We start from the raw sequence: 55545 nt of genomic DNA on the forward strand, positions 1-55545 counted from the left end.
ACCAGCTCGCCGTTCAGCCAAGTGCGCAGGCGCAGCGCTGACGGGTCGAGCCCGGCCGCAGGGATGACGGTCGGCCCCAGCGGCGTGAAGCCGTCGCCGCCCTTTGACCGGAGGTTGCTGCCCGCATCCGCCGCTCGTAGGTCGTAAAGGCCGAGGTCGTTCGCGGCGGTGACGCCGGACACGTGACTCCAGGCGTCCTCGACGTCGACACGGCGCGCGGTGGAGCCGATGATGAGTGCCACCTCGCCCTCGAAGCCGAGCAGCTCGGCGCCGGCCGGGCGCTCGACGACGCCGTTCGTTCCAGCGAGGGAGCTCGACGGCTTGAGGAAGTAGCTCGGCTGGCTCGGTGTGCGACCCCGCTCCGCCGCTCGCGAGCGGTAGTTGAGGTGCACCGCGATGATCTTGCCGGGGGTGGTCGGCGCCACAGCGGCGGGGTCGTCGTCGTGCGGCTGCATCATCGCATCGGGCATGTACGAAATCGTATATATTCGACACGAGGATCGGCAAGGGGCGCTTCTGCGCCGTTGCCGCCCTCGACCGACCACGGTCAGGTGCCCACGATGACGTGAGGAGAACGATGCAGTTCCACCACGATGGCTACGTCTCGGGCGATCCGCGCGTGCTCCCCGCCTCCGGCACCGGTGTCGATCGGCCCAGCGAGCTCCCCGACGAGGTCGACGTCCTCATCGTCGGATCCGGCCCGGCCGGCATGATCGCCGCCGCCCAGCTCGCGCAGTTCCCCGGCATCACGACCCGCCTCGTCGAGCGTCGCCCCGGACGGCTCGAGATCGGCCAGGCCGACGGCATCCAGGCTCGCAGCGTCGAGACGTTCGACGCCTTCGGGTTCGCCGAGCGCATCATCGCCGAGGCCTATCGCATCACCGAGATGGCGTTCTGGAAGCCCGATCCCGCGGATCCGACGCGCATCGCCCGGGCGGCGCGCACGATCGATGACCCGACCGGCATCAGCGAGTATCCGCACCTCATCGTCAACCAGGCGCGCGTGCTCGACTACTTCGCCGAGGTGATGGTGAACGCGCCGACGCGCATGACGCCCGACTACGGCTTCGAGTTCCGCGACCTGCGGATCGATGACGAAACCGGCGCCGGGGAGCATCCCGTCGCCGTGACCCTCGCCCGCACGTCCGGCGAGGATGCGGGCGAGGAACGGGTCGTCCGAGCGAAGTACGTGATCGGGGCGGACGGGGCGCGAAGCGGAGTACGCCGGGCGATCGGCTGCACGCTCGCTGGCGACCAGGCGAATCACGCGTGGGGGGTGATGGACGTCCTCGTCGTCACGGACTTCCCCGACATCCGCACCAAATGCGCGATCCAGTCTCACGAGGGCGGCAGCATCCTGCTCATCCCGCGGGAGGGCGGCTACCTCTTCCGCATGTACGTCGACCTCGGCGAGGTGCCCGTCGGGGGCGAGGAGGCGCTGCGCGCGACGACGATCACCGAGATCATCGCCCAGGCCAACCGCATCATGCACCCGTACCACCTGGACGTGCGCGATGTCGCCTGGCACAGCGTCTACGAGGTGGGGCACCGGCTCGCCGACCGGTTCGACGACGTGCCGGTCGACGAGATCGGCATCCGCCTGCCGCGCGTCTTCATCACGGGGGACGCCTGCCACACGCACAGCGCGAAGGCCGGGCAGGGCATGAACGTGTCGATGCAGGACGGGTTCAACCTGGGTTGGAAGCTCGGACACGTCCTGGATGGACGCAGTCCGGCGAGTCTGCTGAGCACCTACGCCGCCGAGCGCCGCGTGGTTGCGAAGGAGCTCATCGACTTCGATCGGCAGTGGTCGGCCCTCATGGCGGCGCGGCCGGAGGACCTGCAGAGTCCGACGGAACTCGAGGAGTTCTACGTGCGGACAGCGGAGTTCCCCGCCGGCTTCCTCACCCAGTACGAGCCGTCGATGCTCATCGCCGAGCCGCGGCACCAGGAGTCCGCGACGGGGTTCCCGATCGGCAAGCGCTTCAAGTCCGCTCCCGTCGTGCGCGTCTGCGACGCGAACCCGGTGCACCTCGGGCATCACGCGAAGGCCGACGGACGCTGGCGCATCTACGTGTTCGCCGACGCGGCGCGCGCGGGCGAAGCCTCATCCGTCACCGAGTGGGCCGAGTGGATCGCGCACTCGCCCGAATCGCCGGTGCTCGCCCACACGCCGGAGGGCGGCGACATCGACGCGTGGTTCGACGTGAAGGTCGTCTACCGGCAGGATCACACCGGCGTGGACATCGGAGCGGTGCCCGACGCCTTCCTGCCGAGGGTCGGGCGGTTCGGGTTGGTCGACTACGAGAAGGTCTACGCGGCCGATCCGCTCGATGACATCTTCGAGGCTCGCGGCATCCATCACGACGGAGCGGTGGTCGTCGTCAGACCCGATCAGTACGTCGCCGACGTGCTCCCACTGACCGCGACGGGCGAGCTCGCAGCCTTCTTCACAGCCATCATGCGCCCCTGAGAATGCGACGCGCGGACCGCCGAATCATACCGCTCGACGGCTTTCGTCATTTGTTCCCCTCCAACCCGCGTAATGTTGGTCGCTGGTGAGCAAGCCGTGACGGGCATACACAAGGGAGGTTCCGTGGCCGGAAATGCGAACACCCGCTTCGAGAACGTCGCCCTGCTGTCCGTGGCGAGCACGTTGCCGAGCCGTGTGACCACCTCGGTCGACATCGAGGAGCGATTGACGGCTGCCCTGCGACGGCTCAAGCTGCCCGGCGGGCTGCTGCAACGCGTGGCCGGAGTGCTCGAGCGTCGCAACTGGGCGAGCGGCGAGTCATCCGACGAAGCCACGGTGTCGGCCGGTCGGCGTGCGATGGCCGAGGCGAACGTCGATCCGTCCCAGCTGGGCCTCCTCATCAACACCTCGGTGACTCGCAAGCACCTCGAGCCGTCGGTCGCCGTCCGTCTCCACCACGGCCTCGGGCTGCCCAGCTCGGCCATCAACTTCGACGTCGCCAACGCCTGCCTCGGCTTCGTGAGCGGCATGAGCCTCGCCGCGAGCATGATCGACTCCGGCCAGATCCGCTACGCCATCGTCGTCAACGGCGAGGATGCGGATGAGATCCAGGACACGACCATCCGTCGCCTGCTCACTCGCGACGTGAACCGCGACGACTTCATGAGCGAGTTCGCCTCGCTCACCCTCGGCTCGGGTTCCGCCGCCGCGATCCTCGGCCGGGCCGACGAGCATCCCACCGCTCACCGCGTGCTCGGAGGCGTCACGCGTGCGGCCACCCAGTTCCACGAACTGTGCGTCGGCAGCGTCGACGGCATGTTCACCGACGCCAAGGCGCTCCTCAAGGGCGGCCTCGACCTCGTCGTGTCGGCGTGGAAAGAGGCGTCGACGGAGTGGAACTGGTCGTCGATGGACCGGTACATCACGCATCAGGTGTCGTCCGTGCACACGAACGCGATCGTCAAGGCCGCCGGTCTCGACCCCGATCGCGTCCCCCGCACCTATCCGCGGTTCGGCAACGTCGGGCCCGCCTCGATTCCGATCACCCTCGTCGAGGAGCAGGAGACGCTCAAGAAGGGCGATCGTGTGCTGCTCATGGGCGTCGGCTCGGGGCTGAACACCGCGATGCTGGAACTCGCCTGGTGAGCGCAGGGGCGACCCTCCCTCCGCCCGGACTTCCGGGACTCGACGTCCGCTTCTCCCACACCATCGCCGTACCCGGCGCAGGGACGGATGCGGGGCTCGTCCGTGAGTGGCACTACCTCGATTCCGGTCCCGAGCTCGGCCGACTCGGCGTCACGCCGATCGGGACGATCCTCGCCGTGCACGGCAATCCCACCTGGTCCTACCTCTGGCGGGCCACCGTGGCAGAGTCCGTTCGTGCGGCCGAGTCCGGGGAGCCGGCGTGGCGCGTCGTCGCGGTCGACCAGGTCGACATGGGCTTCTCCGAGCGGACGGACGTGCACCGCCCCCTCGCGCAGCGGGTCGCCGACCTCGACGCGTTCACCCGGGCGCTCGCCATCGACGGACCCGTCGTGACGCTCGGCCATGACTGGGGCGGTGTCGTCTCCCTCGGTTGGGCGGTCGACCACCCCGACCTGCTCGCGGGCGTCGCGCTGCTCAACACCGCCATCCATAATCCGGGCGGCGTGCCCATCCCGCTGCCGCTTCGCCTCGCCGGCGCGCGTGGGATGCTGGCCGCCTCCACCGTGGCCACGACCGCCTTCCTCGACACGACCCTCTCGCTCGCGTCACCGCCTCTGGACGCTTCCGTCCGGGACGCGTTTCGTGCGCCGTACCGCACGGCTGACCGGCGCCGGGCGATCGGGGGATTCGTGGCCGACATCCCGGTCGACGGCAGGCACGAGAGTTTCGCCGAACTGGAACGGATCGCGGCCGGCGTCGCTCGGCTCGACGTGCCCGCGCTGATGCTGTGGGGTCCGCGCGACCCGATCTTCAGCGACCGGTATCTCGACGATCTCGTCGACCGGCTTCCGCACGCCGACGTCCACCGCTTCGAGGGCGCCGGTCACCTCATCGCCGAGGACCGGCCGTACGCCGATGCCCTCTCCGCGTGGCTGGACGAGCACCACGATCGGCTGACAGAGCCGCGGGGCCCCGGGCGCGAAGTCGACGCCGGGCCGGTCGGCCCCGCCGGGCGTGAGGACGACGCGCAGTCGGGGGCATCCGCGGACCCGTCCTTCTCGCCGATCTGGCAGCGGCTGGAGGAGCGTCGAAACGATGACGCCATCGCCGTCGTCGACATGGCTCCTGGTGGCTCGCGCACGCCGCGTCGCGTCAGCTGGCGGCAGCTCGACGACCGCGTGAGCCGGCTCGCCGCAGGGCTGCACGCCGTGGGCGTTCGCAAGGGCGACCGCGTGTCTCTCCTGGTGCAGCCCGGCGCAACGCTCTCGGCCGTCGTCTACGCGTGCCTGCGCATCGGCGCGGTCGTCGTCGTGGCCGACGCCGGATTGGGCGTACGCGGGCTCACCCGTGCGGTGCGCGGATCGTGGCCCGACGTCGTCATCGGCGAGACGATCGGCCTCACCGCCGCGCGCGCGCTCGGCTGGCCGGGCATACGCATCTCGGTCGCGCGTCTGCCGCGGGTCTCCGCCGCCGCTCTCGGGGTCTCCTACAGCCTCGGCGACATCCTGCAGCATGGAGCGGATGCCGACCTTCCGGCGGTGCCCGCGCCCGACGACGACGCGGCCATCCTGTTCACCTCCGGATCCACCGGGCCAGCCAAGGGAGTCGCCTACACACACCGTCAGCTCTCGGCACTGCGGGACGTGCTCGCCGAGCACTTCGGCGTCACCGAGGAGACGGGGCTGGTGACGGGGTTCGCCCCCTTCGCGCTGTTGGGGCCTGCGCTCGGCACTCGCTCGGTCACCCCCGACATGGACGTGTCGTCGCCCCGCACGCTCACCGCTGCCGCTGTCGCCGCGGCCGTGCGCGAGTGCGACGCCCGGATGGTCTTCCTCTCGCCCGCCGCCATCCTCAATGTCGTCGACACCGCCGGTGCCCTGACCCCGGATGACCGTGATGCGCTCGCCGGCGTTCGCACGTTCCTCTCCACGGGAGCGCCCGTCGGAACCCGCCTGCTCGAGTCGGCGGCGGCGCTCATGCCGAACGCGACACCGCATACCCCGTACGGCATGACCGAGTGCCTGCTCGTGACCGACGTCACGCTCGACGTGCTGCGCGAGGTCGCCGACGCCCCCGACGCCGGGGTGTGCGTCGGCTCGCCGATCGGGTCGAACCGGGTGCTCGTGAGCGCGCTCGACGCTGAGGGACGGGCCAGCGGGCTGCCCAGCGACGCGCCGGGGGTGCTCGGCGAGATCGTCGTCTCCGCGCCGCACCTGAAGGATCACTACGACCGGCTGTGGCTCACGGATCGCGAAGCCGCGCGGGATACGGACGCGCCCGCATCCGCCGACCCCGATGTTCGCTGGCACCGCACAGGCGATGTCGGACACCTCGATGCTGATGGCCGCGTCTGGATCGAGGGCCGGCTGCCGCACGTGATCGTGACCGTCGACGGCCCGATCGCGCCCGTCGGCCCCGAGCAGGCGGTCGAGCGGGTGGATGCCGTGCGCCGAGCCGCCATCGTCGGCGTCGGGCCGCGTCTGCTGCGCCAGGTTGTCGCCGTCGTCGAGACGCTCCCTCCCACTACGCGGCCGGGCCTCGCCGACCCGAGCCTCACGCGGGCCGTGCGCGATCAGGTGGGTCTCCCGCTCGCCGCCGTGCTCGCCGTTCCGACCCTGCCCACCGACATTCGGCACAACTCGAAGATCGACCGATCGCGGTTGTCCCTGTGGGCCGAGCGGATGCTGGCCGGGAGCAGGCCGGTCGCGCCGTGATCGTGCTCGTGACCGGAGCATCCGGGTTCCTCGGTTGTGCGGTGGCCGCCGAGCTCGTCGCCGGCGGCCACGAGGTGCGCACACTGCAGAGACGCGCGTCGGGGGTCGTCGGGGCCGCCGATGTCCTCGGGTCCATCACCGATGCGGATGCCGTGGCGCGCGCGACGGATGGCGTGGATGGCGTCGTGCACCTCGCCGCGAAGGTGTCGCTCGCGGGTGCCGAGAGCGAGTTCCGTTCCGTCAACGTCGAGGGAACGCGGTCGCTGCTCGCGGCCGCCGAACGCGCCGGCGTATCCCGTTTCGTGCAGGTATCCTCCCCGTCGGTCGCCCACGTCGGCTCCGCGCTGATGGGTGTCGGTGCCGAGCCGGCCGACCCGCGGCGGGCACGTGGACGATACGCGCAGACCAAGGCGGAGGGAGAGCTGATCGCCCTCGCGCGTGACTCGAGTGCGATGCCCGTCGTCGCGGTGCGTCCGCATCTCGTGTGGGGCCCCGGCGACACGCAGCTCGTCGAACGGATCGTCGACCGCGCGCGTCGCGGGCGCCTTCCGCTGCTCAACGGCGGGACGGCGCTCATCGACTCCACCTACGTGAACAACGCCGCATCCGGCATCGCTGCCGCGCTCGACCGGGCGAACGAGGCGCACGGGCGGGCGTACGTGCTCACGAACGGCGAACCGCGACCGGTGGGCGAGCTGCTCGCCGGCATCTGTCTCGCAGCGGGGGTACAGCCGCCGCGGTGGAGCATCCCAGCCTGGCTCGGACGTGCGGCGGGCGCGGGCATCGAGCGGGTCTGGGCCGTCCGCCCGGGAACAGACGAGCCGCCGATGACGGAGTTCCTCGCCGAGCAACTGTCGACGGCGCACTGGTTCGACCAGCGAGACACCCGCCGTGACCTGTCCTGGGCGCCGAGCGTGTCCATCGACGAGGGCCTCAGCCGCCTCGCCGAGCACTACTCTCGCTGACCCTGCTTCATTCTTCGTTTACAGGGTCAGCGCCGAGCCGGTCCCGTCTGAGGGGCCCGATCGGCTCTCATCCTGTAAACGGGTCGGGCCCACCGGCCCGCCGCCTCAGGCGCGACCCTTGAGGATCATGTGCCAGTACACCCACGGCAGGATGTGTCGGTCGAAGACCCAGGTGAGACGCCGCTCGCGCGCTAGACCCTTCCAGAGGGGGATGGTGGGCTTCAGCCGGTAGGCGTCGTCGAACTCGGCGAAGACGACGGTCGACCGCGAGACGGTGAACGGGCAGACCGTATAGCCGTCGTATTCCGACGTCGCGGGCTTTCCCCGGAGCGCGGCCTCGACGTTCGCCGCGACGACGGTGGTCTGCTTGCGCAGGGCGCCGCCCGACTTCGAGTTGGTCGTAGCCGCGGAGTCGCCGAGCGCCCAGACAGAGGGGAATCGCGGGTGGCGCAGCGTGTGCGGATCGACTTCGACGAAGCCGAGCTCGTCTCCCACCGCCGGGAGCGCGCTGTCCTTCAGCCAGTCAGGCGCTGACTGGGGCGGAACAGCGTGCAGAAGATCGTACGGCAGCCGCTCGGTCGCGCCGTCATGCGCGATCACGGCGACGCGGCTCTCGGCATCCACCTCGACGAGTTCGGTCGCGCACCGCAGCTCGATGCCGTACTCCGCTACCTTGCGCTCCAGCTCCTCGTCGATGAGGGGGATGCCGAACACGGTGGCGTCGGGCACGATCATCACCACGTGGATGTCGTCAAGCACACCAGCAGCACGCCAGTAGTCGCAGGCCAGGTACATCGGCTTCTGGGATGCCCCGGCACACGTTGCCGGACCGGCGGGCTGGGTGAAGACGACGGTCCCGCGCTGCAGGTCGCGGAGGAGGAGCGATGCCTTGGCGGCGAGATCGAACTCGTAGTGCGAGGATCCCGATGGCGACCGCACGGCTGCCGCGAGGCCCGGAATGCGATTCCAGTCCTTCTGGATCCCGGTGCAGACGATGACCTGGTCGTAGCCGACGGTGTCGCCGGACACCAGTGCGAGCCGGTTCGAGTCCGGATCGATGGCACTGACCGCATCCCGGATCCAGCCGACTCCCTTCGGCATCACGGAGGCCTGCGGCCGGGTCGCCATGCTCGCCCGCGCGGTGCCACCGGCGACGTGCGAGAACATCGGCTGGTAGAGATGATGCTCGCGCGGTTCGATGACCACGACATCCTTGACGCCATGTCGTTGCAGGCGACCGGCGACCGAGAGGCCAGCATTGCCGCCTCCGACGACGACGACGCTGTGGTGCGAATGACTCATGCGTCCGATTCCACTCACTTCGTCGCGACGGGTCCGAACGAGTCGACCACGTCGGCCATTTCCATCTCCGCCGTGGCCTGGATGAGGGCGACCAGGTCGGCGTCCAGACCCGGGGAGAACTCCTCGAGCCGTTCCGGCGAGATGACGGATGGAACCCCCTCGGGCGCCTGCTCGCTCGCGTCGAGCGTGGTTCCATCCTTCGACGGTGACATGCCCTGGAAGATGCGCCCGGCCTCGGACTGGCCGGCGAGATCGAAGCTGTATTGCTTGCTCTGCAGGCCGAGGTCGAGCAACTTCTTGACCTCGGGGAACTTCTCGGCGTTGGTCTTGGGAATCGGCAACAGGGTCTTCCAGTCGACGCCGAGGCTCTCGAGCGCCTTCGCATAGGCGTTCTCGTGAGCCTGATCGCGGACGATGAGGTAGGCGACCGTGCTGCGGGCGGTCGCGTTGTCGGTCATCTCGTAGATGCGGCACTTCTGCAGGCGGCCGGTGGATTCGAGCATGAGGTTGTAGAGCAGGTCGAGGGGGAGATTGCCCGAGTTGTAGACGTAGCTGCCACTCCAGGGGTTGCCGACCGAATCGACCGGCAGCGCCCCTTGGGCGCCCACGAGGTAGTGGTGGATGTTCCCTTCGCTGAGAGCGATGTTCAACGGGATGGCGCCGCCCGAACCGGGCGTGTCCAGCGGATCCGTCGCTTCGCCCTGATAGCGGGGGGAGCCGTCCAACAGGCGGGAGATGGTGGTGCCGATGAGCTCGACGTGGCTGATCTCCTCGGTTCCGATGCCCTGGATGACGTCGCGGAAGGGCTTGGCCGCAGCGCCCCGGAAGTTCATGCTCTGGAACAGGTACTGCATCATCGTGCGCATCTCACCGAACTGGCCCCCGAGGCCCTCCTGCAGGGCGTTAGCGGCGGCCGGATCCGGCTCGTCGCTGGCGATGTCGTTGATGAGTCGTTGCACGTGGAAGTACATGAGTGCTCCTTTGGACGATGTCGGGCAACCGTACGTCCGCCGTACCCCTCGATCTCGGGCTTGACAACGCCAGCCATGTCTAGCCGGGCGAGCCGCGCGGATGCCGAGTTGCACATCCGCCGAGGTCGGGCGCGGCGGGCTACACCGTATCGTGTCGGCTGGCAAGCCCTGTCCGTCGTCTCCAGACCCGCGCACGATTGCGGCACCGCTGATATGCGGTCGACGAGCGGTCGCACGGACCCAACGAGCCCGCCGTCACACGAGCAGAAGGAGCGGAATCATGACAGACATCTACCAAGAACACACCGAGCCGATGAAGGACGACGCGTCCGGCACGGTGGGCGTTGCGCGCGACGAGGCCAAGAACGTCGCCGGTCAAGCGGTCGATTCCGGCAAGTCGGTGGCAGCGACGGCGAAGGATGAGGCGGCGGGCGTTGTGGGCGAGGCCAAGGCCCAGGTGTCGACGCTGTTCCACCAGGTCACCGGCGAGCTGAAAGACCAGGCTGCGACACAACAGAGCCGTGCAGCCGATGGACTCCGCTCGATCGGCGGCGACTTGGACGACATGGCGTCGGCCTCGTCGGGCGGAGTGGCTGCGGACCTAGTGTCCCAGGCGTCCAGCCGCGCGAAAGCGTGGGGTTCGTGGCTCGCTGATCGCGATCCCGAATCGCTTGTCGATGAGGTGCGCGAGTTCGCGCGTCGACGTCCTGGCACGTTCATCGCGATTGCGGCGGTCGCCGGTCTGCTGGCCGGGCGCATCACTCGCTCCGCGGCCAGCAATGCCTCCGCCCCGGACAAGACGGGAACCGGAGCATCCGGTTCGCGCGTCGCTGACGTCTCGTCTGAGAGCCCCGACATCGAGGTGAACACCGTGGACGAGCCCTACCTCGCCGACGCACCCGCGCCGGCCACGTCCACTCCGCTGTACTCGTCGCTCGGGGGCGATGACCAGGTCGCTGACCCGGAAGGTGACCTGCCGGTGGTCGGCGACGCGGATGGATACAACACGGGCGTCTACAACACCGGTGGGTACGGCTCGGATGACCGAGATGAGGGAGCGTCCGACGAGTTCGGTGCCGGCAACGCCCAGCGCCCGGCGGGAGACGACCAGGGAGCGTCCGAGGAGTTCGGTGTCGGAAACGCCCAGCACCCGATCGGAGACGACCAACGATGACCGATCAGCCGACTCCGTCGGAGGAGAAAGCCGGCAACACGTCGCTGGGCGACTTGCTGAGTGAGGTGACGCGCGACGTGTCGACCCTCATGCGGCAAGAGGTCGCGCTGGCTCGAGCCGAGATCCAACAGTCGGCCAAGCGTGCCGGCAAAGGAGCGGGCCTGCTCGGTGGCGGCGGAGTCGCCGGCTTCCTGGCCGTGCTCTTCGTCTCGATCGCCGCGTGGTGGGGACTCGGATACCTGATCGGCAACGCCTGGTCGGGCCTGGTCGTCGCCGTCATCTGGGGCATCGTCGCTGCGGTGCTCTACGTGAACGGCCGAAAGGCGCTCGCGACCGTCGAGGGCGTGCCGCAGACCGTCGAGACGGTCAAAGAGATTCCCGAAACCCTGAAGCGAAACGAGGAGAACCGATGACGAACGACCCCGACCAGATCCGGTCGCAGATTGAATCCACCCGCCGTGACCTCGGCAGCGACGTCGACGCGTTGGCAGACAAAGTCGATCCGTCGAAGATCGCCCAACGGCAGGCCGATAAGGCCAAGGGTGCGCTGCGTTCCGTACGCGATCGCGTGATGGGTGCCGCGTCCGACGCGCAGGACAAGGCGGGCGGCGCGGCGGATGACGTCTCCGACGCAGCGCGTTCGGCCGTCGCGAAGGCGAAGGGGAACCCCCTGGCCGTCGGGCTGATCGCGTTCGGTGCCGGCTGGCTGCTGTCGTCGCTGATTCCGGCAAGCGAGAAGGAGAAGGAGCTCACCGCTTCGCTTGCGGATGCCGCCCAGCCGCTCATCAGCGAGGCTCAGGGCGTCGCCTCGACGATCGGCGAGAACCTCAAGGAGCCCGCCCAGGATGCAGCGACGGCCGTCAAAGACTCGGCAACCGAGGCCGTGGAGAACGTCAAAGCGGAGGCGAGTTCGGCCGTCGATGACGTGAAGGACCAGGCTGCCGACTCGCGGGAGAAGATCCAGGACGCGAACTGACGAACACGCGGGAACCCCGGCGCTCGGATGCAGCGCCGGGGTTCTTGGCGCACCGGAACTCTTCGCGTCCGGATTCAGGGGTCACCAGCCGCCGAGGTAGGCCTCGACGTCGGGCTCCTCGGAGAGTCGCTGGATTCCGGCTGCGGTGAGGTCGAGTGTGGGAAGGCGGGCATCGCCACCCCAGCGATCGAGTCGCGACCTCGCTCGACGCGACGCCACGCGAATGAGCATTTCGCCGTCGGTGGCGCGGATGATGACCTCGGAGAAGGCATCACCGTCGATGGCCGCCAGTGCGTCATCCAAGGAACCCGGCTCGACGCGGACGGCCCGCTCCACGATGACGTCGAGTCGAACCCGGTCGAAACGCACTCGGTCGAGACGCGCAGGGTCGAGCCGCGCAGGGTCGAGCCGCTCGGCCGCGCCCGCGTCGCCATCCGTCGCGGCCCGGGTTTCGGAAGCGAACCCACCATCCGCCTCGACGACGGCCGCCCCGGGCACGGCGGCCAGCATCGAGTCGAGGGTGATGAATCGCTGACCCGCGCTCAGATCACCAGTCGGAACGGTGACCGCGATGTCCGCCCGCGTCGAGGGAAGTCCTCGCCCCCGCGATGACGGAACCGGGATGAGCTCCGCCAGCCGAATCGCCTCGTCGTTCTTGCCGGCCAGGGAGTCACCGCGTCCCGCGCTGTCCGGTCCGTCGTGCCAGGCGACGGCGTCGGGCACGTGCGCCAGCACGGCGCCGTTCAGCCACGCGCGGTAAGCCCACTCCCAATCCTCTCCGCCGTAGCGGGTGAACGACTCGTCGAATCCGCCGGTCTCGGCGAAGAACCGCTGCGTGCAGGCGATCACCGCTCCGATGACGTAGCGATAGCTGCGGGAGTCGACGCGAAGCAGGTCGCCGGACGCGCCATAGGCGTCGGCCAACCAGGCGGGGTGGGGGAGCAGGTGCCGCGGCCCCTCCAGCTCGACGTCGGCGGCAGGATCGAGGGGGGTGAGATCCGCGTGTCGTCGACGCCCGACGGTCACGGCGTCCCAGGTGAGCGCGGGGAGTCTGCTGAGCCGCCTCAGGTAGTCCGGTTCGGGCGCCGTGTCGGCATCGAGGAAGACCAGCACGTCGTTGCGCGCCGCCGCGGCTCCGCGATTGCGCGCGGCGGCCAGGCGGAAGCCGAGGTCGTCCTGGCGGATCAGGTGGACGTGGCCCGGCACCTGCGGCGGTTCGCGCGAGCCGTCGTCGACGACGATGATTTCGAGCAGCTCCGCGGGATGACGCTGCCTATCCAGAGCTCGCAGGGTGCGAGCGAGCTGGCTCGGCTGCTCGTAGTGCGCGACGATCACCGAGATCGACGGCGGAGAGTCGGGTTCGAAATCGGCGAGTAGATCCCAGCGGTTGCCGGGGAGCGCCCATCCGTCGCTCCTCTGCAGCGTCATGAGACAGCCGCCCACCAGGATCGGTAGGCGTCGGCGGTCGACGCGAGTGTCGGGGCGAGCGACGTCCCGGCGGCGAGCCGCGTGGCGGCCGGATCGTGCCAGGCGGCCACCAGCTCATCCGCCAGCGCTGCGGAATCGAACAAGGTCATAGTGCCGGGTCTCAGCGCGGCCATCTCTCGGGAGTACCGGGAATCGACCACGAGCGGTCGTCGGCCGTGCTCGATCCAGTCGAGCATCGACCGCGAGGCCGAGACGTGCTGGTGGGCTGCCACGGGGATGCCGAATCCCGCCAGCTCCCGGTCGTATGCGCTGTCGTCGAGGTAGCCGGTGACGCGAAGGCGCACGCCGCGCTCGTTCGCGAGGCGCAGCAGGTCGGCGACATCGCCCTCGTGGCCGGGCGACGTTCCCCCGATCGCTACGACGGCGGCGTCGGCGGGGGCGGATCCCTGCGATCGCAGGCTGGCTACCGCGTCGGCCACGGCCGTGATGGCCTCACGGTGCCCCTTGCCCGGGTAGATGTAGCCGGCGATCAGCGCCACCAGGGGGTCATCACTGCGGTTCGTTGGACTCTCCGAGTCCGACAGGGGCAGCGGATGGCGGGTGCCGAGGGGGATGACTGCGACGGAGGCCGCCGGCTGCCCGAGGTACTCCTCGACCAGCTGCGCCTCGTGCTGGCTGTTCACCACCACGGCGTCGGCCGCGTGCGCGAATCGCGCGTAGGCCGCCACCCGGCGCGCGAGCGGGGCGCCGTCGGAGGCCTGTGGGAGGTCGTGAAGCGTGATGGCGAGTCGGGTCGCCGAGGCCATGCGCTCGAGGCTGTCCGCGGCCTCCTCGGGGGAGGATCCGAACAGGCGATCGGTGACATGCACGTGGGCGCGGTCGACCATCGTGGCGGCAGCCACCGCGCCGTCCACGTCGGGGACGGTGATGATCGAGGTGGACTCGTCGGCTGCCCGCACGGCGTCCGCCAGCTCGCGGGCGTATCGCACGACTCCGTGCCCGGGTGGCCCGACCAGAAGAAGGTGGGGAAGTTCCGGCTCGGGCATCTCGCAAATGCTGGTGCATAGGCGGCTCCGCGTCAAGGGTGGCCTACGCGTAACCCGGCGCGCGTACGGTGGACCTTCTATACTCGCCTCAACCCCGCGCGCGCCGATCCAGAGGGACCTTCATGCAGCAGACCGTCGCAGCGCCGGCTCGGACCGACGCTCTCGACGTCGGCCACGAGGTCACGGTGCTGTCGGTCCCCGCCGCTCACCCCTATGTCCGCAGCGTCACCGCTGCCCCGGGCATCACGAGCGCTCTCGAACCGACGGCGTCGACGGACGTATGGGCGCCATCCGCAGCACTCGACCCGGCATGGATCGTCGAGCATGCCGACGACGCGGATCTGCTGCACATCCACTTCGGGACCGAGTCGTTCTCCGTGCAGCACCTGGCATCCTGCCTTGCCGCCGCCCACCGGGTGAGCTGGCCGGTAGTGTTCACGGTGCACGACCTCGACCATCCGCAGCTCGCCGACCAGTCCCACTATCGCGACCAGCTCGATGTGCTCGTGGCCGGCTCTGACGCCGTCGTCACGCTCACCGCGGGAGCAGCCGACGAAGTCCGGCGCCGGTGGGGTCGCATCGCTGTCGTGTCGGCGCATCCGTCGATCCTCCCGGTCGGAGCGCCGCTGCCGCGGGTGTTCCCCTCCGACGAGGTGCGCATCGGCATGCACCTGAAGGACCTCCGCCCGAACGTCGACGCCGTGGCGATGGTGCGCGCGCTCGCCGACGCCCTCGCGCAGCTCGGGCAGAGGGGCATCACCGCAGACGCCGAGGTGCGCATGCATCGGGAGGTGCGCGACCCGGCAGCGCGCGAGGCGGTACGCGAGGTTGCCGCGAACAGCGAGCGGATGGTGCTCATCGAGCACGAGCGGCTCGACGATCGCGAGCTGGCCAACACGTTGTCACGCCTCGACGTGTGCGTGCTGCCGTACGGGCACGGCACGCACTCCGGATGGCTGGAGCTGTGCTGGGACCTTGGTGTCGGCGTGGTCGCTCCGGCGGTGGGGTTCTACGCCGAGCAGCATGCCTCCGTGCGCTCCTTCACGCTCGACGACTCGCTCACCGACTCGGGCGACTCGCTCGCGAGCGCGATCGCCGCGGTGCTCGACGCTTCGGGGGAGACGCGTGCGGGCACGGCCGCACGAGCCGAGGAGTTCGACCGCCGTCGCCTCACGCGCGTCGTCGACGACGAGCGGGTGGCGTCCGTCCACGCCGACCTCTACCGCAGCCTGATCGCCGAGCGACGATCGTGACGGCCCGTTCGAACCTGCGCATCGTCGTCATCGCACCGCTGCGTTTCCCCATCCGTCGTCCGCACGCGGGCGGCCTCGAGTCCGCGGTTTGGAACGAGGTGCACCAGCTGCGCGCACGGGGGCACGAGGTCACGTTGATCGCGCCAGAGGGATCGGATGGCGCCGCCATCACCATCCCGGCGCTGACCTGGCCGACCGGTTCGCGTCCCACCGACGACAGCTACCCTCCGAGCTACCTCGATCGTTCCGTTCCCGCTCTCGATCGCGCCCTCGACGTGATCGCGGCGACGCCGGAGCATTTCGACGTCATCTCCAATCACTGCCTGCACGGGTTGCCGCTGCAACGGGCCGGCGGGCTGGGCGTGCCGATGGTCTCGACGTTGCACACGCCGGTCGACGACGACCTGGTGCACGCCCACGCCTCGGCGACCGGCTATCGCAGCTCCTTCCTCTCGGTCAGCGAGTTCACGCGACGCGAGTGGGCGGCGGCGGGCGTCACGTCATCCGTCCTGCCCAACGCCGTCGATCCGATCGCGTGGCCGCTCGGACCGGGCGGGAGCGATCTCGTCTGGTTCGGCCGGATCGTGCCGGAGAAGGCGCCGCACCTCGCGATCGAGGTGGCCGAGCGGCTGGGGCGTCGGCTCATCATCGCCGGCCGCATCGGCGACGCGGACTACGCCGAGCGCTTCGTCCTGCCGCGGGTCGGGGCCGGTGTTCGCTACATCGGCCAGCTCGCGCCACACGAGCTCGCCGCCCTCGTCGGTCGCAGCGCCTGCTCGATCGCCACTCCCGTCTGGGATGAGCCGTTCGGGCTGGTCGCCCCCGAGGCGCTCATGTGCGGCACCCCGGTGGCCAGCTTCGCGGTGGGCGGCGTGGCGGAGATCGCCGGCGCGAGCCTCGGGATGGCCACGGCTCCGCGTCTGGACACCGAGACCTTGGCCGAGAGGGCGGCCGGCCTCATCGAGCAGGCCGAGAACGACGCGACGTTCCGGCCGTCCATCCGCGATCAGGCGCGTACGCGCTTCTCGCTGCCGGCGCGCATCGATGCGCTCGAGCGGCACTTCGCCGCCGTGATCGACGATCACGCCGTCGTACGGGAGCGCGCCGCGTGAGCCGGCCGCGGGTGGCCTGGTACGTCCACCACCACGGGCGCGGGCACGTCGGAAGGCTGCTCGCGATCGCTCCCCACCTCGACACGGACATCCTCTGCTTCAGTTCGCTACCGCGCCCCGACGGTCTGCCCGAGAACTGCGAGTGGGTGCACCTGGAGCGCGACGACGCCGTCGAACCCGGCGCACCACCGGCCGAGCGCGACCCGTCGGCCGGGGGTCTCCTGCACTGGGCCCCTCTCCTCCACGACGGACATCGGCGACGACTCACCGCGATCGCCGCAACCATCGATCGGCGCGCTGTCGCCGCCTTCGTGGTCGACGTGTCCGCCGAGGTGACCCTGTTCGCGCGCCTGCTCGGCATCCCTCCCGTTCTCATCACGCAGCCGGGGCAGCGGGATGATGACACCCACCTGCTGGCGTTCCGCGCCGCGGCAGCCATCATCGCGCCGTGGCCCGAGGAGCTGCTGCGCCCCCGACACCTCGGCGCGTTCCCGCAGGTGGCGTACGTCGGCGGCATCAGCCGGTTCGACGGTCGAACGGCCCCGTCCGACCACCGCTCCGGCGTGCTCGTCCTCAGCGGCGCGGGCGGCACGACCGTCACCGCCGAGGCGCTCGATGCGGCCGTGGCCGCCACCCACGGTCAGAGCTGGAGCTCCGTCGGCCCGCTCGGCGGAGGCGTCTGGTCGGCTGACCCGTGGGAGCAGCTGGGCCGCGCGGACGTCGTTGTCGCCTGGGCCGGCCAGAACTCCGTCGCCGACCTGGCGGCCGCCGGCTCCCGTGCTGTCATCATTCCGCAGGGCCGGCCGTTCGGTGAGCAGGACGCGACCGCGGACGCCTTGGAACACGCGGGTCTGGCGGTCGTGGAACGCGGATGGCCTACCGCCGATCGCTGGCACGACGTGCTGGGGCGAGCCCGAGCACTGCGGCCGGAGTGGTCGCGGTGGCGCACATCCGGTGCGGCGGCCCGTGCCGCTCGAGCGATCGAGGACGTGGCGAACACGCGGTGGCCATGACGCAGCGCGCGGCGGCATCCCGGGCGGTCATCACGTTGTGCTCGGCGCCGCGATCGGGTCACCTGCGACGTCAGCTGCATTCGCTCGAGGGCGTCGCCGACCTCCGGACGATCGTGGTGTGGATCGGCGACGACGAACCGCCGGCGCTTCCCGCCGACGACGTGCTGCGCGTGCCCCCTGGTCGAGCGGGGTTGCGTCTCGCCGCCGCGCGCAACGCCGGTGCCGACCGGGCGGTGGACACCGGCGCGTCGGTGCTGGTCTTCCTCGACGCGGACTGCCTCGCCGCACCCGACCTCGTGGACCGGTACGCAGCGGCGGCTCGCGCGCATCCGGATGCCGTGCTGTGCGGCCCGGTGACCTACCTCGAGCCGGGAGCCGACCCGGAGCTGCTGGGCGAACTCACCCGCCCGCATCCCGCTCGACCGGCGCCACCGCCCGGCGACGTGGTGCTGGCGGGCGCCGACGACTACGTGCTGTTCTGGTCGCTCTCCTTCGCCCTGACCTCCGACCGCTGGACGAGTGGGCCCCGCTTCGACGAGCGCTTCGAGGGCTACGGCGGCGAGGACACCGACTTCGCGTTCGGCCTGCGGGAGGCCGGCATCCCGCTCGCCTGGGTGGGAGGCGCGCACGCCTATCACCAGTACCACCCCACCTCATCGCCGCCGTGGCAGCACCTCGACGACATCCTGCGCAACGGACGGCTGTTCGCGGAGCGATGGGGCCGGTGGCCGATGGACGGCTGGATCGCCGCCTTCGCCGAGCGTGGGGCGATCAGCTGGGTCGACGGTTCGTGGGTGAAGGCCTCGGCTGATGCCGTTCCGCCGGACCCAGCAACTCATCCACCGCGCTGACCAGCTCGGAGGCGATCACGGTCGGCGTGTAGCGTCTCGCGGTCACCCGAGCGGTGTCGCCCAGGCGGGTCGCCAATGCATCGTCGTCGAGGATCCGGCCGATCGCGTCGGCCAGCGCCGCCGGGTCGTCGGGCGGAACCATGAGCGAATCCTCCCCGTCCGTGCAGAAATCGTCGAAGCCGCTTCCCGTCGTGCAGACGAGCGGTCGGCCGATCGCCTTCACCTCGAGCGCAACGTTGCCGAAGCCCTCCCAGCGCGAGGGGCACAGGACGACAGCCGACGCGGCGATGGCGTGGTAGAGCTCGTCGCCGCCGACGTGGCCGAGCCAGACCACCCGCTCGCGGGCCTCGGGCGGCACCGCCGCGAGCAACTCGGCCTGGTCGGGCTCGAACCGCCGATCGCCGCTCGCGCCGGCGAGCACCAGTTGCGCCGAGCCGTACCGGTCGGACACCGCACCGAATGCGGCGACGGCATCCGTCACCCCCTTGCGACGCTCGAGCCGCCCGAGAAACAGCACGACGGGCGCGTCTGCCTCGGGCCATCCGGCTGGCACGGGAGCGCGGAGTGCCGCTGCCGCCACGCCGTCCACGTCGATGCAGTTGCCGACGACGCGAGCGGGTGGCAGCCGGCGAAACAGCGTCTCCGTGCGGCTGAGCATGGCGTGCGAGATGGAGATGAGGCCTGCGGAGCGTCGGATCTGGCGGTCCTCGAGCCTGTTCTGCATGGCCACGACGAGTCGCGTGAGCCGGGGCAGGTCGGCGACGGCCAATCCGGACACAGCGTTGGCGAGCCTCAGGCTGGTCGCCAGGTTGGTCACGAGCGGCGCCGAACGGGGGAGCGCGGAGCCGAGCCCGCCCCACTCGGGCAGGAAGACCCGGTCGTAGCCGTGCCGACGAAGGATGGTCTTCAGCCGTCGGGTGCGCAGGGGCAACTCGATCAGGCGCGGCAGGCCGGCGGTCGAGACGAAGCCAACGATCCGCACGCCACCCAGATCCACGTCGGGCAACGCTGTGTCGGCCGAGAACACCACGAGGTCGACGTCGATGCCGCGAGCGACGAGCGCGGGCAGCAGGGCGGCGAGGTGGCGGCCGATGCCTCCGGTGTAGGCCGTCAGGCCCGCGTACTCGGTCGTGGCCACGAGCCAGCGCTCGGGGTGCGTCTGGGGCACGGCATCCGTCATCGGTAGCGTCTCGGAACGGTCCACTGTTTGCCGAAGACGAGGTTGAAGGATGCCGGCTCGAATGGGCTGTCCCCGCCGGCCGGATAACTCGTCAGCTCGCCGAACACCACGCGATCGCCGAGGTCGTAGAGGTCGACGCGGACGAAGTCGGTCTCCGCCCCGAGCCGCTCTGCGATGCCGATCATCTCCTCCAGCCGTGCCGGTCGGGAGGGAAGCGGATCGGCCCACGCCGGGCCACCGCTCATCGGCAGGTGCCGCCACTCCGCGTCGAAGAAGTCCTGCGTGCGCCCACCGAACCGCCCGGCGTCGAGCTGGATGAAGCGGCAGACGCCGTTGAAGACGAAGAACTTGAGGTCGTCGGGGATGCCGCCGCCCGGTGAGGCGAGGAACTCCTCGACGATGATACGCGGCGGCACGAGTCCGTACGCCCACTCGCGATTGGGACCTTGGCCGTACAGCTGGCCGACCCAGTGCCGGGCGATCGCCACCAGTCGGTCACGATCCGCCGCGGACGGGCGTACGTGCCGGTACACCCAGCCGTGCTCCGCCGCCGGCAGCACGCTGTCGGGCGCGGCGGCCGGCGACACGACGATGGCCGCTCCGCTCCCGTGGGTGGGTTTCACGACATAGCGCTCGGGCAGGTCGAGCGCGCGCAGCTCCGCCGGGTCGTCGAGCAGGGCGAGAGCCCGCGGCAGCACCTCCTCGCCCACCGCGGCGGCCACGTAGCGACGGACCGCGGCCTTGTCGGCGAAGGTCACGACCAGGTCGCGGTGGTCGCGCAGCATCTTGTAGCGCACCTTGTCCGTGAAGCTGCGGGGTCGGCGGGTGCGGAGGAGCCGCCACGTGCGCACCAGGCGGCTGCGCTCGCGCCAACGCACTTCGCCGTACTGCATCGCCCGCCCGTCCGCTCCCGATCGCTGATGCCGAGCGCTGTTGCCAGTATGGACGGGATGGCGGCATCGGGTCGCGGGGTGGCGCGAGGTGACGCAGGGATGCAAGGCGGATGACGGCTCAACCGCGCTCGGACGCCTCCTGTGGGTCCGCTTCGCGTCGTTTGAGCATCCGCAGGCAGAGGACGATGGCGCCGGCCGTGACCGCCGCGAGCACCACGTAGAACACGCCGAGGTTCAGCAGGTAGTCCAGCGGCAGGACGGTCGGGTTCGCGGTGCCGATGTGCTTCTTGATGATCTCGGGGATGAACAGCACGCTGACGATGACGGCGATCACGATGGCGCCCTGCACGATCGCGAGCACGGCGAAGGGGATGCGGCCGCCGGTGCGCCGCAGCAGCACGGCGACGCCGAACACGATCATCGCGGCGATGCCGTCGTGGATGATGAGCGCCCCGACGAGCCAGACGGCGATGCCGAGGTAGCGGGAGGGTGGGATGTCGTTCAGCAGCGTCACGGCGGCGATGACGAGCAGACCGACGCCGAGGGCGATCAGCACGACGCGCCAGCGGCGCATCCGCTCCGTCTCCGGCGCCTCGAGCGGCCCCTCGGGCCCCGCGACGGGGGAGGGCGTGACGCTCACGAGAGCACCTCCAGCCTGCTCAGCCACTTGGTCTGCAGCACGCCCGGGCGTGCGGGCGCGATGATGCGAGCAGGGTACCCGTGGTCGATGTCGAGCACTCCGCCGTCGACCTCGAGCGCCACGAGCGTGGTCTCGTCGCGCACGAACTCGGGCTGCATCATCGTCACGCCGTACGAGCTGTTGGTCTGCAGGCTCCGGATGCGCACGTTCGCGCCGGTGGGCGCCCCGACGGCGTCGACGAGGTCGCGCAGCCGCGGGCCGCGCCAGGTGGCGTACTGGCTCCAACCCTCGACGCACGCGATCGGCAGCACGGACTCATGCTGGGGCAGCGCGCGGAGAGCCGCGAGGTCGAACGACTTGGACGTCGCGCCGTTGGTGACCGTGAGTTTCCAGTCCGGGGACATCGCGCGGTCGATCACGTCGGCCGACCGCGCCGTCTTGTTGACCGGCAGCCCCTGCGGTCCGGTGCCGTTCTTGCGCGGCGCGAAGACGTTGACGCCGTCGAAGAGTCGGAAGGACTGGCCCGCGGTGAGGCCGACGACGGCCGCCACGGCGATGCCGACGGTGGCGAGGAAGCCCCGGCGGCTGGTCTTCGCCCGCGGGTCGGGCGCGTTCGGCGCCGGCTTCTCGTCGATCCACGCGAAGATGCGCCCGGTGACGCCTGCGGTCTGCGGCTCGCCGGTGAGCCGACGCAACTCGTCGGGCACCTCGAGTCGGGCATCCGGGTCGTCCTCGGTGACGACGACCTGGCCGTCCGCGTCGAGGGCGTCCGCCTTGCGCCAGTACCGGTTGATGATGGGCAGCTTCACGCCGATGTGGATCGCGAGCGACCCGATGATGACGTAGGAGAGCACGTAGTGGGTGTGCCGGAACGAGAACGGGAACAGCGAATAGAACTGGAAGGTGTTGAGCAGGCCGATGGTGATCTGCACGAGCGACGCCGACACGAACAGGGCGATCGACGCGCGCTCGAGGAAGTGCGGGAACGAGCGGATCGGCGGGCTGCGGAAGAGCTCGGGGAAGACCGCGTAGAGCTTGGCGAACAGCAGGGGGAAGCACGCGATGCCCGCGGTGATGTGCGTGCCCTGCGTGATCTGGTAGAGCCAGGTCGGGCGATTCGGGAACACCATCCCCGGCACCGGGTCCTGCAGGAAGTGGCTGTAGAGCCCGGTCGCGAAGCAGATCAGGAAGGCGGCAGCCAGCAGGCGCCCGATGACCACCGCCATCCGCGGGTTGCGTGATGGGGTCGCCAGAGCGTGGCGGAACTGGTGGAGGATGCGTTGAATCCGCCATTTCACGTGCATTTCCGGTCACCTCCTCATGAGAGCGTTCGTCACTCTACGTCGGACGGATGGGTCGCGCCCGCCCCAGATGTGACGGCTCGCGAACGGATCGGCCTCCCGTCCGCGCTTCGTAATGCTTCTTCGGCGATCGCCCGCCCACCCGGTGAATAGCATCGAAGCATGCCGAACCTCTCGGACCGCTCCCTGACGCGGCCTCCGCACCAGCGGGCGGTCGAGGGAACCCGGCACTCGGCGAGGCCGGCTTTCATCGGAGTGGCGGCGGCGCTGCTGCTGATCGCGCTCGCGATAGCGGTTCCCCGGCTGACCCACTGGCAGGTGCACGCCCAGTCGTGGGCTCCACTGCACGTGACGTGGCATCCGCGGGTCGGCATCGGCACGATTCCCGCCATCGTGGTCGGAGTGCTGGGCGTGGTGTTCGCCGCCACCATTGCACGCCGGGTGAGCTGGCGCATCCTGCTCCTCATCGCCTTCATCCTCGGTGTCGCGTGGTCGACGAGCCTCGCCCTCGTCGACGGGCTCGAGGGCATCACCGTCATCTTCGACCGCAGCAGCGAGTACCTCGGCAGCGCTCGGCAGGTGAGCGATGTCGGCGCCCTCCTGCACGAGTACATCGCGCGCATCCCGCTCGACTCCGTCGGCCACTGGCCGGTGCACCTGGCCGGGCATCCGCCGGGCGCCGTGCTGTTCTTCGTCCTCCTCGTCCGGCTCGGCCTCGGCAGTGCCGCCGCGGCCGGTTGGATCGTGCTCGTTCTTGGCGCGACGACGCCGGTGGCCGTGCTGCTCGCGGTGCGTCGGCTCGGAGCGGAGGATGCCGCCCGCCGCGCCGCGCCGTTCCTCGTGCTCGGGCCGGCCGCGATCTGGATGGCCGTCTCGGCCGACGGGCTGTTCGCCGCGGTGGCGGCGTGGGGGCTCTGCGCCCTCGCCTATGCGACCACGACCCGCCATCGTGGTGCGCGGGCGGGATGGGGCATTCTCGCCGGGCTGTTGCTGGGCTACGCCGTGATGATGTCGTACGGCCTGCCGTTGCTCGGCATCCTCGCGCTCGCGGTGCTCCTGGTGGCTCGCACGTGGCGTCCCCTGCTCTGGGCGGCCGGCGCCGCCGCGGGCGTGGTGCTCGCCTTCGCCGCGGGCGGATTCGCGTGGTGGCAGGCCTACCCCGTGCTGCACGAACGCTACTACGCGGGCATCGCATCCCAGCGGCCGTACGCCTACTGGGTGTGGGGAAACCTGGCGGCGCTCGCCGTGAGCGCCGGTCCGCTCGTCGGGGGCGTCGTGGCGCTCGTCGGCCAGCGTCTGCGCCGCTTCCGCGGGCTCACCGCGGAAGCCCGCGTCATCGTCATCCTCGTCGTGGCTGCCGCCGCCACCATTCTGGTAGCCGACCTGTCGGGCATGAGCAAGGCGGAGGTCGAGCGCATCTGGCTGCCGTTCGTCCCGTGGCTGCTGCTCGGTGCCGCCCTCCTGCCGCAGCGCTGGGTGCGCTGGGCGCTCGGCCTGCAGGTGGCATTCGCACTGGTGGCGCAACACCTGCTGTTCTCGCAGTGGTGATGACATGACGGACGAACAAGGGAGAGACATGACGGCGGAGAACGTGCGGATCGGCGTGATCGGGGGGTCGGGCGTCTACCGGCTCTTCCCGGACGGCGTGGGCGAGCAGCGAGCCATCGAGACGCCGTTCGGGGTGACCGTGACGGTCACCGTCGGCGAGATCGGCGGCCGTCGGGTGGCGTTCCTGCCCCGGCACGGAGCCGACCACTCCGTCCCGCCGCATCGCTTGGACGGGCGGCCGGTCGCCTGGGCGCTCGCCACCCTCGGCGTCCGTGCGATCATCTCGACCGCAGCGGTCGGATCGCTGACACCCGACATCCCGGTGGGCTCTCTCGTGCTCGCCGATCAGCTGGTCGACCGCACCTACGGCCGGCCGCAGACCTTCTTCGACGCCGACCTCGTTCGCCACCTGCCGTTCTCGGACCCGTTCTGCCCCGAGCTGCATGCCGTGGCGCTCGGCGCGGTGGACGGGCTCGTGCCGACGGCGAGCGTCGTCGTCATCCAAGGGCCCCGCTTCTCGACGCGTGCGGAGTCGCGCATCAATCGCTCGGCGGGCATCGACCTGGTCAATATGACGCTCCTGCCCGAGGTAGCGCTCGCTGCTGAACTCGGAATGGGAACCGCGACGCTCTGCGTCGTCACCGACGTCGACAGCGGAGAGCAGGCGGAGGATGCCGTGACCGCCGAGGCCGTGTTCTCGCGGCTGGCGGCGGCGGAGCCGCACATCCTCGAGGCCATCGGCGCGATCGCCCGAGCCATCCCCGTCGACTACGCGGGACGTCCGCTGATCGATGCGGACGCCGTGGCATCCGTCCTCGGCTGGCCGATCGTGACGGGCGCCACCGCATGACCGGCTCGCTGCTCGTCACCGGGGGGGCCGGCTTCATCGGCTCGCGCATCGTCGCGGCGGCCCTCGAGAGCGGATGGCGGGTGCGCATCCTCGATTCGTTCCGCGACGACGTGCACGCGAGCCCGCCGTCGATTCCCGATGGCGTCGACGTGATCGAGGGGGACGTGGCCGACGCCGTCGTCGTCGACCGCGCGCTCGATGGCATCGACGTCGTGAGCCACCAGGCCGCGAAGGTGGGGCTCGGCGTGAACCTCGACGACGCACCGGACTACGTGGCGTCGAACGACCTCGGCACCGCCGTGGTGCTCGCCGCGATGGGGCGGGCCGGCAACCGTCGCCTGGTGCTGGCCTCGTCGATGGTGGTCTACGGCGAGGGCCTCTACCTCGGCTCGTCGGGCGAGGTGCGGCCTGCGCCCCGCAGCGCGGCCGACCTCGCAGCGGGCGTGTTCGAGCCGCGTGACCCCGGCACCGGCGAGCTGCTGCGGCCGGGATTCGTGACCGAGGATGCCGCGCTCGACCCGCGGAGCGTCTACGCCGCCACCAAGCTCGCGCAGGAGCACCTGGCCGGGGTGTGGGCTCATGCGGCGGGTGGTCGGGTGGCGGCGCTCCGCTATCACAACGTCTACGGTCCGGGCATGCCGCGCGACACCCCGTATGCCGGTGTCGCAGCCATCTTCCGCTCCGCCATCGAGCGCGGCGACGTGCCACGGGTGTTCGAGGACGGCGGCCAGCGGCGCGACTTCGTGCACGTCGACGACGTGGCCCGGGCGAACCTGGCCGCGCTCGACTGGACGGCCGAGCAGCCGGAGGCGACCGTCCGCGCCTTCAACGTGGGCAGTGGCACGGTCACGACGATCCTCGAGGTGGCGCAGGCGCTCGCCGACACGATCGGCGGGAGCGCCCCGATCGTCACGGGAGACTACCGGGCCGGGGATGTGCGGCACATCACGGCGTCGTCGGATCGGGCGGCCCGGGAGCTGGGCTGGACCGCATCAGTACCCTTCGCCGACGGCATGCGCGACTTCGCGACGGCGCCCCTGCGCGCCTGACGCGGCCCGTCGCCGCCGAGATGCGTGCCTACGCGGCGGTGCCTGCTCCGCTGACAAGGGCGTCGCTCGGCAGCAGTACATCGAAGCGGCAGCCGCCCGGAACGTTGCGCACGGTCACCTCGCCCCGATGGGCGGTGACGATCCCGCGCACGATCGCCAGGCCGAGGCCCGCCCCACTCGAGGTCGGCGGATGCGGCGACGGGGTGCGCGCCGAGACGCCGCGCCACCCGGGCTCGAAGACGCGATGCAGGTCGTCATCCGCGATGCCGCCGCCGTTGTCGGTGACGGAGACGGATGCCCGACCGTCGACCACGGCGGCCGAGATGGTGATGGGGGCGTCGGCGGGGGTGTGCTGGATGGCGTTCATGATGAGGTTCGAGACGGCGCGCGCCAGTTCGCGAGGGTCCACGGAGACCACGATGTCGCTGTCCAGGGTCGACTCCACGCGGATCTCTCGGCCGCCCGCGACATGGCGCAGGTCGGCGACGGTGTCGGACACGACGTCGTAGAGCGAGACCTCCTGCAGGGAGAGGTGCAGCGTGCCCGAGTCGATCTTGGAGAGCTCGAACAGGTCGTCGACCATGGCCGAGAGCTGGCTGACCTGCTGGCGCATCTGCCGGTAGTAGCGCTGCGGGTCCGCCGCCAGCTCGTCCTCGAGCGCCTCGGCCATCGACATGATGCCGGCCAATGGCGTGCGCAGGTCGTGCGCGATCCAGGCGACCAGTTCGCGCCGGGAGTCCTCGATGCGCTTCTCCCGTTCGCGCGACTCGGCGAGCTTGGCGCTCGTCGCCATCAGCTCGGCTCCGAGCGCGCTCAGCTCGGCACTGGACTGGTAACCCGTCGATGTCACGAGTTCGCCCTCGCCGATGGTGCGTGCGGCCCGGAAGAGCGCCCGGGCGTTCCGCACGACGAGGAAGCTGAGGGTCGCCGACAGGAGAAGGGAGACCAAGCCGGAGATGATGGCGACGTTCAGGGCGACGGTGAAGTCGTGCGGCGAGAGGTACATCAACTGCGCGACCATCACCATGCTGGACACGACGGCGATGATCGCGCCGGCCACGAGCACGCAGACCTGCACGAGCATCGAGGCCTTGCGCAGCAGCAGGAGCGCGAAGACGCTGATCGCGCCCACGATCATCGAGGTGAACAGGGCGACGCCCGCCACCGCGACCAGATCAGGCCAGCTCATCGCCATCCCCCGACGTCTCCTCGATCTCGAAGCGGTAACCGATGCCCCACACCGTCCGCAGCATCACCGGCTGGGTGGGGTCCACCTCGATCTTCTCGCGAAGTCGACGCACGTGCACGGTGACCGTCGAGAGATCACCGTGCGTCCATCCCCACACCGAGCCGAGCAGGTCCTCACGGCTGAAGGCCTGGTTCGGATGCTTCAGCATGAACTCCAGCAGCGAGAACTCGCGCACCGTCAGCGCCAACGGCAGGCCGTGCATGAGCACGATGCGGGCCGAGGCGTCGAGGTGGAACGGCCCGCGGTCGAGCACGGGTTCGGGGGCGAATTCGGCGAGCGAGCGGCGCAGCACGGACTGCACCCGCAGCACGAGCTCGCGCGGTGAGAACGGCTTGGCGAGGTAGTCGTCGGCTCCGGCCTCGAGGCCGGCGATACGATCCTCCTCGCTGCCGAGGGCGGTCAGCATGATGATCGGCGTGGAATGCCGGGTGCGGATGCGCCGGCACGCCTCGATGCCGTCGACGCCGGGCAGCATCCGGTCGAGCACGATGAGGTCGGGCGAGATGCGGTCGACGGCGGCGATCGCGGCGAACCCGTCGGCGGCGAGATCGACTACGAAGCCCGCGGAACGCAGGTAGCTCCCGGCGACCTCGGACACGGTCTCATCGTCGTCGACGACGAGCACCCGCCGGTCGACGAGGTCGTCGTTCCCGAGCATCTGCGCGGGGGAGCTGTTCACATCGGACAGACTACGTCCGCTCCGACACCGGATCGGCAGATGCCGACTGCCGTTCCCGGTCCGTAATGTTTCTCGGGTGAGCCTGTCGTGCCGCCCCCGTAGCGTCGAGTTATGAACGAACCGCACGTCGACGTCGTGCTCCCGTGTCTCGACGAGGAGCAGGCCCTGCCGCGCGTGCTCGCCGCCGTTCCCGCCGGCTATCGCGCGATCGTGGTCGACAACGGCTCGACCGACCGATCGGCGGAGGTGGCCCGCTCCCTCGGCGCCCTCGTGATCGAGGAGACCCGTCGCGGATTCGGAAGCGCCGTCAACGCCGGAGTGGAGGCTGCGACGGCGCCCATCATCGCCATCTGCGACGCGGATGCCTCGCTCGACCTCGCCGAGCTTCCCCGCCTGGTCGCGTTGCTCGAGGGAGCCGACCTCGTGCTGGGGCGTCGCGTGCCCACCTCATCGCGCGCGTGGCCGGCCATCTCGCGTTTGGCCAACCGCGCCGTCGCCGCGCGATTGGGGCGCAAGACAGGCGTTCGCCTCCACGACATCGGCCCCATGCGGGTCGCCCGCACCCGCGCGCTGCAGAGCCTCCCGTTGCGCGATCGCCGCAGCGGCTACCCACTCGAGATGGTGGTGCGCGCCGCCCAGGCCGGCTGGCGCATCGTCGAGACCGACGTGGTCTATGCGCCCCGGGTCGGACGCTCCAAGGTGACGGGTACGGTGCGCGGATTCCTCACGGCGGTCGGCGACATGTCCCGCATCCTCGCCGAGCGCCCCGCGTCCGCCTCCGCAACCGCCTCCGCCGAGCGTCACGCGCCCGCCGAGCGGAGCGTACCCGCCGAGCACAGTGCACCCGCCGAGCCCGCCTCCGCCGAGCGGAGTGCGTCATGACCGCCATCGTCGTCATCGCCAAGGAGTGTCTGCCGGGCCGCGTGAAGACCCGGTTGCATCCGCCGCTGTCGCTCGAGCAGGCAGCCGAGCTGGCCGCCGCGAGCCTCGACGACACCATCGAGGCTGTCCGCAGTATCCCCGCCGACCGCCGCATCCTGTTCTTCGACGGCGACATGCCCCCGGCATCCGCCGACGGCTTCGAGATCATGCCGCAGCCGGCCGGCACACTCGACGAGCGCCTCGCCGCCCTCTTCGACGCCCTCGACGAACCGACCGTGCTGGTCGGCATGGACACCCCGCAACTCCGACCCGGTGACGTGCGCTGGCCCGATAGCGGTGACGTCGTCTTCGGTCCGGCGCTGGATGGCGGGTACTGGGCCATCGGCATGCGCGAACCGCGCGGCGACCTGATTCTCGGCGTTCCCATGTCGAGGGCTGAGACCGGCGCGCACCAGCTGGCCGCCATCGCCCGCGCCGGCCTCTGCGTCGAACTGCTGCCCGTCCTGCACGACGTCGACGAGATCGCCGATGCCGAGAGCGTCGCGGCGCTCGCGCCGCACACCCGATTCGCTCGAGCCCTCGCGGCAGCGTCATCCGAGGGGGATGCGGCATGAGCGCCGAGGAGACCTTCGGGGTCGGCGGAGGGGAGCCCTACCGGGTCGCCCTCGGCTCGGTCACCCCGTCTCGCATCAGCCTGCACCGTGTCGGCGAACCGCACGCCAGCATCGAGATGGATGTCGGCGAGTGGCAGCGTCCGGCCAACCAGGCCGACGTCACCGCCCTCGACGGGGCGAGCGGCCCCGTGCTCGACGTGGGCTGCGGGCCAGGGCGCATGGTGCGCGCCGCGTCGTCGCGCGCCCTTCCCGCCCTCGGCATCGACGTGCTCGTCGAGGCGATCGCCCTGACGGTGGCGGATGGGACGCCGGCCCTACGGCGTTCGGTGTTCGACCGCCTCCCGCTCGAGGGCCGCTGGAGCACGATCCTGCTCATGGACGGCAACGTCGGCATCGGTGGCGACCCGATCACCCTGCTGCAGCGCTGCCGCACCCTCCTCGCCCCCGGCGGATCGGTCGTCATCGAGGTCGACGGCGACCCCGGCTTGCTGGACGAGTCCCTCTACACGGCCGTCACGGACACGGGGGAGGAGAGTTCGCCGTTCCCCTGGGCGCGGGTGGGCCATGACGCGATCGAAGAGGTGGCGGAGGCTGCTGGTCTCGAGATCTCGGGCCGCTGGGTGGCCGACGGGCGGCACTTCGTGCGGGCCGGTCGCGCGAGCATCCTCACCGCCGTACCTCGCTGAGTCGCCACACGACTCCCCGACGCCTCGCCATCAGCTGCTGAGCCCCGACTCGTCGACGGGCCCACGTCGCGCGCGTGATGCGGAGATCCGCCGCGACACGCCGTGGGTGTTGGCGCGTGGGCGGCGTGTCGCGACGGATCTCCGCGGTCGCGAGCTGATTCGGGCTCAGCTCGCGGCGGGAGTCGACGTCGACGAGGACTTCTTCGTCGACGACCCCTTCGAGGAGGCGTGCAGCGCCTTGGCCGCGTCCCTGCCGTCGGCCGCCGCCTTCTTGATGTCGTCACGCGCCGACTCGATCGACTTCTGGGATGCGTCGAGCGCGGTGTGATCGCCGTCGTAGGACGCGGGAGTGACGGCGAGCGCATCACTGGCCACGTGCGAGACGGCGCTCTTGGCGGAGTCGGCGAGCTTGGCCATCTCGGCGAGCTTGTCGGTCACGTCCGATCCGGCCTTCCTGCTATTGGCGAGCTTCGAGAGCCGATCGTGCGCCGTGTCGAGGGCCGGCAGGGTCTTGCTCGTGATGCGGTCGGCCGCGGCAGCATCCCGCGCCTGGCGCAGGGCGACGGTGTACACCCGGTAGTCGGAGTAGATGCTCCTCACGTCCTTCTCGGCGGCCGCGGCGTCGGTGTCGGCGGCGATCGTGGTGGCGAGCTTGGTCATCGCGTCGCGGTCCTTCGAGAAGGTGCCCAGGATGGTGGAGCGGTGGTCGTCGCTCAGCGTGGTGTCCTTCTTGACGGCATCCGTCGCCTGGTCGAGCGAGGCGATGCGCTTGCTCGTGGCCGTGGCTCCGGCCTTCTGGAGGTCGGCGAGGGTGCGAGGAGCCTTCGTGGTGGCGCTCGGCGCGGGCGTCGGTGTCTGCGTGTCGGCGAAGGCTGCGGCCGAGGCGCCGGCGGCCAGCGCGATGCCGAGCCCTCCGGCGACGATCGCGTTTCTGATGCTTCGGTTCATGGGTGTTCTCCTTCGCGAGGCCCCGGATCTTCCGCGGCTCGATGGGTGGTGTGATCCCACGATCGCCTGCCGGTGTACGGCGGACGTGATGCGAATGTTCGGATCAGGTAATGGGTAGCAGCACGCGGAAGCAGGCACCGCCCTCGGGTGCCGGGAGCGCCTCGATGCGGCCTCCGAGCCGCCCCACGAGCCGACGCGCAATGGAGAGGCCCAGTCCCGTGCCGACGGCGCGCTCGTTGCGATAACGCTCGTGGAGCGCGCCGCGATCGAAAGCGACGGCGAGGTCGTCCGCCGTGAGTCCCGGTCCGCCGTCGCGGACCTCGAAGATGAGGTCGGATGCGTCGGCACGAGCCGCGATGACGAGCGGAGCGCCGCTCGGGGTGACCCGCACCGCGTTCTCGATCAGCCCGTCCAGCACCTGCCGCACGCGCATGGCGTCGCTGCGGAACAGCAGCGGGTCCGAGGGGGTCTCGATGCGCAGGTGGATGCCGAGCTGCGCGGAGCGTGCCGACCAGGCCTGTCCGGCCGCCGCGACGATGGCGTGGGCGTCGACATCCTGCACGCTGATGGCGAAGTCGTCGGCCTCCATCCTCGCCAGTTCGAGCAGGTCGTCGACGAAGCGGCCGAGGCGTTGCGACTCGGCTGAGAGCGTCCTGCCGACCGCGTCGAGCTGATCGGCCGGGACCATCCCGTCAGCCAGAGCCTCGGCGTACCCGCGGATGGCGGTGAGCGGAGTGCGCAGCTCGTGCGAGACCGACAGCAGGAACTCGCGCTGCCGAGATTCGCTGCCGATGAGGGCGGTGTCGAGTCCGGCCAGGGCCCGGCCGATGTCGTCGACCTCGGGAATGGACTGGTGCTCGATGACCACTCCGCGCTCACCGGCCGCCATCCGTCTCGCGCTGCCCGCGAGGTGGGCGAGCGGCCGTCCGATGCGGCGACTCAGGATGAGGCCCGCGATGATGGCGGCCGCGAACCCGATCGCCAGGGCCACGAGCGTCCACCGGAGGAAGACGGCGGAGCCGGCGCGGATGTCGTCGACCCGTCGGATGCCGACCACCCCGCCGCCATCCGTCCGGGGCACCGCCTCGACGATCGCCTCCTGCCCGCCGATGCGCACCGTGCGCGAGAGCGTGCGACCGGCGTCCAGCGCCGCCAGGATCCGCCGCCCGACGAAGGCCGAGGCGTTTCCGCTCACCGTCCCGTCCGCGTCCACGACCGCGAACCGCGCTCCGTCCGTCTTCTCCTTGGCGGCAGCGACGTCGGCGAGGGAATCGCTGGAGAGGTCCGCGAGGGCGGCGGTCTGCGAACGCAGCTCGTCGCGCGCCTGCCCGAGCGCGACGGTCTGCACCACCTGCAGCGACACACCCGCGGTGACGAGCACCGCGATGAGGCTCACCCCGATGGTCATGGCGAGGATGCGGCCCGAGAGCGTGGAGAGGTATCCGCCGCGCCGGCGTTCAGCCATCGGGCTGCCCGACGGCATAACCGACGCCGCGGACGGTGCGGATGATCGCGCCGTCGGGCCCGAGCTTGGTGCGGAGTTGGGCGACGTGCACGTCGACGGTGCGGCTGCTGGAGTAGTCGGCGATTCCCCACACCAGCGAGAGCAACTGCTCTCGGGCGAACACCTGCTCCGGCCGGGCCATCAGCTGCGCCAGCAGGTCGAACTCGGTGGCGGTGAGGCTCACGCGCCGCTCTCCGACGCTCGCCGAGCGGCGACCCGGATCGAGGGTGACCGGTCCGACCCGGCGGACGCCGGCATCCGCGGTTCCCGCCGTGCGACGGATGATGGCACCCAGCCGGGCGACGACCTCGCGCGGCGAGAACGGCTTGGTGATGTAGTCGTCGGCGCCCAGCTCGATGCCCAGGATGCGGTCGACCTCGTCGTCGCGGGCGGTCACGAAGATCACCGGAGTCCAGTCACCCTCGGCTCGCAGGGTGCGGCACACCTCGACGCCGTTCATGCCCGGCAGGCCGACGTCGAGCACCACGGCGGCGGGACGCAGCCGTCGCACGGCATCGAGCGCGCGCCGACCGTCGGTCTCGACGTGAACGCCGTAGCCGGCGCCGGTGAGGTAGAGCCGTTCGAGTTCGACGATGGAGCCCTCGTCTTCGACGATGAGCACGAGCCCGCGATCCTCCGGCACGGCTCCATTCAAGCCGCCCATCGGCGGGGATGCACAACCGAGACGGCGTTCCTTACACATCTCGAACATGCGCGCGAGCACACGGAGGAGATGCCGGCGGACGCCGTGCTCCTCGACGACTAGCATCGTCCGTATGGGAACCCTCTTCTACGGCAGCGAGCCGATCCCCATGGAGGATCGCACGCTGGCGCATCTCAAGGTCGCGGTGGTCACCAAGCTTCGGCGTGGCGAGAACTTCACCCTGTCCTGGACGCACGGGGAAGAGGACGTGCGCGGACGCACGACCATCTGGATGCACGAGTCCATCCCGCTGCGGTTCGAGTTCACCGAGCCCGAGCCGCCCGACCTGCACCGGGAGTGGATCGAGTCCATCCTGCGATCGGCCAACACAACGGGCGGCATCATGCTCACCCCCGAGAACATGGAGAGCGGGAGCACCGCTGCCGCCATCGAAGGCGATGGTGGTCTCGCGATCGCCTGAGCCGCTGCCGCACCTGTTGCTCATCAGGCGTACACCTCGTCGTAACCGGCACCCCGCCGCTCCTTAACCACCGGCGTCGAAGCTGGACACGGCTCGCCGCCCGGCGGGCCGTCGACGTGAGGGCGGGGCGGGCGTGAGCGTCGAAGAGCGGGCCACGCGGCACCCGGCGCACGCACGCGTGGTGTTCGGCGGCTTCACCGACGGCGACGACCCGATGCTGTTGGCATGGGCGCGGTTCCGCGATCGCGTCATCGGAGCCGCCGGACTGCACGAGCCCGCCCTGGGGGTGAGGGTGGTTCGCAGCGGCGAGCATGAGCACGCGGAGCCGCGGGGGGTGTGGCGACTGCTCGCGTCGAACAATCGTGAGCTGGGGCGCAGCGCGCATCCGTTCGACTCGTTCGACTCGGCACGGCTGCAGGTGATCCGCCTGCGGGTGGATGCCGGCATGCTCGAGACGGTGGCCGTGCACGGGCCGGTAGCGGGGACCCACGGGTGGGTGGTCCTCTCGGCCGGTGCTCCCGTCATGACCTGCGGTCGGTGGTTCGGTTCGGACGCGACGGCGACGGATGCGGCCAGAGTCGCCGTGGAGACCCTGTGCTGCGCCGAGGTGAGCGATGACGCGCACCTCATGACCGCGCGAGGCCAGCGTTCGCGCCGATCTGCAGAGGATTCGGGCCGATGGTGAGGCCCGCTCATTCGTTTATGACTTTGAAACCCAACTGTTATCAGCGATGAGATAGCTTTATGCCAGTTGTTGTGCTGTGTACCCGCTGAACGTGGAGAGCATCATGCGGCAAGACCACGAGAAGCGGGGTCGAGTACAAAGAAATGAGTAGTGACGATGGCCACTGGCACCGTCAAATGGTTCAACGCGGAAAAGGGCTTCGGCTTCATCACGCCCGATGACGGCAGCGCCGACGTATTCGCCCACTATTCGGCGATCGCGTCGAGCGGATACCGTTCGCTCGATGAGAACCAGCGAGTCGAGTTCGAGACCACGCGTGGCCCCAAGGGCCTGCAGGCGGAGAACATCCGTCCGGTCTGATCCGAGCCGAGCTGAAGCCCCCGATCGCTCGGGGGCTTCAGTGTTCCACCGGTCGGCTCAGCTGCTCGGCAGCGGCGGGTATGGATGCTCCGCCAGCAGCCGCGCGAGGTGGGCCGCGTTGGCGGCCAGGGCGGCCGTGGCCGCAGCGACCTTCTCGGGCGTCTCGTCCAGGTCGTTGTAGTCGACGGACTGCATGGCCTCGCCGTTCCAGTAGGTGCTGCCCTGCGACGGCACGGTGAAGCCCACGTCGATGAGGCCCTGCGCGACGTCGGCGACGATCGCGTGGGCGCCGTCCTCGTTGCCGACCACCGCGATCACGGCTACCTTGCCCGCGAGGATCGCGCGACCGTCGTCATCCGTCTCCGCGATCTCGGCATCGAGCCGCTCGAGAACCCGCTGGGCGACGCTGGAGGGATGGCCCATCCAGGTCGGCGTCGCGAAGACGAGGATGTCGGAGGCGAGAATCCGGGTGCGGATGGCCGGCCACGCATCGCCGTCGCCCATGTCGCTCTCGACGCCCGGCTTCACGTCGTGGTCGACCAGCCGCACGCTGCTGCCAGAGACGCCATAGGGCGCGAGCGCGTCGAGCACCTGCTGGGCGAGCAGCTCGGTGCTCGACGCCGCGGGCGACGGCTTGAGCGTGCAGTTGAGCACGAGGGCCTGAAGCGGGGTGTCGGGCATGGGGATCTCCTGTCATGAAGTGCCCCCGAAGCGATGCGCTCCGGGGGCGCCGGCGCCGGCGCAAAGGAAACGCCGACGAGCCTGACACCAACGCTAGGAAGACCCGCGGCGCCGCGAAAGGGGGTTGACCTGTCGCGGAGGCGAGCGCTGGATGAGCCGACGGCCCTCCGCCCACGGGTTCGGGAAGCGCGTCTCAGGCGAAGCGCTCGACGAACGCCCGCAGCAGTCGGCGGGGAGCGTCGACGTCGCCGGCGGCGATGCGATCCTCGACGGCGGTGAGCTCGTCCACCGCGAAGTAGCCGTGGTTCTGGTATACCCTCGCCCGCTCGATCAGCTGCTGCGGGGTCGGTTCCGGGTGGAACTGGGTCGCCCAGGTGTGCGTGCCGACGCGGAACATCTGCACGGGGCACGACGGTGACGATGCCAGCAGGACGGCGCCTTCGGGCAGGCGCGAGACCGACTCCTTGTGCCCGACGAACGCCTCGAAGGTGCCCGGCAGGTCGGCGGCGAGCGGGTCGTCCGCCGCAGCGGCCGTGAGCGTCAGCTGAACCGGTCCCACCGGCTCGCCGTGCTCGTGGTCGACCGCACCGCCCAGGTAGGAGGCCAGCACGCCGATGCCGTAACAGGTGAAGAGGACCGGAAGGTCTCCGTCGACGGATGCCGCCGCCACGCGCCCGAGATCGTCCTCGATGCGGAGCTGCAGCTCGCTCTTCTCCACCTCCGTCACGTTGAACGGGCTCCCGCCGATCACGACAGCGTCGACTCCCCGCAGCGCATCGCCGAGCGGTGAGCTCTCGAGGCGGTGCTGCACCAGGCTCGCCCGGTCGAGGCCGCTGGCGTCCAGCACGGCGGCGTACTCGTCGGCAGCGGCGTCGTCTTCGGGACGGATGGTGAGAAGGAGTACGCGGGACATCTCTCCTATCCTCTCCGACGACGACCACGGGATGGCGGGGTGTTACGCGCCGAGGCGCCTTTTCCGCGACCGGATCGGGCGGCGGGGCGGCCCGAGGTTCCGCCTTTCGTTCCACCCTTCGTGCCCGTGCCCTGCTTCGAACCGCGGCCGGTTCCACCAGCGGGTGCCTCCGCGTCGGCCGACGCCCCGCGCGAGCTGTTCGCCGTGCGACCGCGAACGATGCCGATGAACTCCTCGACCTCGGGAGTCGTCGCATCCGCGGGCCAGACCAGGGCGATGCGGGTCTCGGGCGCATCCGTCACGGGCCGGGAGATGGTGTCCTTGCGGGCGTGCAGCCGCGCGATCGAGTGCGGCACGATCACGATGCCGAGACCGGCTGCGACGAGTTCCATGACCTGGGCGTCGGTGAGCTCGTCTGTCGCGACGCGTGGTTCGTCGGCGATGTCGGCGATGGTCAGCTCATCCGCCGCGCCGATCGCGTGATCCTTGGGGGCGACGGCCACGGCTACCTCGCTGTAGAGAGGGATGATGGAGAGTCCGGCCTCCTGCACGGGCAGTCGGATGATGGCGATGTCGGCGGCGCCGGAGCGGAGCGCGTCCAGTTGCTCGTGCTGTGTCACGCGGGTCAGTTCGAGCGGCAGGTCGGACTGTCGCTCCGCCCAGATGCGCGCCCACTTGGCGGGTGTCGCGCCATCCACGAAGGCGAGTCTCAGCACGACCCCTCCTCCGTTCCGCGCCCGGCTGCGGCACGAGACACAGGCTATACGCTGGCCTCATGAGCACCGAGCCCGAATCCCGCCCAGAGCGACCCCGTCGCCAGAAGCAGTCTCAGACCATGAAGCCCGAGACGGCGGCGAAGAAGCTCGGCATCCTGCTCGACGCTGCGCCCGACGAACTGCGCTCGGGCACGGTCACCCGCGACCAGCTGGACGCATGGAACGCCGAACCGCCGGAGTGGCTCGAGGAGCTTCGCGCCAACGGCCCGCATCCGCGTCAGGTCGTCGCGGGCAAGCTCGGGGTGTCGACCTCCGGGCTCGCGCGCGCGGGCGTCACCGAGCCGCTCACGACGGCCGAGATCAAGGGTCTCCTCGTGGCGCCGCCGGAATGGCTGGTCGCCGAGCGGGCGGTGCAGGCCGAGGTGCGCGCCGAGCAGGTGCGCGTCAAGCAGCGCGACGCGGAGCGTGCCGCGAGGCGAGCAGCCGAGAGTCGGTGAGAGCCCGCATCCGTCAGGCGTAGCGATCGCGCAGGAACCGGACCGTGTCATCGAGCTCCGCCTGCGAGAGGGCGTGGCCGAGCCCCTCGTAGATGCGCTCGGTCAGGGTCGAGTGTCCGGGCAGCCACGACTGGGTGCGATCCACGGATGAACGGGGGATCACCGGGTCGTCCGTTCCACGTCCCCAGAAGACCGGCGGTCGCATCCTCGCCAGTTCATCGTCGTTCGGGCCGTCGGTCGCGGCGACGAACCCGGCCAGGACGGCCGCGAAGTCGAAGGTATCGGGGCGAGCGCGCAGTAGTTCGAGCGCGATGGATCCGCCCTGCGAGAAGCCGAGCAGGCCGACGGATGCCGGTCGCGGGTCGAGGGCGTCGAGCCACGCGAGCACGGCGTCCGTCGACTCGCGCACATCGTCGGGGCGCGCCGTGAAGCCGTCGTCCGAGTCGATCAGCTCGTACCAGGCCGCGCCGGCCCCTGAGGTGAGCGGTGCACGCACCGAGGCGATCACCGGGGCCAGCGGCAGGTAGGGAGCGAGCGAGAACAGGTCGCCCTCGTGGGAGCCGTAGCCGTGCAGCAGGACGAGCAGGGGGCGGTCGGCGCGGTCAGCGGTGCCGGCCGACCAGAGTACGGCCGCGTCGTCGATCTGCATCTCCCTATCCTCACACCCGTTGTCAGCCGCGCGCGTGCTTCCGCTCAGGAGAGGGTGGCTGCCTCGCCTCTCCGCATCCGATGCTCGAGGCAGGCGCAGCCCGGGATGCCAGAATGGGGCGCATGAGCGTTCGCACCCCCGACCCCGATCCGGATTGGTCATCGGAGCAGCCGCCCCAGCGCTCGGTCAATCCCGGCTGGCTGAGCGACATCGAGCTCGCCGAGGCCCGCGGCCGATTGCCCCTGCTGTACGTGGAGGCCATCCCGGTCCGCGTGGACGGCCTCGGCCAGGTGACCGAGGTGGGAGCCCTCCTGCGCGCCAACGCCGTCGGGGAGATCACCCGCACCATCGTGAGCGGACGCGTCATGTACGGCGAGACGCTGCGCGACGCCCTCTTCCGTCACCTCGAGAAGGACCTCGGACCGATGGCGTTCCCGCAGCTCCCCGCGAGCCCGGTCCCTTTCACCGTCGCCGAGTACTTCCCGCTTCCCGGAGTGTCGGCGTTCACCGATGATCGGCAGCACGCCGTGTCGCTCGCCTACGTCGTGCCCGTCACGGGCACCTGCGAACCGCGTCAGGACGCTCTCGAGATCACCTGGATGACGCCCGCCGAGGCCTCATCCGATGCGATCGTGTCGGAGATGGAGGGCGGCCGCGGCACGCTCGTACGCCAGGCGCTCGCCTCCGTGGGCGCCCTGCGATAAGCCAGCCGCACTGCATTCAGGCAATAGTGCGCCCGTCAGGACGTTCTGGGGGATCGCCGCCTGACGGGCGTGCGTTCGCCTGAATCAGAGGTGCTGCCGGCGCCCCGTCGCCCATCCATTCCGCCCCCGGTCGCGGCTCGCCCGACGGGGTGGGAGGCCGGAGGGCGACGGGCTCGAGGTTCTCGGTGAGCCCGGCGGCGTACGGCGCGGTGGCGTCGCCGGCCCGGAGCGCTGCCTCGTCCGGTTCCGGCCGGCTGGGAGTCTGGTCGTCGTTCACGGTACTCATGGGCGGCTCCTCAGGGATGGTGCTTCGACACGGGGTGCAGCGTCGGGACCGCCGTGAACAATCTGCCGTGACGCAGCCCGTGCGTCCAGTTCCACCGCGGAATCGCTCCCGGAATGGGGGTTATCAGGCGCCGAGGACCGTCTCGAGGAAGAGGCCCGCCATCCGTTCCGCATCGACCTCGAGAGCCACCTCGACGTCGTGCCACGTGCCGACCGATCCGTGGAACGAGTCCTCGCCCGGGAGTTCACGGCGATCGACGATGGTCTGTCCGCGAGAGTAGCCGCCGAGTTCGACGCGCACGGGATGGATCTCGGTGCGCAGCAGCTCGGGCGCGACCAGCGAGCAGACGGCGCCGGCATCGCCGATCCAGCCGGTGTAGTGGTGATCGGGAGCTCGCGACACCCGATGCCCGAGCAGGTGGCCGACGACGCGCGCTCGGGCATCCGTCTCGCCGGCGAGACGTTCTGCCGTGTCGAGGGGGATGCTCACTCGGTTGAACACGTCGAGGCCGTACATGTAGCACGGCACGCCGGAATCGAGCACGATCGCCGCTGCCTCGGGGTCGTGCCAGACGTTGAACTCGGCGACCGCCGTGGCGTTGCCCTCGCCCGCCGATCCGCCCATGAACACGATGCGCTCGATGCGCGGGGCGAGGTCCGGGTGTGCCCGCAGGAGCAGGGCGAGATTGGTCTGCGGAGCGAGCGCGACGAGGGTGACGGGCTCGTCACTGGCGAGGAGGAGGCTGCGCATGAGGGCGATGGCGCCATCCGGATGCGGCTCGCGCGCGCTCGGTGCCAGCTCGATTCCGCCCAGCCCGTCCTCGCCGTGCACGTGGGCAGCCGACCTCGGCGCCTCGATCAACGGGCGCCGGGCGCCCCCGGCTACGGGGATGTCGGAGGCGCCTGCGACGTCGAGGATGCGCAGTGTGTTGGCGACGACCTGGTCGAGAGCGGCGTTACCGGCGACGCAACTGATGCCGAGCACATCGATATCCGGATGAGCCACGGCGAACAGGATGGCCAGCGCGTCGTCGACCCCGGTGTCGACGTCGAGGATGACGGGAGTCGGCATGCTCAGCGGACGAGGCGGATCTCGTGGATGGTCTCGCCGAGGAAGGGCTCGTCATGGGAGACGCCGTCGGGCGTGAACCCGTTGCGGGTGTAGAAGCCGATGGCGTGCTCGTTGACGTCGGGCACCCACAGGTAGGCGGAATCCGCGCCGATCGCCGCGTCGAACAGAAGCTGCCCGATGCCCTGCCCGTGGAACTCGTCGAGCAGGTGCATGAAGTACAGCTCGCGGTCGCGCGGCGGTTCGGCGTCACGGGAGGGACCGGACCCGGCGAAGCCCACGATCTGGTGGTCGATGAGGGCGGCGAACAGCAGGTGATCCTCTCCCTGGCCCATCCAGTGGGTCCAGAGCTCGGCGAGGCGCAGGGGCGACAGTTTCGCGAGCGTCGCCTCGTCGACGATGCTGTCGTAATCCTCGTGCCAGCACTGCGCGTGAACGCGGCCCAGCATCTCGGCGTCGACGTCGCGGACGGGGCGAACAACTACCTCGGTGCTCATGACTCCGAGACTAGGACGCCCCGCCCGCTACACGAAATCGAGGGACTGCGCGCGCCGGGCGAGTAGCGCAGAGGCGCAGCGGCTCCGCGCATCGAGGCCCTCGCACCTGCGACCGGCGGGTTTCGATACGCCTGCTCGCTGCGCTCGCGGGCTACTCAACCAGCGCTGGTCGAGTAGCGCAGACGCGAAGCGGCTCCGCGTATCGAGGCCCGTGCGTGGGGTTCGATACACCTGCTCGCGGCGCCGCTGGTCGAGTAGCGCAGACGCGAAGCGGCTCCGCGTATCGAGGCCCTCGCAGGTGCGACCGGCGGGCTCAGCCCTGCGCGCGGCGCGGGCCGCGACCCGAGGTCGAACCCGACGGGCGCACCAGGCTGCCGACCCGCACGGGCTGCGGCTCGGTGCGACGACGCTCGCGCTGTGCGCCGGTCGACTGGCTGCCGCGGCTCTGACCGGTGCCCTGCTTGGGAGCGTTGGCGCGAGCCTCGGTCGGACGACCGGAGCGGTCCCGACGTGCGGGAGCGGCATCCGTCGACGCCGTGCGAGCCTGGCCGCGACCCTGCTGGCCGCGACCCTGGGCGCCGTCGCGCCCGGCACGCTTGCGCTGGGCGTTGGCGCCCTGCGAGCGGCCGCCGCCCTGCTGCTGCTGGGGAGCGCGCGGTGCGGGCTTGACGTAGGCGGCGACCTCGCCGACGAGCGAGCTGACGGCAGCCGACTCGTGCGTGACGGACTGCGGGGTCACCGTGATGGCGGCCTTGCGCATCAGCGTCTTGAGGTCGGAGCGCTGCGCGGGGGTGATGACGGTGACGACATCGCCCTCGCTGCCGGCGCGGGCGGTGCGGCCCGAGCGGTGCAGGTAGGCCTTGTGCTCCATGGGCGGGTCCACGTGGACGACCAGTTCGACGTTGTCGACGTGCACGCCGCGGGCGGCGACGTCGGTCGCCACGAGCACGCGCACCGAGCCGTCACCGAACGCGGCGAGGTTGCGGTCGCGCTGCGGCTGCGAGAGGTTTCCGTGCAGGTCGACGGCGGGGATGCCCGAGTCGGTCAGCTGCTTCGCGAGCTTCTTGGCGTGGTGCTTGGTTCGCATGAAGAGGATGCGGCGGCCGGTTCCGGATGCCAGCGTGTTGACCAGCAGGCGCTTTGACTCGAGGTCGGACACCTCGAACACGTGGTGGGTCATCGCGGCGACGGGGGAGTTGGCCTCGTCGACCGAGTGCAGCACCTCGTTCTTGAGGTAGCGGCGCACGAGCTTGTCCACGCCGTTGTCGAGGGTCGCCGAGAACAGCATGCGCTGGCTGCCCTGAGGCGTCTTGTCCATGATGCGCGTGACGACGGGGAGGAAGCCGAGGTCGGCCATGTGGTCGGCCTCGTCCAGCACGGTGATCTCGACGGCATCGAGGGTCACGAAGCCCTGCTTCATGAGATCCTCGAGGCGACCGGGGCAGGCCACGACGATGTCGACGCCGGCGTTGAGCGCCTCCACCTGGCGCTTCTGGTTGATGCCGCCGTAGATGGTGGTGGTCTTCAGGCCGTAGGCGGCTGCGAGCGGCTCGAAGGTCGCGGCGATCTGGGTGGCGAGCTCGCGCGTGGGGGCGAGCACGAGGCCGAGGGGACGGCCCGCGCGACGCTTGCCGCCGGCAAGCGAGGTACCGAGGCGGGCGACCATCGGAAGGGCGAAGGCCAGGGTCTTGCCCGAGCCCGTCTTTCCGCGGCCGAGCACGTCGCGTCCGGCGAGGGTGTCGGGGAGGGTGTCGAGCTGGATGGGGAACGGCTCGGTCTTGCCGTCCGCTGCGAGGGTCGCGACGAGGGGAGCGGGAACTCCGAGCGCGGCGAAAGTGGGGGAGGTCATGCTGGTGTCTTTCGAGACGAGCCGAAGCGCAGGTGTACGCGGTCATCGGCAGGATGGCGAAGGTGCCGGGGGGCACATCCGTTCGCCGTATGAAAGTGTCGATCGATGTGCGGGGCGAACCCGGCGCTCACCGTGAGAAAGCGTTCCACGACGCAGGAAACGCGAGTATCCGCGTTCACAAGTGACTTCAGCCTACCGGATCGGGCTGTACCCCGACTGTGAGCGCCACAGCTCCCTACGTGAGAATTCCTCGATGTCGCTCAGGCTCGCCGCGCATTATGAGCATTCTCCGGCGAGTCGCAGGATTTTTCGCGCCATACCGGGGTTCTTATGACACTATCTACCTGCGCTCATCACCCATTACGGGTGAGGCGGGGGCTCCCTTGTCCGTTCGGGTCGGATGAAGGTGAGCCCCATCTCTCGTTAACGGGAGCGCGACATCAGCTCGCCGACGCCCACTTCGGCGCTCACGGTGTTGCCGGGCGGCGCGAGCGGGCACTCCCACGACGGGTCGTATGCACACGACGGGTTGTATGCGAAATTGACGTCGATCACGATCGAGTCGTCATCCGCTCCCGATCCCAGATCCGACCCCTTCACGGTGTCGAGCAGGTAACGCCCGCCGCCGTAGCTGCCTCCCGGCTTTCCGGCCAACGCATCCTTCACGGGAACGAACAGTCCGCCGCCGTAGCTGGTCAGCCGCCAGACATCGAGCGACCCGACGTAGGGGATGTGCACCGACCCGACCAACGAGAAGACGATGGTGCCGTCGGTCGACGTGTCGATCGCGAGCTTGTGCGGCTCGTCTGCACGGTGGACCTCGAGCTCGAAGCGCCAGTCGGGGTCGTACGAGCCGACGGGCAGACCCGTGAACGCGGCCCGATCGTCGGGCAGGAGCGGGGACGACGGATGCCCGGCGAACAGCTCGTCGCGACCGGAGCGCCAGAGATCGTGGCCCGCCCTCGGGTCGTGGACACTGAGCTGCCGTACGGCCGCGTACAGGCCGAACACGCGTCTGCGCCAGTCGGCCAGTTGGAGGGCTCCGATGCTCGCACTCATGTCGAGAGGCTAGCGCAGCGCACCGATGGCAGGCGGATGCAGCAGAATCGAGGCGTGGCGATCAGATTCTGGCTCGGCGTCGTTCAGCGCGAGCACGTGATGCGGGGAGTGGCGCAGGGCATCGCGCAGTTCAATCACGGGTCGAAAGCCGCGGTGGGCCGGCTGCGCGAATCGGATGGCGTGGTCTATTACTCACCTCGCACCAGCTACCCCGATGGCGAACCGTTGCGCGAATTCACGGCCATCGGACGCGTCGCGGACGGCGAGGTCTACCAAGCCTCCGAGGGGCCGACGATGACGACATCGGGCGGCGAACCGTTCCGCCCGTGGCGCCGACGGATCGACTGGGATCTCGATGCGGTGGCGGCGCCCATCCGCCCGCTGGTTGGCATCCTCGAGTTCACGGCAACGCCGAACTGGGGCTATGCGCTGAGACGCGGGCTCATCGAGCTCTCGCGACACGACTTCGACATCATCCGCGCCGAGATGCACGGCGGGGCGCCGCACGTCGGATGATCAGGGCGCGTCCTCGTCGACGTCGACCCCGATGTCGTGGCGCCACCCGGGGGCGAGCTGTCGCAACCGGATGCCGCGCCACTGCCAGAACGCCCAAGTCGGGTACCAGGCGGCGATGCCCAGTCCGCCGGCGCCGAACTCGAGCCGGTCGCGATAGAGCGTGCGCCCGTCCGGCGCGGCCGAGACCGCCATACGGTGATGCCATGACGTGAGCGCCGCCATCAGGCCGGTCCGTCCGCCGCCGGTGTCGCTCACCATCCGCACCCCATCCGGCAGCCGATCGAACGAGAGGTCGATGATGTCGCGCCCGACGGGGATGGCTCCGAAGGCGAGCGCATCGACGTGGTGCGGGCCGGGCGTCCAGCGGGTGGGGAATCCGCCGGCATCCGCCGAGTCGAAGTCGAGCCATGGCGCCACGACCTCGCGGAACACGGCGGGGCTGCGAAGCGCATGCCACGCGGCGTCGACATCGCAGTCGAGGACGAGCTTGAGCATCACGAGCATGGCTCGAGCGTAGGCGTTCGTCATGCACGGGCACGGGGGCTTGCAGGTGCCTACGATGACGGGGTGAGTTCGCATCCGCACGCCCAATCGAAGTACCAGGTCCGATTCGACTGGGGGCTCGCGGGCGCCGCAGCGGTGGCTACCGATGCGGACGTGGTCGTGTGGGTCGACGTCCTGGCGACGGATGCGGAGGGCTTCGACGACGAGACCTTCCCGCCCGGGGCGCTCGCGCTGCGCGGTGGCACGGCCGATGCGGCACGGGTGGCCGACGCCGTGTTGCGAGAGCAGGTGCGGCTCGGACGCCGCGCCTGGGTGGCCATCATCGCGGCCGGCGCCCGCCGCGACGACGCCGTGCGCTTCTGCGTCGAGGACCTCCTCGGCGCGGGGGCGGTGATCGACGCGCTCGCCGCCGTCGGCTTGGACTACTCCTCGCCGGAGGCGGCGGCAGCCTGCGCGGCGTTCACCGGGCTCCGCAGCGCGGTCACCCACCTGGCCACGGCGTCAGCGAGCGGTCAGGAACTCGCGGCGGCCGGGGTGCCTCTCGCCGACATCCGGGCCGCCGCCGCATCAGAGGCGCTGAGAGAGGCGCCGCCGCATCAGAGGCGCGCTGAGTGGGGTCTGACGCGCCGGGGGAATGTCGGCGCGCTGAGCGCGTCGGCCGAGCTGGGGAGCGTCGGCGCGCTGAGCGAGCATCGCCGCGGCCGGAGAGCGTCTGCCCGCCGTCATCCCGACGCCGCGGCCGCCCGGCGCCGCGCAGCTGCGGTGATCTCACGGTGCGTCCAGGTGATGAGATTGGCCGTCGTGAAGCGCCGCCCGCAGATGCCGCACGACAGCTGACGGGTCGGGGCGCGGTGCCGGTAGTGCTCGTGACCGGATGGGCAGACCCCTACCCAGGGCGCGAGCTCATCGGCCCCGGACCCGGAGTGCGTACGATGCCCTTCGTAACCGAGTTCGCGCGCCACGGCGAGCCAGCGGGCGCCATGTCCCGCCTTGGGGCCGGCCATCGCGTGGGCCACCTCGTGCAACAGGATCTGGTGGATCTCATCGTCCTCGTAGCGCGCGGCGAGGTAGCGCGAGACGGTGATGCGGTGGTCGGAGTAGTTGCACAGCCCGGCCCGCTTCTTGGCGTTGTCGAAACCGAACGACCACACAGCCGCGTCGAGGTGCAGCGCGATGAGGGCGTTCGCCCACCGCGTCACCCGGGTCAGATCGGCCATGCAGAGAAATTTACCCCCGCCCGGGGACACGATCGGGCGTTGTCCACAGGTCTCGTCAGGTCGTACCGAGGGCGACCCGGTAGAGGCGGTCGTCGCCGGATCGCGGGTCTCCCCGGCCGTCCGTGTTGTTGGTGATGAACCAGAGCGAACCGTCGGGTCCGGCGACGGCGTCGCGGATGCGCCCGTACGTGCCAGCGAACCAGGCGGTCGGCGCGTCGGTGGCGTCCGGCCTGATCGACCACACCCGCTCGCCGCGGAGGCCGGTCATGAACAGAGTGTCGCTGACGATCGCGAGTCCGCTCGGACTGGCATCCGACGTCGGCCACTGCGTCACGGGATCGGTGAATCGGCTGTCGCCCGCCACGCCCTCGACCACGGGCCAGCCGTAATTCGCCCCCGGCGTGATGACGTTCAACTCGTCCCAGGTGTTCTGCCCGAATTCGCTCGCGTACATCGTGCCGACCGAATCCCAGGCGATGCCCTGCGGATTGCGGTGTCCCATGCTCCAGACGAGGGTGCCGAACGGATTGCCATCCGGCACGCCGCCCGTCGGTGTCATCCGTAGAATCTTGCCATTGAGGGAGGCCTTGTCCTGGGCCCGGTCTCCGTTGCTCGCATCGCCCGCGGTGGCGTACAGCATGCCGTCCGGGCCGAATGCGAGCCGGCCGCCATCGTGATTGCCCGCCTTGGCGATGCCGGTGAGGATCGTCTCGGGTTCGCCGAGGCCGAGCGAACCGGGGGAGCCGGTGAGCGGCATCCGCTCGATCCGGTTGTCATCGGATGCCGTCAGGTAGGCGTAGACCCAGTCTCCCTCCGGCAGGAACGCGAGGCCCAGCAATCCGCCCTCTCCACTCGGCTGGACACCGTCGACGTGGGCGGCCACCCGGGTGGAACCATCGGGAAGCAGCTCGAGCACGTCGGCGGTGTCGCGCTCGCTGATGAGCGTTGCGCCATCCGGCAACCGCAGGATCGACCACGGCGCGTCCAGCCCGGATGCGAGCTCGGTCGGCTCTCCGGCCGGCTGGACCGCGGGCGACAGAGCACGCGTCTCGGCCGTACCGGACGGACGCGGCGCGGGCATCGTCGTGATCGGCGTGACCTGCGGCCCCGAGGCGCACCCCGCGAGGAGGGCAGCCGTTGCCGCGGCGAGCGCGGCGGAGCCGATCCGTCTCCGCATCGTCATCGTGGCTGGCCCGTCATCCATCCAGTCTGCGCGAAGAGGGCTGCGGTGACCACCCCTGCCGGCTGGCCGAGCGCGTCGGCCACACTTGCCCATCCCGACTCGATCGCCGACACCGTCGCGCGGGTGATGCGCGGATCGTAAGAATGGGGTCATGGATCTCAACTGCGACCTCGGCGAGGGGTTCGACGACGACGAGGCCCTGTTCGCGCTGGTGTCCAGCGCCAACATCGCCTGCGGCGGGCACGCGGGTGACGACGAGAGCATGCGCGCCAGCTGCCGGCTGGCGCTCGCCAACGGCGTGAGCGTCGGAGCACATCCGTCCTACCCGGATCGCGAGCACTTCGGTCGCCGCCCCATGGAGCTGGACGCCGCGCAGCTGACGGCGTCCGTGCTCCAGCAGATCGGCCGTCTCCGGGACGCGGGACGGGCGACCGGCGTCACCGTCCGATACGTCAAGCCGCACGGGGCGCTCTACAACCGCATCGCGGTCGACGTCGCGCAGGCCGACGCCGTCGCGGCTGCTGTTGCGATCGCCGGTGCCGACCAGCCGCTCATGCTGCTCGGGCCAGCCGGATCGCTCGTGGCGGACGCGGCAGCTCGAGTCGGCGTGGCGTTCCAGCGCGAGGCGTTCATCGATCGCGCGTACAACGCCGACGGCACGCTCGTCTCGAGAGAAACCCCCGGTGCTGTCATCGGTGATCCCGAAGCGGCAGCCCGCCGAGCCGTCGCGATCTCAACGACCGCGCGCATCGACGCCATCGACGGGCGGTCGGTAGCGCTCGCAGCCGACTCGCTCTGCGTCCACGGGGACACCCCCGGTGCGGTGGAGGTCGCCCGAGCCGTGCGCGCGGCACTCGGTCACGCCGGCGTCGCGATCGGGCCGTTCTCGTGAACGGCCTCCGCATCCGCCCGAGCGGCGACCGGGCACTGCTGGTCGACCTCGACACCCTCGACGCGGTCGTCGACCTGCACGCCGTCATCGACGCGACCCGGCATCCGGCGATCGTCGACTTCGTTCCCGCTGCGCGCACGGTGCTCGTCGTGATCGACTCGACCGTCGCCCCGGTGTCGAACGTCAGGACGTGGCTCGAGGCGGTGGCTGCCGCGCCGACCGCCCGACGTCGTGCGACCGCCCCCGTAACCATCGACGTCACCTACGACGGAGCCGACCTGGGAGTGACCTCGGAACTGCTCGGCGTCTCGGTCGCGCAGCTCGTCGAGCGACACACCGCGGCGGATTGGTCGGTCGCCTTCAGCGGTTTCGTGCCCGGATTCGCGTATCTCGTGAGCGACGACTGGCCGTTCGAGGTTCCCCGGCTCGACGCGCCGCGCACCCGCGTGCCGGCAGGAGCCGTCGGTCTGGCCGGCGAGTTCGGCGGTGTCTATCCGCGCGAGAGTCCGGGAGGCTGGCGGCTGATCGGGCAGACCCACGCGGTGCTCTGGGCGACGGATGCGCAGCCGCCCGCCCTACTCGCGCCCGGCGCGCGTGTGCGATTCAGGAGGGCGTCGTGATCGAGGTCGTCGCCCCCGGACCGCTGAGCCTCATCGAGGACCTCGGCCGGCCCGGCCATGCCGATGTCGGGGTCACCCGATCGGGCGCGCTCGACCGGCGAGCGCTGACGCTGGCGAATCGACTGGTGGGCAACCAAGAGGCAGCGGCGGCCATCGAGGTGACCGTCGGCGGCCTGTTCGTCCGGTTCGAGGAGCCGACGTGGTTCGCCGTGACCGGTGCGTGGGGGCCCATGAGCCTCAGCGGTTCCGACTGCCCGTCCGACACCGCCGTCCTCGCCCGCGGCGGTTCAGTCCTCAGCCTCGGCCCCGCGGACCACGGGGCGCGCTACTACGTCGCGGTGCGTGGCGGCATCGACGTCGACCTCGTGCTCGGGTCACGCTCGACGGACACGCTCTCGGGGCTCGGCCCGGCGCCGCTCGCCGCGGGCGACATGCTGCCAGTCGGGCGGATGGCATCCGTTCCCATTCCGGCAGTAGACACCCTGACGCTATCGGCCCCGACGGATGGACCCGTGGATGTCGCCGTGCACCTCGGGCCGCGCGATGACTGGTTCAGCGAGGAGGCGCTCGTGGCGCTGTTCGATTCGGCCTGGACAGTCGGCGCCGACTCGAACCGCATCGGCATGCGCCTCGGCGGGCCTGCGCTGGAGCGCTCGGGCGTGGGCTCGGGCGAACTGCGCAGCGAGGGCATGGTCGGCGGGTCGATCCAGGTGTCGCCGTCAGGGCAGCCGACGGTCCTGCTGGCCGATCATCCCGTGACAGGCGGCTATCCCGTGATCGCCGTGGTCGCCGACGCCGATCTCGACACCTTCGCCCAGTTGAGGCCGGGCCAGTCCGTCCGATTCCGCCACGCCCCGCCGTTACCCTGAGCCCTCCGGTGCCATAACGCGCATCCGCTCGAGCGATGGTCCACGGGTCGCTCTCTACTCGGTGCAATAACGCGCATCCCGCGACGGGACGGTGCCATAACGCGCATCCGCTCGCCGCAGAACTTAGGCAGGCAGGCGCATCGACGGTGCACAACGCGCGCATCCGCTCGCCGATAACTGGGACCATCGGGCGCCGCCGTGCGACAACCCGCATGCCTCGTCGGAACGGTGCCGTAACGCGCATCCGGCGGCAAAAGGGTGCCATAACGCGCATCCGCGCGAGCGACGATCCAGGGGTCGCTGCCGATTCGGTGCAATAACGCGCATCCCGCGCCGGGACGGCGCCATAACGCGCATCCGCTCGCCGCTGACGCGAGCCACCGCGCCATCCGCAGCGCGACCTCCGCCCCGGCTCAGGGCCGGCTGAGAAAGATCGACCGCGCCGGCGGAGGGGACGGGATCGCCGTGGCATCCACCACCGGCGCCGCTCCCGCCACGAAGTTGACCAGTTCGCGTCCGGCGACGAGCTTCGCGTGGGCGGGGTCGGCGGCGAGCAGCCGCGGCATCCGCTCGAACGGCAGCGGCGCGTTCGACGCGAACATCACGACGTTCCCGAAGCGCTTCGACTTGAGCATCTGCGTGTCCGTCGCGATCGCCGTGTCGGTGAACACGCTCGCGAGGGTCGCCGCCTGCCCCCGGGCGAACGCGAGTCCGGCGCCGTCCGCGACGTTGACCGCGACGATCCCGCGCTCGCTCAGCAGCGGCGCGATCAACGCATAGAACTCGCGGCTCGTCACGTGCGCCGGCGTCCGCGCCCCCGCGAAGACGTCCACGACGACGAGATCGACGGTTCCACGCAGGCCGGGCGGCAGCTTTCCGAGCACCTCGCGGGCGTCCCCGTGACGGATGCGCACCTGCTCGCCGCGCGGCAACGGCAGGTTCTCGCGAATGAAGTCGACCAGCCCGCTGTCGTACTCGATCACCTGCTGGCGCGATCCCGGGCGCGTCACCGCGACGTAGCGGGGAAGCGTCAAGGCCCCCCCGCCGAGGTGCAGGGCGGTGATGGGGGAGCCGAGCGGCGCCACCAGGTCGACGGCGTGGCCGATCCGCCGCACGTATTCGAAGTGCAGGTTCTGCGGGTTCTCGAGGTCGACGCTCGATTGGGGAGTGCCGTCCACGATGAGGGTGAACACGCCGGGCTCGTGACGGTCCTCCTCGAGGCGCGCGTGCAGCCCGCTGCTCAGCGTGCGCTCGGGCGTCGCCGCCTCACTCCGGTCACCGCGCATGATCCAACGCTAGTCGCCGCGCCGTAGCTCGGCAGCGTGAGGACCGGCTTGCGGCGCGGCATCCATGACCGGTCAGCGGATGCCCCGAGCCACACGCCGTGCGAGCGCGCACCGGGGCGGCGTGTCGTCTCCGGCATCCGCTGACTTGTCGCACGAGCGACCGAGATGGCCGCGAGCCGCGAGCCGCGAGCCGCGAGCCGCGAGCCGCGAGCCGCGAGACGCGAGACGTGTGCCCTAAGACGTGAGCCGCGAGCCGCGAGCCGCGAGCTGTGAGCCGCGGGCCCCGAGCCGCGGACCGCGAGCCGAGCAGCCGTCCCGCCACCGCCGACCGGTGCTCAGTCGACCTCCACGGTCACCGGATGCGGTCCGCGCCGTTCGAGCTCGGGCGCGAGCCGCGAAACCAGCTCGTCGTCGCCACCGACGAGCACGATGTTGCCCGCCTCCTCGCCCGCCATCACGCGAGCGGGAGCCACGGCGAGCGTCGCCTCCACGACCCGGGCGAGCTCGTGACGCTGCGCGTGCGCCTGGATGCGCGACGGCCCGTCGGCGACGTTCACCGCGATCGCCCCTCCGAGCGCCACGAGCGGGATGAGGGAGGCGAAGAACCCCTGCACTCCGACGTACTCCGGCGACTCGAGCGCCTCGTAGATGTCGACGATGGCGACGTCGAACGCTATCTCATCCGACGCAGCCAGCTCGCCGAGGGAGCGCAGCGCATCCGCGTAGACGAAGGCGACGTCGGCGCCGGATGGCAACGGAAGCCGATCGAGGACGAACTCGGTCTGCTCGCGGTCGATGTCCACCACGACCTGGTGGGAGTCGGGACGGGTGAGCGCGACGTAGCGCGCCATCGTCAGCCCGCCCCCTCCGAGATGGAGCACGCGGATGGGCGCACCCGGGTCGGCGATGAGGTCGATGACGTGCCCGATGCGGCGGGTGTACTCGAAGAACAGCCGGCCCGGATCCGACGGATCGACATGCGACTGACGGATGCCCCCGACGCTCAGCACCCAGCTGCCCGGCACGAAGGAATCCTCGTACAGCCGGAAGGAGTCGCCCACGCATCCGACACTACTGCGCGCGAGAATCGGCGCTTCGCCGTGCAGTTGCAGGCACCCGGCGGGGCACGGAGACGGGAATAAACCCGCCGCCCGCGGGTTATACCTGAGAATTCGCAGGAGGTCAAGAATCGAGTGGACAGATGGCCCACAAATGGATATGCTTGATCTTTGCGCTCCCAGACGTCACTGTGCCTTCATATTGCGGTCGGCCCTGCGTGCCCGTTCTTCACCGGGCGCCACGCATCACAGGTTCTGCGGAGTACTCCACCACGACAGACGGTAACGAGACCCGACGGGGTCCACGGAGGTTATTTCCTTGGCTGCTGCGCGCAACGCAACCACCAACTCACCCAAGAACGGCCGTAACGCATCACGGCTCTCGTTCGCGAAGATCACAGACACACTGACGGTTCCCGATCTGCTCGCACTGCAGACCGAGAGCTTCGACTGGCTGGTCGGGAATGACGCGTGGAAGACGCGCGTCGAGGAGGCCATCGCCTCCGGTCGCCAGGACCTCCCCGAGAAGACCGGGCTGGAGGAGATCTTCGAGGAGATCTCCCCGATCGAGGACCTCGGCGAGACCATGCAGCTCAGCTTCTCCAACCCGGAGCTCGAGCCCGAGAAGTACACGATCGACGAGTGCAAGGAGAAGGGCAAGACCTACTCCGCTCCTCTCTACGTGAACGCCGAGTTCATGAACCACCTCACGGGTGAGATCAAGACCCAGACGGTGTTCATGGGCGACTTCCCGCTGATGACCCCCAAGGGCACCTTCGTCATCAACGGCACCGAGCGCGTCGTCGTCTCGCAGCTCGTCCGCAGCCCGGGCGTCTACTTCGAGCGCACTCCCGAGAAGACGTCGGATAAGGACATCTACTCCGCTCGCGTCATCCCGAGCCGTGGTGCTTGGCTCGAGTTCGAGATCGACAAGCGCGACCAGGTCGGCGTTCGCATCGACCGCAAGCGCAAGCAGTCCGTCACCGTGTTCCTCAAGGCCCTCGGCCTGTCGAGCGAGGAGATCCTCGCCGAGTTCACGGGCTACGAGTCGATCGCCCTCACCTTGGAGAAGGACAACATCCTGACCAAGGAGGAGGCCCTCAAGGACATCTACCGCAAGCTGCGTCCGGGCGAGCAGGTCGCCGCCGAGGCCGCGCGTGCGCTGCTCGACAACTTCTACTTCAACCCGAAGCGTTACGACCTCGCCAAGGTCGGCCGGTACAAGATCAACAACAAGCTCGGCCTCGAGGCCCCGCTGACCGACTCGGTGCTGACCGTCCAGGACATCATCGGCACGATCAAATACCTGGTCGCCCTGCACGACAACCGCACCACTCTGGCCGGTCGTCGCGCGGGCAAGGACGTCGACCTGCGCCTGGACGTCGATGACATCGACAACTTCGGCAACCGTCGCATCCGCGCCGTCGGCGAGCTCATCCAGAACCAGGTCCGCACCGGCCTGTCCCGCATGGAGCGCGTCGTCCGCGAGCGCATGACCACGCAGGACATCGAGGCGATCACGCCGCAGACCCTGATCAACGTGCGTCCCGTCGTCGCCGCGATCAAGGAGTTCTTCGGAACGAGCCAGCTCTCGCAGTTCATGGACCAGAACAACCCGCTCGCGGGTCTGACCCACAAGCGTCGCCTGTCCGCGCTCGGCCCCGGCGGCCTCTCGCGCGACCGTGCCGGCGTCGAGGTGCGCGACGTGCACCCCAGCCACTACGGCCGCATGTGCCCGATCGAGACCCCGGAAGGCCCGAACATCGGCCTCATCGGTTCGCTCGCATCGTTCGCACGCATCAACTCGTTCGGCTTCATCGAGACGCCGTACCGCCGCGTCGAGAACGGCCGCGTTACCGAGAACATCGACTACCTCACCGCGATGGAGGAGGACGACTACATCGTCGCCCAGGCCAACGCGCCGCTGAAGGGCGACGGTCACTTCTCGGAGGACCGCGTCCTCGCCCGCAAGAAGGGTGGAGAGGTCGACCTGTTCCCGGCCGACGAGATCGGCTACATGGATGTCTCGCCGCGCCAGATGGTGTCGGTCGCGACCTCCCTCATCCCCTTCCTCGAGCACGACGACGCCAACCGCGCCCTCATGGGTGCGAACATGCAGCGTCAGGCCGTCCCCCTCCTCCGCAGCGACAGCCCGCTCGTCGGAACCGGCATGGAGGGCTATGCAGCCGTCGACGCCGGTGACGTGCTGACCGCCGACAAGGCCGGTGTCGTCACCGAGGTCTCGGCGGATGTCGTGACCGTCCAGCTCGACGAGGGTGGAACGCAGACCTACTACCTGCGCAAGTTCGACCGCTCCAACCAGGGCACGAGCTACAACCACCGCGTCGTCGTCAACGCTGGCGACCGCATCGAGGTCGGAGAGGTCATCGCGGATGGCCCCGCCACCGACAACGGCGAGCTCGCGCTCGGCAAGAACCTCCTCGTGGCGTTCATGCCGTGGGAGGGTCACAACTTCGAGGACGCGATCATCCTCAGCCAGAACCTGGTGAAGGACGACGTGCTCTCCTCGATCCACATCGAGGAGTACGACGTCGACGCCCGCGATACGAAGCTCGGCAAGGAGGAGATCACGCGTGACCTCCCCAACGTCAGCCCCGACCTGCTGGCCGACCTCGACGAGCGCGGCATCATCCGCATCGGCGCCGAGGTCCGTCCCGGCGACATCCTCGTCGGCAAGGTCACGCCCAAGGGCGAGACCGAGCTGAGCGCCGAGGAGCGTCTGCTGCGGGCGATCTTCAACGAGAAGAGCCGCGAGGTGCGCGACACGTCCCTCAAGGTCCCGCACGGCGAGCAGGGCACCATCATCGGTGTCAAGGTGTTCGACGCTCAGGATGGCGACGACGAGCTCGGCTCGGGCGTCAACCAGCGCGTGGTCGTCTACATCGCCCAGAAGCGCAAGATCACCGAGGGCGACAAGCTCGCGGGCCGTCACGGCAACAAGGGCGTCATCTCGAAGATCCTGCCGGTGGAGGACATGCCGTTCCTCGCCGACGGGACCCCGGTGGACATCATCCTGAACCCGCTCGGAATCCCCGGTCGCATGAACTTCGGCCAGGTGCTGGAGACCCACCTCGGGTGGATCGCCAAGCAGGGCTGGAAGGTCGAGGGCAACCCGACGTGGGCCAAGAAGCTCCCGAAGGCCGCCCACGAGGCTCCCGCAGGCACGAAGGTCGCGACCCCAGTGTTCGACGGTGCATCCGAGGAGGAGATCGAGGGACTGCTCGACTCCACCACGGTGACCCGCGACGGCGACCGCCTCATCGGTCGTACGGGCAAGACCCAGCTGTTCGACGGCCGCTCCGGCGAGCCGTTCCCGCAGCCCGTGTCGGTCGGCTACATGTACATCCTGAAGCTGCACCACCTCGTCGACGACAAGATCCACGCGCGTTCGACGGGCCCGTACTCGATGATCACCCAGCAGCCGCTCGGTGGTAAGGCGCAGTTCGGTGGACAGCGGTTCGGCGAGATGGAGGTCTGGGCTCTCGAGGCCTACGGCGCCGCCTACGCCCTGCAGGAGCTCCTGACGATCAAGTCCGACGACATCCTCGGCCGGGTGAAGGTCTACGAGGCGATCGTCAAGGGCGAGAACATCCAGGAGCCCGGCATTCCCGAGTCCTTCAAGGTGCTCATCAAGGAGATGCAGTCGCTGTGCCTGAACGTCGAGGTCCTCTCGGCCGATGGCACCGCTGTCAGCCTGCGCGACACGGATGACGAGGTCTTCCGCGCCGCAGAGGAGCTCGGCATCAACATCTCCACGCGCTTCGAGTCGTCGAACATCGACGAGATCTAAGCCCGGCCACCACACGATTTTCGACAACTTTCCAAGGAGAGAAATTGCTCGACG

At 70.1% G+C, this 55545-nt stretch carries 57 protein-coding genes (2 of these 57 only partly in view); 29 read left to right on the plus strand and 28 right to left on the minus strand.

Going from position 1 to position 55545, the window contains the following annotated elements; all coding sequences use genetic code 11:
• Positions 1-458, minus strand: partial view of a fumarylacetoacetate hydrolase family protein gene (locus E6C70_RS15085; RefSeq protein WP_136425411.1) — the beginning only. Its footprint begins 1018 nt before the window's first position; only the first 458 of its 1476 coding nucleotides appear in the window; it begins with the start codon at positions 456-458; its stop codon lies beyond the left edge, outside the window.
• Between the two features lie 119 nt (positions 459-577).
• On the opposite strand from E6C70_RS15085, the gene E6C70_RS15090 reads away from it, so the two are divergent.
• The 4 genes from E6C70_RS15090 to E6C70_RS15105 all read left to right on the plus strand — a co-directional run bounded on the left by E6C70_RS15090 (position 578) and on the right by E6C70_RS15105 (position 7298).
• The gene (locus tag E6C70_RS15090; protein ID WP_136425333.1) at positions 578-2473 is read left to right on the plus strand and encodes an FAD-binding monooxygenase; all 1896 of its coding nucleotides are present in this window, start codon (positions 578-580) and stop codon (positions 2471-2473) included.
• A gap of 123 nt (positions 2474-2596) precedes the next feature.
• On the plus strand, positions 2597-3619 hold the full coding sequence (locus E6C70_RS15095) for a 3-oxoacyl-ACP synthase III (RefSeq protein WP_235833561.1): 1023 nt from the start codon (positions 2597-2599) through the stop codon (positions 3617-3619).
• The gene (locus E6C70_RS15100; protein ID WP_407921045.1) at positions 3613-6333 is read left to right on the plus strand and encodes an alpha/beta fold hydrolase; all 2721 of its coding nucleotides are present in this window, start codon (positions 3613-3615) and stop codon (positions 6331-6333) included. The genes E6C70_RS15095 and E6C70_RS15100 overlap by 7 nt, the downstream gene beginning before the upstream one ends.
• Positions 6330-7298, plus strand: coding sequence for an NAD-dependent epimerase/dehydratase family protein (locus E6C70_RS15105; protein ID WP_136425412.1), 969 nt, complete (start codon positions 6330-6332; stop codon positions 7296-7298). Before E6C70_RS15100 ends, E6C70_RS15105 begins: the two co-directional genes overlap by 4 nt.
• Positions 7299-7403: 105 nt before the next feature.
• On the opposite strand, the gene E6C70_RS15110 is transcribed toward E6C70_RS15105, so the two are convergent.
• Together E6C70_RS15110 and E6C70_RS15115 are read right to left on the minus strand one after the other, a co-directional pair.
• Positions 7404-8600 carry an NAD(P)/FAD-dependent oxidoreductase gene (locus E6C70_RS15110; protein ID WP_136425336.1) on the minus strand — a complete coding sequence of 399 codons (1197 nt, stop codon included), beginning with the start codon at positions 8598-8600 and terminating at the stop codon, positions 7404-7406.
• Between the two features lie 14 nt (positions 8601-8614).
• Positions 8615-9571, minus strand: a complete 957-nt coding sequence (locus E6C70_RS15115) for a manganese catalase family protein (RefSeq protein ID WP_136425337.1) — start codon at positions 9569-9571, stop codon at positions 8615-8617.
• 280 nt (positions 9572-9851) lie between these two features.
• Between E6C70_RS15115 and E6C70_RS15120 the strand changes: the two genes are divergently transcribed.
• The 3 genes from E6C70_RS15120 to E6C70_RS15130 are packed head-to-tail and all read left to right on the plus strand — an operon-like array spanning position 9852 to position 11721.
• Positions 9852-10745 carry a hypothetical protein gene (locus tag E6C70_RS15120; RefSeq protein WP_136425338.1) on the plus strand — a complete coding sequence of 298 codons (894 nt, stop codon included), beginning with the start codon at positions 9852-9854 and terminating at the stop codon, positions 10743-10745.
• Entirely contained in the window at positions 10742-11158 is a 417-nt protein-coding gene (locus E6C70_RS15125; RefSeq protein WP_136425339.1) for a phage holin family protein, read from the plus strand. Before E6C70_RS15120 ends, E6C70_RS15125 begins: the two co-directional genes overlap by 4 nt.
• A complete protein-coding gene (locus tag E6C70_RS15130; RefSeq protein WP_136425340.1) occupies positions 11155-11721 on the plus strand; it encodes a DUF3618 domain-containing protein in 567 nt (188 codons plus the stop codon). The genes E6C70_RS15125 and E6C70_RS15130 overlap by 4 nt, the downstream gene beginning before the upstream one ends.
• An 81-nt stretch (positions 11722-11802) precedes the next feature.
• Here the strand turns inward: E6C70_RS15130 and E6C70_RS15135 are convergent, their stop codons facing one another.
• Together E6C70_RS15135 and E6C70_RS15140 are read right to left on the minus strand one after the other, a co-directional pair.
• Complete coding sequence (locus E6C70_RS15135) at positions 11803-13149, minus strand: glycosyltransferase (protein ID WP_136425341.1); 1347 nt, start codon at positions 13147-13149, stop codon at positions 11803-11805.
• Entirely contained in the window at positions 13146-14195 is a 1050-nt protein-coding gene (locus E6C70_RS15140; protein ID WP_136425342.1) for a glycosyltransferase, read from the minus strand. The genes E6C70_RS15135 and E6C70_RS15140 overlap by 4 nt, the downstream gene beginning before the upstream one ends.
• A gap of 122 nt (positions 14196-14317) precedes the next feature.
• On the opposite strand from E6C70_RS15140, the gene E6C70_RS15145 reads away from it, so the two are divergent.
• The 4 genes from E6C70_RS15145 to E6C70_RS15160 are packed head-to-tail and all read left to right on the plus strand — an operon-like array spanning position 14318 to position 18424.
• Entirely contained in the window at positions 14318-15448 is a 1131-nt protein-coding gene (locus E6C70_RS15145) for a glycosyltransferase (RefSeq protein WP_136425343.1), read from the plus strand.
• Positions 15445-16560 carry a glycosyltransferase gene (locus E6C70_RS15150; RefSeq protein ID WP_136425344.1) on the plus strand — a complete coding sequence of 372 codons (1116 nt, stop codon included), beginning with the start codon at positions 15445-15447 and terminating at the stop codon, positions 16558-16560. Before E6C70_RS15145 ends, E6C70_RS15150 begins: the two co-directional genes overlap by 4 nt.
• An 11-nt stretch (positions 16561-16571) precedes the next feature.
• On the plus strand, positions 16572-17573 hold the full coding sequence (locus E6C70_RS15155) for a glycosyltransferase (RefSeq protein ID WP_235833562.1): 1002 nt from the start codon (positions 16572-16574) through the stop codon (positions 17571-17573).
• Positions 17570-18424: a glycosyltransferase family 2 protein gene (locus E6C70_RS15160; protein ID WP_136425346.1), complete on the plus strand. Its 855-nt coding sequence runs from the start codon at positions 17570-17572 to the stop codon at positions 18422-18424. The genes E6C70_RS15155 and E6C70_RS15160 overlap by 4 nt, the downstream gene beginning before the upstream one ends.
• Here the strand turns inward: E6C70_RS15160 and E6C70_RS15165 are convergent.
• The 4 genes from E6C70_RS15165 to E6C70_RS15180 form a co-directional block, all read right to left on the minus strand.
• Positions 18345-19604 carry a glycosyltransferase family 4 protein gene (locus E6C70_RS15165; RefSeq protein ID WP_136425347.1) on the minus strand — a complete coding sequence of 420 codons (1260 nt, stop codon included), beginning with the start codon at positions 19602-19604 and terminating at the stop codon, positions 18345-18347. The two genes, E6C70_RS15160 and E6C70_RS15165, sit on opposite strands and share 80 nt — an antisense overlap.
• Positions 19601-20497, minus strand: coding sequence for an ATP-grasp fold amidoligase family protein (locus E6C70_RS15170; RefSeq protein WP_136425348.1), 897 nt, complete (start codon positions 20495-20497; stop codon positions 19601-19603). The genes E6C70_RS15165 and E6C70_RS15170 overlap by 4 nt, the downstream gene beginning before the upstream one ends.
• Positions 20498-20615: 118 nt before the next feature.
• Positions 20616-21137, minus strand: a complete 522-nt coding sequence (locus tag E6C70_RS15175) for a hypothetical protein (RefSeq protein WP_136425349.1) — start codon at positions 21135-21137, stop codon at positions 20616-20618.
• Positions 21134-22441 carry a molybdopterin-dependent oxidoreductase gene (locus E6C70_RS15180; protein ID WP_235833564.1) on the minus strand — a complete coding sequence of 436 codons (1308 nt, stop codon included), beginning with the start codon at positions 22439-22441 and terminating at the stop codon, positions 21134-21136. The genes E6C70_RS15175 and E6C70_RS15180 overlap by 4 nt, the downstream gene beginning before the upstream one ends.
• A 159-nt stretch (positions 22442-22600) precedes the next feature.
• Here E6C70_RS15180 and E6C70_RS15185 point away from each other — a divergent pair, with 159 nt between their 5' ends.
• Genes E6C70_RS15185 through E6C70_RS15195 form a run of 3 tightly spaced genes read left to right on the plus strand, consistent with a single transcriptional unit; the run spans position 22601 to position 25885 of the window.
• Entirely contained in the window at positions 22601-23986 is a 1386-nt protein-coding gene (locus tag E6C70_RS15185; protein ID WP_235833566.1) for a hypothetical protein, read from the plus strand.
• Positions 23987-24014: 28 nt separating this feature from the next.
• Positions 24015-24836 (plus strand): MTAP family purine nucleoside phosphorylase, encoded by an 822-nt coding sequence (locus E6C70_RS15190; protein ID WP_136425350.1) that lies wholly within the window; start codon positions 24015-24017, stop codon positions 24834-24836.
• Positions 24833-25885 (plus strand): NAD-dependent epimerase/dehydratase family protein, encoded by a 1053-nt coding sequence (locus E6C70_RS15195; RefSeq protein ID WP_136425351.1) that lies wholly within the window; start codon positions 24833-24835, stop codon positions 25883-25885. The genes E6C70_RS15190 and E6C70_RS15195 overlap by 4 nt, the downstream gene beginning before the upstream one ends.
• 28 nt (positions 25886-25913) lie before the next feature.
• On the opposite strand, the gene E6C70_RS15200 is transcribed toward E6C70_RS15195, so the two are convergent.
• The gene (locus E6C70_RS15200; protein ID WP_136425352.1) at positions 25914-27074 is read right to left on the minus strand and encodes a sensor histidine kinase; all 1161 of its coding nucleotides are present in this window, start codon (positions 27072-27074) and stop codon (positions 25914-25916) included.
• Positions 27061-27792 carry a response regulator transcription factor gene (locus tag E6C70_RS15205; protein WP_136425415.1) on the minus strand — a complete coding sequence of 244 codons (732 nt, stop codon included), beginning with the start codon at positions 27790-27792 and terminating at the stop codon, positions 27061-27063. Before E6C70_RS15205 ends, E6C70_RS15200 begins: the two co-directional genes overlap by 14 nt.
• 132 nt (positions 27793-27924) lie before the next feature.
• On the opposite strand from E6C70_RS15205, the gene E6C70_RS15210 reads away from it, so the two are divergent.
• From E6C70_RS15210 to E6C70_RS15220, 3 genes are read left to right on the plus strand one after another with little or no spacing between them, the layout of a single operon-like run.
• On the plus strand, positions 27925-28695 hold the full coding sequence (locus E6C70_RS15210; RefSeq protein WP_136425353.1) for a glycosyltransferase family 2 protein: 771 nt from the start codon (positions 27925-27927) through the stop codon (positions 28693-28695).
• The gene (locus E6C70_RS15215; protein ID WP_136425354.1) at positions 28692-29309 is read left to right on the plus strand and encodes a TIGR04282 family arsenosugar biosynthesis glycosyltransferase; all 618 of its coding nucleotides are present in this window, start codon (positions 28692-28694) and stop codon (positions 29307-29309) included. Before E6C70_RS15210 ends, E6C70_RS15215 begins: the two co-directional genes overlap by 4 nt.
• Positions 29306-29995, plus strand: coding sequence for a methyltransferase domain-containing protein (locus E6C70_RS15220; RefSeq protein ID WP_136425355.1), 690 nt, complete (start codon positions 29306-29308; stop codon positions 29993-29995). Before E6C70_RS15215 ends, E6C70_RS15220 begins: the two co-directional genes overlap by 4 nt.
• Positions 29996-30160: 165 nt before the next feature.
• On the opposite strand, the gene E6C70_RS15225 is transcribed toward E6C70_RS15220, so the two are convergent.
• From E6C70_RS15225 to E6C70_RS15235, 3 genes are all read right to left on the minus strand, one after another.
• Positions 30161-30943, minus strand: coding sequence for a hypothetical protein (locus E6C70_RS15225; RefSeq protein WP_136425356.1), 783 nt, complete (start codon positions 30941-30943; stop codon positions 30161-30163).
• Between the two features lie 103 nt (positions 30944-31046).
• The gene (locus E6C70_RS15230) at positions 31047-32408 is read right to left on the minus strand and encodes a HAMP domain-containing sensor histidine kinase (RefSeq protein WP_168770981.1); all 1362 of its coding nucleotides are present in this window, start codon (positions 32406-32408) and stop codon (positions 31047-31049) included.
• Entirely contained in the window at positions 32401-33090 is a 690-nt protein-coding gene (locus E6C70_RS15235; protein WP_235833570.1) for a response regulator transcription factor, read from the minus strand. Before E6C70_RS15235 ends, E6C70_RS15230 begins: the two co-directional genes overlap by 8 nt.
• 133 nt (positions 33091-33223) lie before the next feature.
• On the opposite strand from E6C70_RS15235, the gene E6C70_RS15240 reads away from it, so the two are divergent.
• The 3 genes from E6C70_RS15240 (at position 33224) to E6C70_RS15250 (ending at position 34616) form a co-directional block, all read left to right on the plus strand.
• Complete coding sequence (locus E6C70_RS15240; RefSeq protein ID WP_136425359.1) at positions 33224-33571, plus strand: DUF7882 family protein; 348 nt, start codon at positions 33224-33226, stop codon at positions 33569-33571.
• Positions 33572-33704: 133 nt separating this feature from the next.
• The gene (locus tag E6C70_RS15245) at positions 33705-34256 is read left to right on the plus strand and encodes a hypothetical protein (RefSeq protein ID WP_136425360.1); all 552 of its coding nucleotides are present in this window, start codon (positions 33705-33707) and stop codon (positions 34254-34256) included.
• Between the two features lie 156 nt (positions 34257-34412).
• Complete coding sequence (locus E6C70_RS15250; RefSeq protein WP_136425416.1) at positions 34413-34616, plus strand: cold-shock protein; 204 nt, start codon at positions 34413-34415, stop codon at positions 34614-34616.
• A 57-nt stretch (positions 34617-34673) separates the two neighbouring features.
• Here the strand turns inward: E6C70_RS15250 and E6C70_RS15255 are convergent, their stop codons facing one another.
• The 3 genes from E6C70_RS15255 to E6C70_RS15265 form a co-directional block, all read right to left on the minus strand.
• Positions 34674-35297, minus strand: a complete 624-nt coding sequence (locus E6C70_RS15255) for a flavodoxin family protein (RefSeq protein WP_136425361.1) — start codon at positions 35295-35297, stop codon at positions 34674-34676.
• A gap of 193 nt (positions 35298-35490) precedes the next feature.
• Complete coding sequence (locus E6C70_RS15260; protein ID WP_136425362.1) at positions 35491-36210, minus strand: glutamine amidotransferase; 720 nt, start codon at positions 36208-36210, stop codon at positions 35491-35493.
• A 5-nt stretch (positions 36211-36215) separates the two neighbouring features.
• On the minus strand, positions 36216-36926 hold the full coding sequence (locus E6C70_RS15265; protein WP_136425363.1) for a LysR family substrate-binding domain-containing protein: 711 nt from the start codon (positions 36924-36926) through the stop codon (positions 36216-36218).
• Positions 36927-36985: 59 nt separating this feature from the next.
• On the opposite strand from E6C70_RS15265, the gene E6C70_RS15270 reads away from it, so the two are divergent.
• Positions 36986-37423: a DUF5997 family protein gene (locus tag E6C70_RS15270; protein ID WP_136425364.1), complete on the plus strand. Its 438-nt coding sequence runs from the start codon at positions 36986-36988 to the stop codon at positions 37421-37423.
• Between the two features lie 13 nt (positions 37424-37436).
• On the opposite strand, the gene E6C70_RS15275 is transcribed toward E6C70_RS15270, so the two are convergent.
• Entirely contained in the window at positions 37437-38072 is a 636-nt protein-coding gene (locus E6C70_RS15275; protein ID WP_136425365.1) for an alpha/beta hydrolase, read from the minus strand.
• Between the two features lie 122 nt (positions 38073-38194).
• Between E6C70_RS15275 and E6C70_RS15280 the strand changes: the two genes are divergently transcribed.
• Positions 38195-38776 carry an NUDIX hydrolase family protein gene (locus E6C70_RS15280; RefSeq protein ID WP_136425366.1) on the plus strand — a complete coding sequence of 194 codons (582 nt, stop codon included), beginning with the start codon at positions 38195-38197 and terminating at the stop codon, positions 38774-38776.
• 16 nt (positions 38777-38792) lie between these two features.
• Here the strand turns inward: E6C70_RS15280 and E6C70_RS15285 are convergent, their stop codons facing one another.
• The 5 genes from E6C70_RS15285 to E6C70_RS15305 all read right to left on the minus strand — a co-directional run bounded on the left by E6C70_RS15285 (position 38793) and on the right by E6C70_RS15305 (position 43535).
• Positions 38793-39062: a hypothetical protein gene (locus E6C70_RS15285; RefSeq protein WP_136425367.1), complete on the minus strand. Its 270-nt coding sequence runs from the start codon at positions 39060-39062 to the stop codon at positions 38793-38795.
• Positions 39063-39185: 123 nt separating this feature from the next.
• Positions 39186-40133, minus strand: a complete 948-nt coding sequence (locus E6C70_RS15290; RefSeq protein WP_136425368.1) for a nucleoside hydrolase — start codon at positions 40131-40133, stop codon at positions 39186-39188.
• 2 nt (positions 40134-40135) lie between these two features.
• The gene (locus E6C70_RS15295) at positions 40136-40627 is read right to left on the minus strand and encodes a GNAT family N-acetyltransferase (protein ID WP_136425369.1); all 492 of its coding nucleotides are present in this window, start codon (positions 40625-40627) and stop codon (positions 40136-40138) included.
• Positions 40628-40940: 313 nt separating this feature from the next.
• On the minus strand, positions 40941-42476 hold the full coding sequence (locus E6C70_RS15300) for a DEAD/DEAH box helicase (protein ID WP_136425370.1): 1536 nt from the start codon (positions 42474-42476) through the stop codon (positions 40941-40943).
• Between the two features lie 423 nt (positions 42477-42899).
• Complete coding sequence (locus tag E6C70_RS15305; RefSeq protein ID WP_136425371.1) at positions 42900-43535, minus strand: DUF1684 domain-containing protein; 636 nt, start codon at positions 43533-43535, stop codon at positions 42900-42902.
• 54 nt (positions 43536-43589) lie between these two features.
• Here E6C70_RS15305 and E6C70_RS15310 point away from each other — a divergent pair, with 54 nt between their 5' ends.
• A complete protein-coding gene (locus E6C70_RS15310; protein WP_235833576.1) occupies positions 43590-44051 on the plus strand; it encodes an EVE domain-containing protein in 462 nt (153 codons plus the stop codon).
• Here the strand turns inward: E6C70_RS15310 and E6C70_RS15315 are convergent, their stop codons facing one another.
• Positions 44052-44555: a hypothetical protein gene (locus E6C70_RS15315; RefSeq protein ID WP_136425373.1), complete on the minus strand. Its 504-nt coding sequence runs from the start codon at positions 44553-44555 to the stop codon at positions 44052-44054.
• Positions 44556-44618: 63 nt separating this feature from the next.
• Here E6C70_RS15315 and E6C70_RS15320 point away from each other — a divergent pair, with 63 nt between their 5' ends.
• Entirely contained in the window at positions 44619-45392 is a 774-nt protein-coding gene (locus E6C70_RS15320) for a phosphosulfolactate phosphohydrolase (RefSeq protein ID WP_207670156.1), read from the plus strand.
• On the opposite strand, the gene E6C70_RS15325 is transcribed toward E6C70_RS15320, so the two are convergent.
• Both E6C70_RS15325 and E6C70_RS15330 read right to left on the minus strand, forming a co-directional pair.
• Positions 45278-45772, minus strand: coding sequence for a SprT-like domain-containing protein (locus E6C70_RS15325; protein ID WP_136425374.1), 495 nt, complete (start codon positions 45770-45772; stop codon positions 45278-45280). The genes E6C70_RS15320 and E6C70_RS15325 overlap by 115 nt on opposite strands.
• A gap of 55 nt (positions 45773-45827) precedes the next feature.
• Positions 45828-46976: a PQQ-dependent sugar dehydrogenase gene (locus E6C70_RS15330; RefSeq protein ID WP_235833577.1), complete on the minus strand. Its 1149-nt coding sequence runs from the start codon at positions 46974-46976 to the stop codon at positions 45828-45830.
• A 130-nt stretch (positions 46977-47106) separates the two neighbouring features.
• Here E6C70_RS15330 and E6C70_RS15335 point away from each other — a divergent pair, with 130 nt between their 5' ends.
• The 3 genes from E6C70_RS15335 to E6C70_RS17130 are packed head-to-tail and all read left to right on the plus strand — an operon-like array spanning position 47107 to position 49336.
• Complete coding sequence (locus E6C70_RS15335; protein WP_136425375.1) at positions 47107-47847, plus strand: 5-oxoprolinase subunit PxpA; 741 nt, start codon at positions 47107-47109, stop codon at positions 47845-47847.
• Complete coding sequence (locus E6C70_RS17125; RefSeq protein ID WP_136425376.1) at positions 47844-48467, plus strand: 5-oxoprolinase subunit B family protein; 624 nt, start codon at positions 47844-47846, stop codon at positions 48465-48467. The genes E6C70_RS15335 and E6C70_RS17125 overlap by 4 nt, the downstream gene beginning before the upstream one ends.
• Positions 48464-49336, plus strand: coding sequence for a 5-oxoprolinase subunit C family protein (locus E6C70_RS17130; RefSeq protein ID WP_235833578.1), 873 nt, complete (start codon positions 48464-48466; stop codon positions 49334-49336). The genes E6C70_RS17125 and E6C70_RS17130 overlap by 4 nt, the downstream gene beginning before the upstream one ends.
• 413 nt (positions 49337-49749) lie before the next feature.
• Here E6C70_RS17130 and E6C70_RS15350 read toward each other — a convergent pair whose 3' ends face one another.
• Together E6C70_RS15350 and E6C70_RS16880 are read right to left on the minus strand one after the other, a co-directional pair.
• The gene (locus E6C70_RS15350; RefSeq protein ID WP_136425377.1) at positions 49750-50622 is read right to left on the minus strand and encodes a spermidine synthase; all 873 of its coding nucleotides are present in this window, start codon (positions 50620-50622) and stop codon (positions 49750-49752) included.
• Between the two features lie 335 nt (positions 50623-50957).
• The gene (locus tag E6C70_RS16880; protein ID WP_136425378.1) at positions 50958-51683 is read right to left on the minus strand and encodes a spermidine synthase; all 726 of its coding nucleotides are present in this window, start codon (positions 51681-51683) and stop codon (positions 50958-50960) included.
• Between the two features lie 316 nt (positions 51684-51999).
• On the opposite strand from E6C70_RS16880, the gene rpoB reads away from it, so the two are divergent.
• Positions 52000-55491, plus strand: a complete 3492-nt coding sequence (gene rpoB, locus E6C70_RS15360) for a DNA-directed RNA polymerase subunit beta (RefSeq protein ID WP_136425379.1) — start codon at positions 52000-52002, stop codon at positions 55489-55491.
• 44 nt (positions 55492-55535) lie between these two features.
• Positions 55536-55545: the beginning of a DNA-directed RNA polymerase subunit beta' gene (gene rpoC, locus E6C70_RS15365; protein ID WP_136425380.1), read on the plus strand. 3911 nt of this gene lie beyond the right edge of the window; only the first 10 of its 3921 coding nucleotides appear in the window; its start codon is at positions 55536-55538; its stop codon lies off the right edge, out of view.

It is taken from the genome of Orlajensenia flava (genome assembly GCF_004801905.1).
In the GTDB taxonomy this organism is placed as follows: Bacteria; Actinomycetota; Actinomycetes; order Actinomycetales; family Microbacteriaceae; genus Orlajensenia; species Orlajensenia flava.

Coding starts and splice junctions, on each gene's coding strand:
- E6C70_RS15090 (WP_136425333.1), top strand. CDS start 578: ATGCAGTTCCACCACGATGGCTACGTCTCGGGCGATCCGCGCGTGCTC.
- E6C70_RS15110 (WP_136425336.1), bottom strand. CDS start 8,600: ATGAGTCATTCGCACCACAGCGTCGTCGTCGTCGGAGGCGGCAATGCT.
- E6C70_RS15115 (WP_136425337.1), bottom strand. CDS start 9,571: ATGTACTTCCACGTGCAACGACTCATCAACGACATCGCCAGCGACGAG.
- E6C70_RS15120 (WP_136425338.1), top strand. CDS start 9,852: ATGACAGACATCTACCAAGAACACACCGAGCCGATGAAGGACGACGCG.
- E6C70_RS15125 (WP_136425339.1), top strand. CDS start 10,742: ATGACCGATCAGCCGACTCCGTCGGAGGAGAAAGCCGGCAACACGTCG.
- E6C70_RS15130 (WP_136425340.1), top strand. CDS start 11,155: ATGACGAACGACCCCGACCAGATCCGGTCGCAGATTGAATCCACCCGC.
- E6C70_RS15135 (WP_136425341.1), bottom strand. CDS start 13,149: ATGACGCTGCAGAGGAGCGACGGATGGGCGCTCCCCGGCAACCGCTGG.
- E6C70_RS15140 (WP_136425342.1), bottom strand. CDS start 14,195: ATGCCCGAGCCGGAACTTCCCCACCTTCTTCTGGTCGGGCCACCCGGG.
- E6C70_RS15145 (WP_136425343.1), top strand. CDS start 14,318: ATGCAGCAGACCGTCGCAGCGCCGGCTCGGACCGACGCTCTCGACGTC.
- E6C70_RS15160 (WP_136425346.1), top strand. CDS start 17,570: ATGACGCAGCGCGCGGCGGCATCCCGGGCGGTCATCACGTTGTGCTCG.
- E6C70_RS15165 (WP_136425347.1), bottom strand. CDS start 19,604: ATGACGGATGCCGTGCCCCAGACGCACCCCGAGCGCTGGCTCGTGGCC.
- E6C70_RS15170 (WP_136425348.1), bottom strand. CDS start 20,497: ATGCAGTACGGCGAAGTGCGTTGGCGCGAGCGCAGCCGCCTGGTGCGC.
- E6C70_RS15180 (WP_235833564.1), bottom strand. CDS start 22,441: ATGCACGTGAAATGGCGGATTCAACGCATCCTCCACCAGTTCCGCCAC.
- E6C70_RS15185 (WP_235833566.1), top strand. CDS start 22,601: ATGCCGAACCTCTCGGACCGCTCCCTGACGCGGCCTCCGCACCAGCGG.
- E6C70_RS15190 (WP_136425350.1), top strand. CDS start 24,015: ATGACGGCGGAGAACGTGCGGATCGGCGTGATCGGGGGGTCGGGCGTC.
- E6C70_RS15195 (WP_136425351.1), top strand. CDS start 24,833: ATGACCGGCTCGCTGCTCGTCACCGGGGGGGCCGGCTTCATCGGCTCG.
- E6C70_RS15200 (WP_136425352.1), bottom strand. CDS start 27,074: ATGAGCTGGCCTGATCTGGTCGCGGTGGCGGGCGTCGCCCTGTTCACC.
- E6C70_RS15205 (WP_136425415.1), bottom strand. CDS start 27,792: ATGCTCGGGAACGACGACCTCGTCGACCGGCGGGTGCTCGTCGTCGAC.
- E6C70_RS15210 (WP_136425353.1), top strand. CDS start 27,925: ATGAACGAACCGCACGTCGACGTCGTGCTCCCGTGTCTCGACGAGGAG.
- E6C70_RS15215 (WP_136425354.1), top strand. CDS start 28,692: ATGACCGCCATCGTCGTCATCGCCAAGGAGTGTCTGCCGGGCCGCGTG.
- E6C70_RS15220 (WP_136425355.1), top strand. CDS start 29,306: ATGAGCGCCGAGGAGACCTTCGGGGTCGGCGGAGGGGAGCCCTACCGG.
- E6C70_RS15225 (WP_136425356.1), bottom strand. CDS start 30,943: ATGAACCGAAGCATCAGAAACGCGATCGTCGCCGGAGGGCTCGGCATC.
- E6C70_RS15230 (WP_168770981.1), bottom strand. CDS start 32,408: ATGGCTGAACGCCGGCGCGGCGGATACCTCTCCACGCTCTCGGGCCGC.
- E6C70_RS15240 (WP_136425359.1), top strand. CDS start 33,224: ATGGGAACCCTCTTCTACGGCAGCGAGCCGATCCCCATGGAGGATCGC.
- E6C70_RS15250 (WP_136425416.1), top strand. CDS start 34,413: ATGGCCACTGGCACCGTCAAATGGTTCAACGCGGAAAAGGGCTTCGGC.
- E6C70_RS15255 (WP_136425361.1), bottom strand. CDS start 35,297: ATGCCCGACACCCCGCTTCAGGCCCTCGTGCTCAACTGCACGCTCAAG.
- E6C70_RS15260 (WP_136425362.1), bottom strand. CDS start 36,210: ATGTCCCGCGTACTCCTTCTCACCATCCGTCCCGAAGACGACGCCGCT.
- E6C70_RS15270 (WP_136425364.1), top strand. CDS start 36,986: ATGAGCACCGAGCCCGAATCCCGCCCAGAGCGACCCCGTCGCCAGAAG.
- E6C70_RS15275 (WP_136425365.1), bottom strand. CDS start 38,072: ATGCAGATCGACGACGCGGCCGTACTCTGGTCGGCCGGCACCGCTGAC.
- E6C70_RS15280 (WP_136425366.1), top strand. CDS start 38,195: ATGAGCGTTCGCACCCCCGACCCCGATCCGGATTGGTCATCGGAGCAG.
- E6C70_RS15285 (WP_136425367.1), bottom strand. CDS start 39,062: ATGAGTACCGTGAACGACGACCAGACTCCCAGCCGGCCGGAACCGGAC.
- E6C70_RS15290 (WP_136425368.1), bottom strand. CDS start 40,133: ATGCCGACTCCCGTCATCCTCGACGTCGACACCGGGGTCGACGACGCG.
- E6C70_RS15295 (WP_136425369.1), bottom strand. CDS start 40,627: ATGAGCACCGAGGTAGTTGTTCGCCCCGTCCGCGACGTCGACGCCGAG.
- E6C70_RS15300 (WP_136425370.1), bottom strand. CDS start 42,476: ATGACCTCCCCCACTTTCGCCGCGCTCGGAGTTCCCGCTCCCCTCGTC.
- E6C70_RS15305 (WP_136425371.1), bottom strand. CDS start 43,535: ATGAGTGCGAGCATCGGAGCCCTCCAACTGGCCGACTGGCGCAGACGC.
- E6C70_RS15315 (WP_136425373.1), bottom strand. CDS start 44,555: ATGCTCGTGATGCTCAAGCTCGTCCTCGACTGCGATGTCGACGCCGCG.
- E6C70_RS15325 (WP_136425374.1), bottom strand. CDS start 45,772: ATGGCCGATCTGACCCGGGTGACGCGGTGGGCGAACGCCCTCATCGCG.
- E6C70_RS15330 (WP_235833577.1), bottom strand. CDS start 46,976: ATGGATGACGGGCCAGCCACGATGACGATGCGGAGACGGATCGGCTCC.
- E6C70_RS15335 (WP_136425375.1), top strand. CDS start 47,107: ATGGATCTCAACTGCGACCTCGGCGAGGGGTTCGACGACGACGAGGCC.
- E6C70_RS15350 (WP_136425377.1), bottom strand. CDS start 50,622: ATGCGCGGTGACCGGAGTGAGGCGGCGACGCCCGAGCGCACGCTGAGC.